The following is a 55,789-nucleotide window of genomic DNA, read 5'->3' as shown; positions in this document are numbered from 1 at the left end:
GACCGGCGCTGAATCCGCCGGTCAGGGGGCGTCGGCGTACCCGGACTCCCTCCCGAACTCTCTTACGTTTCGCCCTGTTTGGGTGCCTGGTGCGTTTTCCAAGGTATCGCCGATATCACAACCCATCCCCGCCACTTGGAACCCGGTCGACTACCTGTAAAACTCATCGAGTCATAGGTATGAACACGCGGGTGCGCGTTGGGGAGAACGTGCGCTCGCGTCACGGGGAGGGGGACCTCATGGCGCGCGTGCGCCTGAAAGGCAGTGGGCGGCACCGTGCTGTGAAGCCGGTCAAGGGCGGACGTCAGGCCGTGGCGCTGGCCACGGTGCTGTCCGCGGCGGGCGTCCAGGCGGTGTCGGCGGGTACGGCGCAGGCCGCGGACAACCCGACCTGGACCGAGGGCCCGATCTTCAACGACCCGCTCGGCACCAGCGACGAACAGCTCGCGATCCGCACCCGGCTGATCGAGCTGACCAACGCCGCGCTGCCCGGCTCCACCGTCAAGGTCGCGGTCTACCACGTCTGGGAGGCCCCGATCGTCAACGCGCTGGTGGCGGCCAAGAACCGCGGTGTGAACGTGAAGATCCTCCTCGACGAGTCCAGCATCAGCGACCGCCCCACCAACACCGCGTACAGCACGCTCGCCTCGGCACTCGGCACCGACCCTACGAAGGGCTCGTACGTCACGACCTGCCCCGTCGACAAGTCCTGCCTCGGCGACCCGAAGTACGGGCAGTCGATCATGCACAACAAGTTCTGGCTGTTCTCGGCCGTGCAGGGCGCCACGAACGTGGTCGTGGAGACCACCTCGAACTCGACGCCCTCCGCGCACACCAAGTTCTTCAACGACGCGCTGCTGCTGCCGAACAACCCGACGATGTACGAGGCGTACTCGGACTACTTCGACACGATGATCACGCGGGACTGGCAGTCCTGGAACTACCGCACGGTGAGCAACGGCCTCTACAAGGCGTACTTCTTCCCGCGGGCCGGCAACACCCGGGACACCGACACGGTGTACTCGGTGCTCAACAACGTCACGTGCACGTACAAGGACACCGCGGGCGTCACACGGTCGACCGTGGTCCGGGTGTCGATCTTCAAGATCACCCGCCTCGCGATCGCGGAGAAGCTCGTCTCGCTGAAGAAGGCGGGCTGCTCGGTGAGCATCGTGTACGCCGAGAGCGACAGCCTGAAGAGTTCCGGCACCGCGGGCACCTGGGAGAAGATGCATACCTCCGGCGGTCCGACCGTGAGCTGCTACAACGACGACCGGGACCCGCTCAACCCCGGCCAGAAGCTGACGACGCCGTACATCATCCACTCCAAGTACATCCTCATCGACGGCATGTACGACGGCGTGCGGAACAAGGTCAGCTTCACGGGGTCCGGCAACTACACGGGTCCGGCCCTGCGCGAGAACGACGAGTCGATCGTGAAGGTCGACGACGACGCCGTGCACGACATGTACAAGGCCCACTTCGACCGGGTGACCAAGGTCGCCTACCCCGGCACGGCGGACACCACGGACCTGTGCAAGGGCGTGAAGCCGCTGCCCCCGGACGGTGAGAAGCCGACGCCTTGAGGTCGCGGGGACGGGCCCGGTTTGACCCCCAGGTCGGGGCCCCGTAACCTTGACCCTCGGCGTGTTTCGTCGACATGCCGCATCCCCGTAAACCTCTTCCTCCCGGTGCCTCGCGCCCTGGGAGAGGCCGCCTGCGCTGCGGGCGGCTGGACTGCGGGGAATCCGAATCGAGCGAGAGAGAGATCCGCGTGTACGCCATCGTGCGCAGCGGTGGTCGCCAGCACAAGGTTGCTGTGGGCGACATCGTTGAGGTTGACAAGATTTCCACTGCCAAGGTCGGCGACACGGTCGAGCTCTCGACCTTGCTCGTTGTCGACGGTGACGCTGTCACCAGCGACCCGTGGGTGCTTGCCGGGATCAAGGTCCAGGCCGAAATCGTGGACCACCACAAGGGCGCGAAGATCGACATCCTTCGCTACAAGAACAAGACCGGCTACCGCCGTCGTCAGGGCCACCGCCAGCAGTACACGGCGATCAAGGTCACTGAGATCCCCGCGGCTGCGAAGTAAGGGACTGAGGAGAGATGGCACACAAGAAGGGCGCATCGTCCACCCGGAACGGTCGCGACTCCAATGCTCAGCGGCTCGGCGTGAAGCGCTTCGGCGGTCAGCTCGTCAACGCCGGTGAGATCCTGGTCCGCCAGCGTGGCACCCACTTCCACCCCGGTTCGGGCGTCGGCCGTGGCAAGGACGACACGCTGTTCGCGCTGGACGCCGGTGCGGTGGAGTTCGGCACCAGCCGTGGCCGCAAGGTCGTGAACATCGTTCCGGTCGCCTGACCGGATCTTTCGCGAGGCGGACCTCACTTCCCGTACGGGAAGCGGGTCCGCCTTTCGCATTGTTGTCAACGGACGAGGTACCGCGGTACGGACGTACGCGGTACTGAGGTCTGAGGTACTGAAGAACCAAGCCCGTACGTGAAGAACCATTCCGTACGTTCCGTACGTAGCCGAAGTGCTGGAGGCACCCCACCATGACCACCTTCGTGGACCGCGTCGAGCTGCATGTCGCCGCGGGTAGCGGAGGCCACGGCTGTGCCTCCGTTCACCGTGAGAAGTTCAAGCCGCTGGGCGGCCCCGACGGCGGCAACGGCGGCCGCGGCGGTGACGTGATCCTGGTCGTGGACCAGTCCGTCACCACGCTTCTCGACTACCACCACTCCCCACACCGCAAGGCCACCAGCGGCAAGCCCGGTGAGGGCGGCAACCGTTCCGGCAAGGACGGCCAGGACCTGATCCTGCCGGTCCCGAACGGCACGGTCGTGCTGGACGGTGCGGGCAACGTGCTCGCGGACCTCGTCGGGCACGGCACGGCCTACGTGGCCGCGCAGGGCGGCCGTGGCGGCCTCGGGAACGCGGCGCTGGCCTCGGCCCGCCGCAAGGCGCCCGGGTTCGCGCTGCTCGGAGTGCCCGGTGACGTACAGGACATCGTCCTGGAACTGAAGACGGTCGCGGACGTGGCGCTGGTCGGCTACCCCAGCGCGGGCAAGTCGTCCCTGATCTCGGTCCTGTCCGCCGCGAAGCCGAAGATCGCGGACTACCCCTTCACCACCCTCGTGCCGAACCTGGGCGTGGTGACGGCGGGCGCGACGGTCTACACGATCGCGGATGTGCCGGGCCTGATTCCCGGGGCGAGCCAGGGCAAGGGCCTGGGGCTGGAGTTCCTGCGCCACGTCGAACGCTGCAGTGTGCTGGTCCATGTGCTGGACACGGCCACCCTCGAATCCGAGCGTGACCCGGTCTCCGACCTCGACATGATCGAGGAGGAGCTGAAGCAGTACGGCGGCCTCGACAACCGGCCCCGCATCGTCGTCCTCAACAAGATCGACGTACCGGACGGGAAGGACCTCGCCGAGATGGTGCGGCCGGACCTGGAGGAGTGCGGTTACCGCGTCTTCGAGGTGTCGGCGGTGGCGCACACGGGCCTCAAGGAGCTGTCGTACGCTCTCGCCGACCTGGTGGCCAAGTCGCGGGCGGCGAAGCCGCAGGAGGAGGCGACCCGGATCGTCATCCGCCCGAAGGCGGTGGACGACACGGGCTTCACGGTCGTACGCGAGCAGGACGGTCTCTTCCGTGTACGCGGCGAGAAGCCCGAACGCTGGGTCCGCCAGACCGACTTCAACAACGACGAGGCCGTCGGCTACCTCGCCGACCGGCTCAACCGCCTCGGCGTCGAGGACGAGCTGATGAAGGCGGGCGCCCGCACGGGTGACGGCGTGGCCATCGGCCCCGAGGAGAACGCCGTCGTCTTCGACTGGGAGCCCACGGTCATGGCCGGCGCGGAGATGCTCGGTCGCCGAGGCGAGGACCACCGCTTCGAGACCCCTCGCCCCGCCGCCCAGCGCCGCCGCGACCGCCAGGCGGAACACGACGAGGCGGACCGCGAGTACGACGACTTCGAGCCGTTCTGACCCACCCCCCGCGCCTATACCCCTGGGGGTCCCCCCAGACCCTTTCGCCAGGGGGGCTCTGAACCCCCGTCGGGGGCCCATACGGGGCCCCTCGCTGGAGGGCTTCGCCCTGGACCCCGCCGGGCGCTGCGCCCCGGATCCCGCCGGAGGGCTCCGCTGGACCCGCGCCGGGGGGTTGCTTGGGAGGCTCGTGTGGGTCTGGATGGGGTCCTCGTCGGGAGCTTCACCCGGACACCGCCGGAGGGGCTGCGCTGAACCCCCGCCGGGGGCCCATACGGGGCACCTCGCTGGGGGGCTTCGCCCTGGACCCCGCCGGAGGCCGCCGGGAATTCTTGCCGTGGCCGCCCAGGGCCCGCGCCGGAGGCCGCCGGGATCCCCGCCGGGGGCTGTGCCGCGGATCTCCGCCAGGGGGCTCTGCCCTGATCTCCCCCACGGGGCTCTGCCCCGGGACCCCTGCCAGGGGCTTCCCCCGGGACCTCCGCCAGAAGCTTCGCCCCGGACCCCCGTCAAGGAGCTTCGCCCTTGACGGGGCCGATGGGGGCCCCCGCGCTCCTCCGGCGTCGGAGAGGTTAAAAAATCGGGGCCCCGGGAGTGATCTCCCGGGGCCCCGACTCGTGCTGGGGGTTACGCGTTGACGGAGTCCTCCGCGTCGTTCGAGTCCTGGGAGGATTCGTCGTGCGGGGCGGAGCGCGGGGAGGGGATTTCCGCGGCGAGGCGGGACTCCATGCGGAGGCGGCGTTCGTCGGCCTTGGTGCACAGGGCGTCGATCGCGGCGTTGAAGCGGGCCAGGGACGGCGGGTCGGACGGGCCGAGCAGGTGCTCCTTGAGCTCGGCGCGGGCCGCGGTGAAGTGGTCCTTCTCCGGGTGGCGCACCGCGTCCAGCAGCATCGGCACCCCGTCGGCCTCAGGCGTGAGGATGACGCCCGCGGACACCGTCGGGAAGTTCGCGCGGAAGGCCGCCTCGGGCATCCCCGAGGTGTTGGCGACGGCGTACGGCTTCTCGCTCGTCAGCCAGTCGGAGACCACCGACGAGACATCGCTGATCAGCAGGTCCGCCTGGTTGAAGCAGGCGAAGATCGCGGGACGCGCGTCCGTGATGATCTGGTGCTCCCACTCCGGGAAGGACGCCCAGTACGCCTTCTCCCAGGCCAGCGTGGCCTCGGCGATGGCGGCCTGGCGGTCACCTCGCGGCGTGCCCTGGAGCAGTATCCGCTCCATCTCGTCCGCGCTGGACCGGAAGGACATCGAGGTCAGCTGGTGCAACTCGGCGGCGCGGCGCGCCAGTTCCTCCGCGGCCCCCGCGTCCGGCCGGGGCCCCGACCGCTTGCTGTTGGCCTCGAGGATCATCGCCTTGATGCGCGCGTTGGCCGCTCCCGCACGCGGGTCGACGGAACCGGTCATCGGGTGCGGCTTGTAGAGGAGCCGTACGCCGTCGTCCTCCAGCAGCCGCCGCACCATGTTCTCGCCGGCCAGGACCACCGACGTGTTCCCGGGGTTGCCGTCCCAGCCCTCCCACGTGGGGGCGTACAGCACCGTCGTGTACGTGCCGGTGGGCGCGCCCGAGTAGGGGCGGATCGGCGCGAGCTGCGGGCGGCCGACCTCCACGATGTCCTTGTCCTCGACGCCGACCTCGGCCAGCGCGTACCGCTCGCGCGCCGCGGGACCGGCCACCCACACCTCGTCGTACGCCTTCGCGTACGGGTTGCAGGAGGACAGCTTGTCGCTCTCGCCGTGGTTGATGAAGGCGTGCTTGATGGTGGGGATGCGCAGGACCTGCGAGGTCTTCGCGGCGTTGGCCGGGTGCAGGATCATCTTCAGCGTCGAGTTCTCCAGCGAGAACATCGTCGACACCTTCGGGAAGCAGATGATCGGTATGTCCGTGGCGTCGATCTTCTGCACCATGAAGCGCTCACGCAGCACGATCAGCGGCTTCGCGTCGATCGAGGAGAGCGTGGAGAGCCACATGTTCGCCTGGTACGCGGAGGTGGTACCGCCCGAGAAGTACATGGCCACCGTCGGCTGGTAGTCGTCCAGCCACTCGTCCAGCCACTCCATGACCTTCTGGTCGTTCTTGGCCCGCTTCTTGGGGAGCAGCCAGGTGGCGAGGTACGCCGTACCGCTGCCGACCAGCGCGATGGCGGCGGCGACGCCGATGCCGCCCCAGTACGCGTCCGTGGTGGCCGCGGTGAGCAGCAGACCGGCCGTGGCCGGGATGGAGAAGGCGAGCAGCCGGTGGCTCTGGCGGCGGGCCAGGATGCGCGGCGGCGCGGGGGTCAGGTTCAGCGCGGACGCGTCGATGTTGCGCGTGACGATCGGCAGCGTACGGGACCGGCGGACCAGCACCGCGGCGGCCTGGCAGGCGAAGTGCAGGGCGTAGAAGGCGCACAGGGCGACCAGGAGAGGTGCCTGCTCGCTCGTCGGGTCGATGCCGTCGATCCGCAGGAGGCCCACGAGGAGCAGCATGTCGCGCAGCAGCTGCCGGAACGTGACGTCGAAGCGGACCTTGCCCAGGAGCGAGAGCAGCCCGGGGTTCCGGTACTGCAGGTATACGTCGAGGGCGAGGCCGCCCGCGCTCGCGGCGACGAACACCGGGACGTTCGGCAGCAGCGCGGAAACGATCTGGGCCGTGAAGAGCGCGAACATCGACAGCAGCGCGGAGAGCTGCACGATGCGGCGGGGGGCGAGTCCGGCGGAGGGCACGGAATGGGCTCCTGCGGGAATACGGTGGATGGGGGGAAACCAGGGGAGGTTGGCGTCTCGTTGAAGGTCGTAAACGAGAGACTGACCCCTGACCGTATGACTACTGCGGCCCGCCAAGCAATCTGCGGTGGGAGCAACCGGAGAATACCGGACGAAAATGCAGTGAACCTGTGACGTGCCTTTTCCGTCTTCCCTCGATCACCCTTGACCGCCTCGTGCGATCGTCTCCTTGATCGCCCGGTCGTTCGGCGTCACCCGTTCCGTCCGCCCCTCGAAATGCGGCGGCGTCCGGTGCCCCCTCTCCCGTAGATTGCAGAGACTGGGCTGGTCGGAACAGCTGGTCGGAACATTGGGGAAGCGCGTGTCATCGGCAAGACAGGGCGTGGCGGAAGCGCGCAGGATCGTCGTCAAGGTGGGTTCCTCGTCCCTCACCACCGCGTCCGGAGGCCTGGACGCGGACCGTGTGGACGCCCTGGTGGACGTACTCGCCAAGAGCCGCAGCGGAGGCGAGAAGGAGATCGTCCTCGTCTCGTCCGGTGCCATCGCCGCCGGCCTCGCCCCCCTCGGCCTGCGCCGCCGCCCCAAGGACCTGGCCCGGCAGCAGGCCGCCGCCAGCGTCGGCCAGGGCCTGCTGGTGGCACGCTACGCGGCGTCCCTCGCGCGCTACGGCGTCCGTGTCGGCCAGGTCCTGCTCACCAGCGACGACATGAGCCGCCGCGCCCACCACCGCAACGCCCAGCGCACGCTCGACAAGCTCCTCGCGATGGGCGCCCTGCCGGTCGTCAACGAGAACGACACGGTTGCCACGGACGAGATCCGCTTCGGCGACAACGACCGGCTCGCCGCGCTCGTCGCCCATCTCGTACGCGCAGATCTGCTGGTCCTGCTCTCCGACGTGGACGGGGTCTACGACGGCGACCCCAGCAGGCCCGGTACGTCGCGGATAGCGGAAGTACGCACTCCGGCGGACCTCGCGCACGTCGAGATCGGCAGCGTGGGCCGGGCCGGCGTCGGCACCGGCGGCATGGTGACCAAGGTCGAGGCGGCCCGTATCGCGGCGGCGGCCGGCATCCCCGTGGTGCTCACCTCCGCCGTGCACGTCGCCGACGCCCTCGCGGGGCGGGACACCGGCACGTACTTCCACGCCACGGGCCGCCGCTCCGCCGACCGCCTGCTGTGGCTCCAGCACGCCTCGACCCCCCAGGGCGCGCTCACACTCGACGACGGAGCCGTGCGCGCGGTCGTCGAGGGCCGCAAGTCGCTGCTGCCCGCGGGCATCGCGGCGGTCGAGGGCGAGTTCAGCGCCGGCGACCCCGTCGAGCTGCGTGACAGCACGGGCCGGGCGGTCGCGCGGGGACTCGTCAACTTCGACGCCAAGGAGATCCCCCAACTGATCGGCCGCTCCACGCGCGAGCTGGCCGCCGAGCTGGGGCCCGCGTACGAACGCGAGGTCGTACACAGGGACGATCTGGTGCTGCTGCACCCGTAAACGGCCGAAAGGGTCGCCTCGTGCCGGGAGACGTTGAGTAAAACCGCCACACGGAGCCACGCCACCTGCTCAACTTTGTTCCAGGGAGACTCCGAGTTTCAGGACCCGGTTTTCAGGATCATTGCGTACAGGACCCATTGGGTAAAGGAGGCCGTCGTGAGACGAGTGCGCCCCGGTGCGGCGTCCCGCGGTGGTGCCACCTCCCGCGCGCCCGGCGAGGAGCGGGCCCTCACCAGCGTCGCGGCCGGAGACACCTACGAGGGTGAGGAACCGCAGGACCTGCCGCGGCTGTGGCACGTCACGCTGAGCGTCTCGGGTGACGAGGCCCCGCTGAAGGAGGTCAGGCGATCGCTCGAACAGCTCGCCCACGACCATCCCTTTCTGCTGACCAGCCGGTACGCGGGCGATCACGCGGAGATCCGCTACTGGGAGGAGGCCCGCGACCTGCACGACGCGGCAGCGGTCGCGCTGCGCCTGTGGGGCGAGCACCGGCAGACCGCGAAGCTGCCGCCCTGGGAGATCGTCGGCCTGGAGGTCATCGACCGCGAGACCTACCACCAGCGGATCGCCGAGGGCTCCGGACCGCTGCCGGCGGCCCCCGTCGGAGTTCACCCCTTTTGAGCGTGTCTCGGGGTTTGGGACAACCGCTGGACCGTCGTCGCGGGCGCATTACGCTTCCCACATGACCTCGCTTTCGCCGTACGACTCGATGTCCCCGGTCACCCAGGCCGCCTACCGGGCCAAGTCCGCCGCCGCCGACCTCGCCCCGCTGCCGCGGGCCGAGAAGGACGACGCGCTGCTCGCCATCGCGGACGCGCTGGAGGTCCGTACGAGCGAGATCGTCGAGGCCAACGCGAAGGACATCGCGCGCGCCCGCGAGGCCGGCACCAGCGAGGCCATCATCGACCGCCTCACGCTCACGCCGGAGCGGGTCCGCGCCATCGCCTCCGACGTGCGCGACGTCGTGGCGCTGCCCGACCCGGTCGGCGAGGTCGTCCGCGGCTCGACGCTCCCGAACGGCATCGATCTGCGGCAGGTCCGTGTCCCGCTCGGCGTCGTCGGCATCATCTACGAGGCCCGCCCGAACGTCACGGTCGACGCCGCCGCCCTCTGCCTTAAGTCCGGCAACGCTGTGCTGCTGCGCGGCTCGTCCTCCGCGTACGAGTCCAACACCGCCCTGGTGCGCGTGCTGCGCGACGCCGTCGGCGGCGCGGGCCTGCCCGCCGACGCCGTGCAGCTCGTCCCGGGCGAGAGCCGGGAGTCCGTACGTGAGCTGATGCGCGCCCGCGGCCTGGTCGACGTGCTGATCCCGCGCGGCGGCGCCTCGCTGATCCGCACGGTCGTGCAGGAGTCCACCGTCCCGGTCATCGAGACCGGCACCGGCAACTGCCACGTGTACGTCGACGCCCGGGCCGACCTCGACATGGCGATCGAGATCCTCATCAACTCCAAGGCCCAGCGGCCCAGCGTGTGCAACGCCGCCGAGACGCTGCTGGTGCACCAGGACATCGCCGCCGAGTTCCTGCCGCGCGCCCTGGACGCCCTCGCGGAGGCCGGGGTCACCGTGCACGCCGACGAGCGCGTGCTGGCGTACGCCAAGGACTCCAAGGCCACCGTCGTCGAGGCCACCACCGACGACTGGGACACCGAGTACCTCTCGTACGACATCGCTGCCGCCGTCGTCGACTCGCTCGACAAGGCCGTGGCGCACATCCGGCTGTGGAGCTCCGGCCACACCGAGGCGATCGTCACCACCTCGCAGCAGGCGGCCCGCCGCTTCACCCAACTGGTCGATTCCACGACGGTCGCCGTGAACGCGTCCACGCGCTTCACCGACGGCGGCCAGTTCGGCTTCGGCGCCGAGATCGGCATCTCCACGCAGAAGCTGCACGCGCGGGGGCCGATGGGGCTGCCGGAGCTGACGAGCACGAAGTACATCGTCACGGGGGACGGGCACATCCGCCGCTGAGTGCGGGCACCGAGGAACCCCGAAGAAGTCGTCTCGGCAGGCGGATGAATTTCCTTACCGTCTGCCCAAAATGACACCCCCGGTCTACTCTGGATCCGTGCCGGAGGACGTGGGGGGCACGCCGTTCCCTGACGGCTGGGAGCCCGACGACGAGCGCGACCGCGGAGGCGCGGACGAAGAGTTCGCCTCCGTGGTCTTCGACGAGGACTTCGTACGGGCGGCCACGGTCCACGAGCCGACCGCCGTCGAGCGTCTCCTCGCCGCCGCCCAGGCCCGCGCCGAGGCCTCCGAGGCCGAGGCGGCACGCCGGGGACGCACCCGGGGCCCACACGACGACGAGCGCTATGACGACGGGTTCGGCCCCGACGGCCTGGGTGATTTCGGCCACGATCCGGAGCTGGACGACCTCGACGACCGTGACATCCTCCACGGCGGCTACGGAGGCCCGGGGGCATACGGGAAACAGGTCCGCTGGCACCGCCCCGTCGCCTGGGTCCTCGCCCTGGTGATGGGCATCGGCATGGTCGCGCTCGCCTTCACGGCGGTCTACCGGGGCGCCTCCTCCAGCCGCGAGGAACCGGTTCCGCCCCCCGCCTCCACCGGTGTGGACCAGAGCGGCTCAAAAGGCCCCTCGGCCTCGGCGGACTACTCCCAGCCACCCGTCTCGGCGGTACCGCGTACCCCGTGAGACCGGGACCATGCCGGGTCCCGGCCCCTGCCTCGCGGCCGGGGGACAGGCCGGGAATCCTGGGCAATTCCTGGTGAGAACCTGTCAGAAGTTGTCGTGTACCGCCGCGTTTACCAGAGGTCCGAGAGACCTACTCTGAATGTATGGGCGGGCCAGGAGACCCACCTGAGGGGGCACCCGAGGGTGCCCCTGGTGGTGGTGAGGACGAGTACCGATCCGTCGTCTTCGACGAGTCGTTCGTCCGCGCTGCCCGCCTCCAGGAGTTTTCCGCGCAGGAGCGGATCGACGACCACGCCCCGGCCGTACGGCGCAGGGCGCCGCTGCGCCGCGGGGTGTCCCGGCAGGCGCTGATCCTCGTCCTGCTGATCGCCCTCGCCTTCGGCACCGCGATCTACATGGGCGTACGCCATCCGTACCAGACCCCCGCCGCGAAGCCGACCGAGCCGCTGCGGATGACGGTGATCCCGCTCGCGCCGCAGAGCGCGGTGCCGGGCACCGCCGACACCGAGGAGCTGTACGCCCGCAGCCCGGCCCAGCAGTTCCGCATTGGCGCCGACGGCATCACGATGCCCGCCTCCCGGCGCACCGCCCACTTCTCCGACAGCCAGATCGTCACCGCCCTGACCACGGCGAAGGACTACCTCGTCGAGTCCTCGCTCGACCCGCAGGTGCTCACCGGCGGCACCGTCCGGCCCGTACGGATCCTGCTCGATCCGCAGCAGCTCGACCAGTTCGACCAGAGCTTCGACCACCCGGTCGCGGACGGGCGGCACGCGCCCACGGGCTGGCTGGTCCGCTTCGACCCGTCCCAGACCGAGCTCGCCGACTCCAAGGTCCGGGTGCAGGGCACACTGCAGGCCGCCGAGACCGACTCCGACACCCTCGAGGTCACCTCCGACCACACCTTCGTCTACGCGCTGCGGCCGACCGGTGCGGACGACGATGCCAAGGCCTCCCTGTTCACCGTCCGGCGTGAGCTGCACTTCCGCTTCGACCGCGACGACCTGCGGACGCACCAGACGGAACTCGTCGTCTCGTACGTCCAGGCCGGGCCGCTGGCCTGCGCCGAGGACGCCACGGACCATCTGCGCCCGCTGCTCGCGGGCGAGACGGCCAAGGCGGGCGGACCGGCCGGCACCGACCCGTACGCGACGGGCGGTGCCACCGCCCTGTGCGGGTCGCTGGCGGCCAGCGCCCAGCCTCGGGTGTGATCAGCCAGTCAGCAGCCCGGCCCGGGCCCAGGCCCTGATCGGCCCTGGTCAGCTGCTTCCGTTGGGGCTCTCGTCGTCGGGGCGGTCGTCTCGCGGCCGGTCCTTGGGGGCGCCGCCGCTCGCGAAGCCCCCGAACCCGCGCCGGACCCGGCCGCCGAGGTCGCCCGCGCCGCCCGCGATGTCGGTGACCAGCTTCATCAGCGGATCCTTGGAGCTGCGCACGTGGGTGGCGTAAGCGGACGCCGACTCGCGGAAGGAGTCGGAGACCGAGGTGTCCCGGTCCTCGTCGCGGCGCGGGTAGTGGCCGTCCATGATCCGCTGGTAGTCGCGGGACTCGGCCCACTTCTTCAGCTCGGCGGCCCGCACGGTGGTGAAGGGGTGGGAGCGGGGCAGGACGTTGAGGATCTTGAGTACGGAGTCGCGGAGGTCGCCCCCGGCCTCGTACTCCTCGGCCTGGGCGAGGAACGCGTCGACGTTCATCTCGTGCAGATGGTTGCCGCCCGCGATCTTCATCAGGCCGCGCATCGACGCCCGCAGGTCCTGGCCGACCAGGAGCCCGGCGCGGTCCGCGGACAGCTCCGACTTGCGGAACCACTCGCGCAGGGCCGTCACGATGGCCATGATCGCGATGTTCCCCAGCGGGATCCAGGCGACGCGGAGCGCGAGGCTGGTGAGGAAGAGCAATATCGTGCGGTAGACGGAGTGGCCGGACAGGGCGTGGCCCACCTCGTGGCCGACTACCGCCCGCATCTCCTCCTCGTCGAGCAGTTCCACCAGACCGGTGGTGACGACGATGATCGGCTCGTCGAGGCCGATGCACATCGCGTTCGGCTGCGGGTCCTGGTTGACGTACATCGGCGGGACCTTCTCCAGGTCCAGGATGTAGCAGGCGTCCCGCAGCATGACGTTCAGGTGCGCGAACTGCGCGTCCGACACCCGTACGGAGTCGGACAGGAACAGCAGCCTCAGGCTGCGCTCCGGGAGCAGTCCGCTGAGCGCCTTGAAGACGGTGTCGAAGCCGCTGAGCTTGCGCAGGGCGACCAGCGCCGAGCGGTCCGCGGGATGTTCGTACGCCCGTGAGGAGATGCCCTCGAAGCGCCTGCGCTGCCTGCTCGGTACGTTCTCGTGGCTGTCGTCTGGCATGTGGTCCCCCATGCGTCTGTTTGCCTCCAGTGCCCCCAAGGCGGGGTCCAGCCTAGGCCGATATACCGTGGACGTGCAGTACAGCGAAGGAGTCGCACGCCATGGAGTACAACCCCGAAGCCTGGCTCACCGAGGCCGCGAGCGCCGCACAGCAGCAGGGGCCGGGGAATCTCCTCCGTGTCGTGCTGATCGTGCTCGTCGTCGGCTGCGTCCTGACCGCCTGGTTCCTGCTGCGTGGCTACAAGCGGGACGACTGAGGCTCGTCCGAAGTTCCCGGAGCCGACGTGATCCGGTCGGCGGCCCCCGCTTACGATGGCCTTACGTCTGTATCCCGCCCACACCCGATAGGTCCTGCCGAAGATGAGCTTCCACAGCACCGCTGCCCAGTTGGTCTCCCTCGCCACAGAGGGCGAGGAGCACGGCGGCAACCACGAGAGCCTCAACCCCTACCTGATCGGTGGCGGCGCGCTCTTCATCCTGCTTCTGCTGCTGTGGATCACCACTCGCTTCAACCGGGACCGCTGACGGCCGCGCACCGGGCCCCCGGGGCCGGGCCGGTAGGGTCTGCACGCATGGGAGAGCAGGACATGCCTAGCGGTCCGGTGAGTGGCCGGGCGAACAACCCGGCCCACGGCCCGTCGAATCCGGGCAAACGCCGTCTGGGCGTCATGGGCGGAACGTTTGATCCGATCCACCACGGCCACCTCGTCGCGGCCAGTGAGGTCGCCGCGCAGTTCCACCTCGACGAGGTGGTGTTCGTACCGACCGGACAGCCGTGGCAGAAGTCCGACCGCAAGGTCTCCCCGGCCGAGGACCGCTATCTGATGACGGTCATCGCGACCGCCGAGAACCCGCAGTTCTCGGTGAGCCGCATCGACATCGACCGTGGCGGCCCGACGTACACGACGGACACGCTGCGCGATCTGCGCGCGCTCAACCCCGACACGGACCTCTTCTTCATAACGGGGGCCGACGCGCTCGCCCAGATCCTCACCTGGCGCGACGCCGCAGAGCTGTTCTCCCTCGCGCACTTCATCGGTGTCACCCGGCCCGGCCACGCGCTGACCGATCCGGGGCTGCCGGAGGGCGGTGTCTCGCTCGTCGAGGTCCCCGCGCTCGCCATCTCGTCCACAGACTGCCGTGCCAGGGTCGCCAACGGCGATCCGGTCTGGTACCTGGTGCCGGACGGTGTGGTGCGCTACATCGACAAGCGTGAGCTGTACCGCGGCGACTGAGCCGAGAGGGGCACCGTGAACGATCGATACGACGCTGGGTACGGGGGCGACCAGTACGAACTCGTCGGCTACGACGAGTTCGGGCAGCCTGTGTACCGGCAGGTGCCGCACCCTGGACCGCCGCAGTCTCAACAACCGCAGCCGCCGAGGCCGCCGTCTCGACCGCAGCAGCCTCAACAGCCGCCACACCGGCAGGAGTACGGCTCGTACGACCCCTACGGCTCCCAGCGGCAGGGGTACGGGTACGACCCGTACGCGACCGGGCAGCAGCACCCCGCACCGACGTACGACAGCGGTCAGCATCAGCGGGCCTCCTCCTACGACACGTACGACACATACGACACGTACGGCGCCGGTGCCCCGGGCGGGACCCCGACCGCGTACGACCCCTACGGGCAGGGCACGGGCACCGGACAGCAGCCGCGCACCACCGAGCAGAGCGCCTACCCCCGCCAGCAGGCCGCCGGGCAGACCGCCCGCATCCCGCAGCAGACCGGGCCCGCGGAGCGGTCGGCGGCCGGGCCGCCGACGCAGACCGAGCGGCAGGGGGGCCAGCGGCCGGGGGGCGAGCGATCAGCGGGCGTGCCGCGGGCCGACCGCGACTACCGCACCGAGCAGTTCGCCTTCATCGAGGATCCTGACGGCGACTCCGAAGACGTCATCGACTGGCTGAACTTCACCGAGAACCGCACCGAGCGGCGCGAGGAGGCACGGCGCCGGGCCCGCGGCCGTTTCGTCGCCCTGGTCGTCGTGCTCGCCCTGGTCGCCGTCGGCGGCGCCGGCTACCTCTGGTACGCGGGGAAGCTGCCCGGGGTGTCGTCGGACACGGAGGCCGGCGGCACGACCGCCGCCGCCGGCGCCCAGAACCGCGACGTGCTCGTCGTCCATCTGCACAACACCAAGGGCGGCGGCACCTCCACGGCGCTGCTCGTCAACAACGCCACCACCAAACAGGGCGCCACCGTCCTGCTGCCCAACTCCCTTGCCCTGACGGACGAGGAGGGCACGACGACGACCCTCGCCAAGTCCGTCGACGACGACGGCTCCTCGGGGACGAGCGACGAGCTCGACACCGTGCTCGGCACGGACATCGAGGGCTCCTGGCGCCTCGACACCCCGTACCTCAACAACCTGGTCGAGCTCGTCGGCAACATCGACATCGACACCAACGCGAATGTGCCGGACCCGGAGGCCAAGAAGAAGGGCGAGGCCCCCCTCGTCAACAAGGGCGAGGACCAGACGCTGAGCGGCAAGATGGCCGTCGCGTACGCCACGTACCGTGGCTCCGGGGAGTCGCAGAACGCGCAGCTGGAGCGGTTCGGGCAGGTCATGCAGGGGGTGCTGCGCAAGTTGTCGTCGGACCCGCAGGCCGCGACGACCACCGTGCAGACGCTCGCGCAGATCCTCGACCCTCCGCTGACCGACAAGGACCTGGGCGCCTTCCTCGCCAAGCTCGCGGACCACGCCAAGGGCGGCGACTACAAGACCACCCTGCTGCCGGTCCAGTCGGACGGCAGGCTGAGTGCCCAGGCGAGTGCCAGTGTGGTCAAGAACGTGCTCGGCGGGACCGCGAAGAGCCCCGGGAAGGACGCGGCCGTCCGGGTCGGCATCCGGAACGCCACCGGCAACAAGGACGCGACGGAGCAAGCCCGGGTCGTGCTGCTCAACGGCGGCTACACCTTCGCCGACGCGGGCAGGGCCGATGCCGCCCAGTCGGTGTCTCAGGTCACATACGCCGACGGCGCCAGGAAACAGGACGCGCTGGAGGTCGCCAAGACACTGGGGCTGCCGACCAGTTCCGTGAAGAAGGGCAAGGCCGGGGCGAACGCGGACGTGTCGGTGGTGCTGGGCCAGGACTACAAGGCCGGCGGTTAATGGTGGTTCGTGGCGGTTCCTGATGGTTCACCGCCATTCGGGCGTGACCCATCCGCCGTGATCCATTCATCACGTGAGGTGCTGTCGGCGGGCCGTGAGACCCTTGGGGGTAACCCCCTGGGGACTCCTGACCGCCGACGGAAAGCCTTGTAGTGACCGCCACTGATCGCTCTCTCGAGCTCATCAACACCGCCGCACAGGCGGCCGCCGACAAGCTCGCGCACGACATCATCGCGTACGACGTCAGCGACGTGCTGTCGATCACGGACGCCTTCCTGCTCGCCTCCGCGCCCAACGACCGCCAGGTCAAGTCGATCGTCGACGAGATCGAAGAGCGGCTGACCAAGGAACTCGACGCCAAGCCGGTGCGCCGTGAGGGCGACCGCGAGGCCCGCTGGGTGCTGCTCGACTACGTCGACATCGTGGTGCACGTCCAGCACAGCGAGGAGCGCGTCTTCTACGCCTTGGAGCGGCTCTGGAAGGACTGCCCCGAGCTCGACCTGCCCGACGACGCCAAGGCGACCCGTGGCAAGGCGGCGGAGCACGCCCGGCTGCAGGAGGCGGAGGACGCCGCCGAAGTGGGCGGAGAGCTGCGTTGAGCGGCGCGGCGGGGGCGGACGGCAGGCCGCTGTCCGAGATCGTGAAGAAGCCGGGCCGGGGGCGCAGGATCATCCTGTGGCGCCACGGACAGACCTCCTGGAACGTGGAGCGCCGCTTCCAGGGCACCACGGACGTCGAGCTCACCGAGGCCGGCCTCGGGCAGGCCCGCCGCGCCGCCCGGCTGCTCGCCTCCCTGCGCCCCGACGCGATCGTCGCCTCCGACCTGAAGCGGGCGGCCGACACCGCGGGCGAGCTGGCCGCCCTCACGGCCCTCGACGTGACGCACGACGAGGGCCTGCGCGAGACGTACGCGGGCGTCTGGCAGGGACTGACCCACGACGAGATCATCGTGCGGCACGGCGACGAGTACGCGGCGTGGAAGCGCGGTGAACCGGTGCGCCGCGGCGGCGGAGAGCTGGAGACCGAGGTCGCCGAACGCGCCGCCCCGGTCGTGCTCCGGCACGCCGAGAAGCTCCCCGACGAGGGCACGCTCGTGGTGGTCAGCCACGGCGGCACCATCCGCACCACCATCGGCCGTCTCCTCGGCCTCGAGGCCCACCACTGGGAAAGCCTCGGCGGACTGTCCAACTGCTGCTGGTCCGTCCTCGGCGAGGGCGCCCGCGGCTGGCGCCTGCTGGAACACAACGCGGGCACCCTGCCGGAGCCGGTCCTGGGCGACGACGACTAGGGCCTGTCCGGCCTTCAGGGCCTCGCAGGCCCGGATTTCACTTTCCGGCTGGTCGCAGGCTAAAGTTCCTCTTGTTCGTCCCGCCGGGCGGGAGGACGCGAGGGGCTATAGCTCAGTTGGTAGAGCGCCTGCATGGCATGCAGGAGGTCAGGAGTTCAATTCTCCTTAGCTCCACAGAAGCACTACAGAACGAAGATCCCGTTCCCTTCAGGGGAGCGGGATCTTTCGTTGTCGGCGGAGGTCTCGCAGACGGCTCGCCCGCTCGCTCGTCTCCTCGTCCTCCGGCCGGTAGACCACGATCCGGCACTCCGGCATGCCGTTGATCGTCAGCGACACCGACGTCATCCTCAGCTCGCCCACCGCCCTGTGCCGGAAGGTCTTCACGCGAGGTCCCAGCGGCGCCACGTCGCCGTTCCGCCACAGCTCGGCGAAGTGCGCGCTGGCCCGCGAGAGCCGGCGTATGAAGTCCTCCCAGGAGGGCTCACCGACATGTCTGCCGTACGCGGACCGCAGCGTGGCCACCATCACCGGCAGCTCGCTCTCCCGGAACACCAGAGGGCAGTCCCGCTCGGGCACCGTGAACAGCGTCCACAGCGCGTTCAGCCCGCCACCGCCGCCCCCGGGTGTCCGCGGCCGTGTCAGTGACACGGAGAACACGTCCCGGTAGGCGGGGTTGGTGGCGAGGATGTCGAACCGCCCGTTGTAGACCACCGCCGGATGCGGGTCGAGGGCGTCGATGATCCCCTGGATCTCCGGGCCCACCGCCAGCGCGGTGGTCTCCGGGCCTGGCTCGTACGGCACCTCCGCCAGGTGGTACAGATGCTCGCGCTCCGGCCCGTCCAGCCGCAGCGTGCGCGCCACGGCGTCCAGGACCTGCGGCGACGCGTTGATCGGCCGTCCCTGCTCCAGCCACGTGTACCAGGTGACGCCGACCCCCGACAGCTGCGCCACCTCCTCACGACGCAGCCCCGGCGTGCGGCGGCGCAGACCCGGCGGCATCCCCACGTCGGCCGGTGTCACCCGCGCCCTCCTGCCGCGCAGGAAGGCGGCCAGCTCCGACCGCCGGCGCTGTGTCGTGGCCATCGTCGTCACATCCCCCATCGTCGACGCCGCACCCGACTCCTGCCAGGTGCTGTCAGTACCAGCATCGGCGGGCTCTCGTCACCCGTACCGGCGCCCCCGCACGCTCGACGCCATGACGACGACAACTCCCGCCGACCCGGATCCCGCGACCAGTCCCAGTCCGGTCACCAGTAAAACCCCCGCCACTGACAACCACCCCGGACGCCTGCTCGCGGTAGTCCTCGCCGCCCAGTTCATGGCGCTGCTCGACGTCTTCATCGTCAATGTCGCGGTGCCCACCATCGGCACCGAACTCCACGCGTCCGGCGCCCAGTTGCAGCTGGTGGTCGCGGGATACGCCATCACGTACTCCGTGTTGCTCATCACCGGTGCCCGTCTGGGCGACCTGCTCGGCCACCGCCGGGTCTACCTCGCCGGGCTCACACTGTTCACGGCGGCCTCGCTGGCCTGCGGACTCGCCCAGGGCACCGGCGAGTTGATCGCCTTCCGGCTGGCCCAGGGAGCCGGTTCGGCGCTGATGATCCCGCAGGTGCTCAGCCTGATCCAGCGGAACTTCTCCGGCGAGGCACGGGCCAGGGCGCTCGGCGTGTACTCCGCCGTCCTCGCCACCGGTGCCGCCGCCGGGCAGGTGCTGGGCGGCGTCCTGGTCAGCGCGGACCTGTTCGGCACGGGCTGGCGGCCGGTGTTCCTGGTGAACGTGCCCGTGGGCGTCGTACTCCTGGCCCTCGGCGCGCGCGTACTGCCCCGCGACGACGCTCGGGCCCAGGAGCGCTCGCACCGCCTCGACCTGCCGGGCCTGGTACTGCTGGGCGCCGCCGTCTCGCTGCTCACGGTTCCCCTGGTGCTCGGCCGGGAGGAGGGGTGGCCGCTGTGGTCGTGGCTGTCGCTCGCCGCCGCCGCGCTGTTCTTCGCCGTGTTCTGCGCGTACGAGTCCCGGCTCGCCCGGCACGGCGGAACCCCGCTGATCGCGCCCCGGGTGCTGCGTCACCCCGGCATCGGCCTCGCGGTCTTCCGGGTCACGGCCGTGATGGCGGTCAACGGCGGCTTCCTGTTCACGCTCACCCTGCACGTCCAGGGCGGCCTGGACTACAGCGCGCTGCGCGCGGGTCTCACCTTCGCGCCGACCGCGGTGGTCTTCGGTCTGGTCGGGCTGACGTGGCGCCGCTGGCCCGCTTCGTGGCAACGCGCCCTGATCCCGCTCGGGTTCGCGCTGTCCGCGCTCTCGATGTGCGGCGTGGGTCTGGCGCTGCGGGACGGCCGCGAGGCCGGCCTCTGGCTGTATGCCGCGTTCGCCGGCGTGGGCGTGGGGCTCGCGCTCGGCTTCAGCCCGACGCTCACGCGCGCGCTCGCCACGGTGCGGCCCGAGGACGCGGCGGACGCGGGCGGACTGCTCGCCACGGTCACACAACTCGGCCAGCTCATCGGCGTCGCGGCGTTCGGCACACTCTTTTTGAACCGGCTTGAGTCACTTGGGGCCCCTGGGGCGTATACCTCATCGGACGCCCTCCTCGTGTGCATGTTCGCGCTGGCTGCGACCGCCGCCACGGGTGCCGTGTCCGGACTGGTACGCAGGCGTCGCTGACCGTATTGCTCCGGCCGTGGCAGAATCAAACGGCCGGAAGGGGGCGCGGCCCGACGGGAGGAGTGGCGATGCCAGTGAGCATCCTCAGGGAGGTCGACGACCTCGTCGAAACTGAGGTGATACGGGACCGGATCACCCGCCTCGACTGCCCTTCCTGCGGATCTGCCCACGTCGCCCAAGTCCTCGGTGACAATGGCGGGGTTTCCTACGTGTGCACGGCCTGCGGCCACAGCTGGAGCTGATTGATGGGTGCGCACAGGCGGAAGTGCGATTGGTGCGGCAGTGGCACGCCGATCGTCCGCGACATGGAACCGGTCAACCACGACTACCAGTACTGGTGCGAGGAATGCGCGCGGGCGCTGATCATAAAAGGCGACCCCATCGAGACGTACCGCGAGCTGGAGGGCGAGCCGATCTACGGCCGGCTCCTCGACGAGCACTGCACCCTCAAACGGTTCTACTCGTTCGCCACGGCCTGACGCGGTCGTTCGCCACCGCCATCGCCTGTTCCTGGGGGACGACAAACGATTTGGTGGTGCACCGGGAGGACCGTGTAATGTTGGCGTTGCCGCACCGGGGAACCGGGCGGAGCGGTCAATATGCGGCTCCGCCGCGTGGCCGCAAGGGGCTATAGCTCAGTTGGTAGAGCACCTGCATGGCATGCAGGGGGTCAGGAGTTCAAATCTCCTTAGCTCCACACCAGATGAAGGCGGGCCATCCGATCAGGATGGCCCGCTTTTTCGTGTTCTCTCGCGTACGGCTTTTTTCGTGTTCCGTCGCGTACAGCGCTGTTGGGCGGGGCGGGGCGGCCCGGTCTCCCGGGCCGCCGGAATCAGCGGCCGCCGATGTCAGCGGCCGCTGCCCAGAGCGCGGCGGCCGCGCCCCTGCGGGCGGCCCTGCGACAGGACGGGCAGGTTGTTGCGGGTCGGGGCCGAGGACCTCGTGTCCTCCTCGATGCGCAGGGCGAGTGCCGGGCAGCGGCGCACGGCGCGCAGGGCCTTGGCCTCGGCGTAGCGGGGCACCTGCGCCTGGGCGACGGTCGGGAAGCCGTCGGCGCCCAGTTCGAAGACCTCCGGAAGAATGTCGGCGCACAGGCCGTGCCCCCGGCACAACGTCCAGTCGACGTAGATCTTCTGCCGGCTGGGACCGGCCTCCAGCTCCCCTTGGCCGCCCGGGATACCGGTCGGGACCTGGCCGCCCTCGAAGAGCGGCAGCACGCCCTCCACGGGCCTGCCGCAGCCGTTGCCCAGGACGTGCGCGGCCAGGTCGTCCGTGAAGGCCTTGACGGTCGATTCCAGGAACATCGCGGAGCCGTCCGGGTGCGAACACGCACCGCGTCGCTTCACGGCCTGGGCGACCTGCTTCAGCGCTTCCAGGGCGGCCGGGCCGCCGCCGTTGAGGATGTCCTCCATGCCGCGTGCCGCGGCGGGCAGACCGAGGTAGCAGGGACCGCACTGGCCCGCGCTCTCCTCCGCCAGCCACTGCGCCACGCGCAGCGACTCGCCCAGCGGGCAGGTGTCCTGGCTGATCGGGAGAATCGCTCCCGCGCCGAGCGAACCGCCCACCGCGTCCAGGGAGTTGCGCGAGACGATCGCCTCGTTGACCGTGGCAGCGTCCAGCCACTTGCCGTGGTAGCCGCCGGTCAGCACGCCCTGCGGGACCGGCGGGGCGCCGGCCAGCTGGAGCACGTACCGCAGCGGCACACCTGTCGGCATCTCGATCACCATGGGGCGGGCGACCGCGCCGGAGACCGTGAGCATGATGGTGCCGGGCTCGTCGTACAGGCCGGTGTTGCCATAGCGCTCGGAGCCGATCCGCGCGGCGATCGCCAGCTGGGCGAACGTCTCGGCGTTGGACAGCAGCGTGGGCGCACCCCCGACCCCGCTCTGCGACGCGCTGACCTTGCGGCCTGGCGGGATCGCCGGACCACCGTCGATGGAGCGGATCAGCGAGGCGGCGGCTCCGGTCACCATCCGCACCGGATTGCGCTGCACGCGGGCGCGGAGGACCGAACCGCGCCGGTTGCTCAGACCGCGCTCGGCGAGTGCGGCCTCCATGGACTGCTGGGTGGACTCGCGCGTCACACCGACCACGAGGGTGCGGGCGCCGAGGGCCTCCGCGACCAGCAGGGCGCCGTCCAGGATGAGGTGCGGAGCGCGGTTGATCAGCACCGTGTCCTTGCGGCAGGCCGGCTCGTCCTCACTGCCGTTGACGACGACCACGGGCCGGATACCGCGGCTGATCGCCGACTCGGCGACCGACCGCAGCTTCTTGTGGAAGGGGAAGCCCGCGCCGCCGCGGCCCTTAAGGGATATCCGCTCGGCCAGCTGTGCGAGCTGTTCCCCGCCCATCGGCTCGAGCGGTCCATGCACCTTCAGGTGCATGTCCAGATCGAGTCTTTCGACGAGGTCGAAACCCGAGGTGAGCTGAGGAAGCCCGACCACGCGGACCTCGGGGACATCTGGCAGAGCGGCGTTCACTAAAAGCCTCCGGAAGGCGCGTTCCAGGGTTCGCCGGAGCTGGGTGCCTCGTAAGCACCGGGCAGCGTTTCAGTGGCGGGACCGCTGTCGTACGGGTCGTTCGTGTAGTACGTACCGAGAGGGTCGATCGTCTCACCGGTGTCGTACAAATCACTCGATCCGTACGGCGGGTTGGTGGGGGTCCCGTACGACATGCCGCCCGCGTTGGTGTCGTAGGCCGGGTTGTACGTGGTGGGCGTCTCGGCGGGGCGCGGCGGGGCCTCGTACAGCGTCGGGGACGGGGTCGGCCAGCGGGCGGCGGTGTTGTCGTCGACGCGGGGCAGCGACTCCGTGGGCTGCATTTCGAACGGGAGTTGCCCGTTCTGGGCCTGCCGGGGCTGCATCGGGTCCGCGCCGCGCGGGGTGTTGGACACCGCCCGGTAGGCCGCCGCGAAGCCGCCCGTGTCCGTGAGGGCGGAGGCCCCGGTGTCCGTGAGGGCCGAGCGCTGTCCGGTGTCCGTGAGGGCCGAGCGCTGTCCGGTGTCCGTGAGGGCCGAGCGCTGTCCGGTGTCGTACAGCGGCGACGACGTGCGCTGCTGAGGCACGAACGGCTCCTGGAAGCCCGACCGTGAACCGGAACCCGGAAGCCGGGAGTCCGCCATGGCACGGCGTGCCGGGGGCTCCTCGCGGAGGGGGCGGCTGTTGTCGGTCTCGAGCATGCCCAGAATGCGGCGGGCGACGTTGCGCCTGAACGGCTGCGGTGACGCGCGTAGGGCCAGCGCCGCCATGACCGCCACCAGGCTCAGGCCGTACAGGATCACGAAGATCGGCTTCGCCTCGCGCCCGGCGAACAGGCCGTGGATCAGCGCCGCGCACCACGCGGGGTAGGCCAGCATGTGGACCGCGCGCCAGCGGGCGGCGACCTGGACGGGGGACGCGAAGGCGCTCCTCAGGGCCCCGGTGAGGCCCGTGATGATCATCATCAGGGCGGCGGCCGCGCCGATGCCGATGAGTGCTTCCTGGCCGCTGACGCCGAGTCCGAAGGGGATCAGTGCGAGCGCCCCGACGTGGCCCAGCGCCAGCTTGACCGTGATGTGCAGCAGGAGGAACAGCAGCGACGCGACCGCGGTCGACCGGTGGACGGCCTGGGCGAGCAGCCGCTGGCGCGCCTTCAGGAAGATCTGGTCGCTGGCCACGAGGCCCCAGATCACCGACGCGCTGAGGGACACGAGCGACAGAACGCCCGCGCCGAAGTTGAGGAACTCGCGGACTGTGTCCCCTCCGACCAGCACGACTACGGGTATGAGCAACAGCGCGGCAGCGGTGATACCACCGCTGACCGAGCGGCCCGGCTGGGGAACCGAGCTCTTCTTGCTTCGAGGCTTCATGTGGGGTGTCTCCCAAACAGTTCGGGGAAGCGGTCCCGTTGCCGCACTCTAGGTCGAGACATACCGAGGGGTACGAGGTTTGAGTTATTGCGCTGTTATCTAAGGGCGACCAGGGAGTGGTGATGTCCCTATAGAGGCCCTTACGCGAAGTAATTCTTGACCTTGGTTCAGGTTTCGCGGTCTCCATCTGAGTGTGGCACGCGGTGTCGGGTGCCACCGAAAGCATGATCCAAGCGCTCGAAAGCCCGTCGCGACCCACTCGGCGGCTGCGGTACCCTGACGCCATGCGTGCCGTACGCCTTCTGCTTAGCGGGCCGCGCTGATCAGTCCCGGCCATCGAGAATCCGTGGCCGGAATCAGCGCGGCGTCCCCTCCTGTGCGAGGGGCTTTTTCATTTCCAGACCGCTGGCAGAGACGATCGATGGAGCTTTGAGGACCATGAGCGAGACGAACCCCGCTGCCGCCTCCGAGGTGGCAGCGCCGCACCGCTACACGGCCGCCATGGCCGAGGAGATCGAGGCACGCTGGCAGGACTTCTGGGAGGCCGACGGCACCTACGGGGCGCCCAATCCGAGCGGCGACCTGGCCGGTGACCCGGCGCTGGTCGCCAGGCCCAAGAAGTTCATCATGGACATGTTCCCGTACCCCTCCGGTGCGGGCCTGCACGTCGGTCACCCCCTGGGCTACATCGCCACCGATGTATTCGCCCGGTACCAGCGCATGACCGGCCACAACGTGCTGCACACGCTGGGCTTCGACGCCTTCGGCCTGCCCGCCGAGCAGTACGCGGTGCAGACCGGCACGCACCCGCGCGTGTCCACCGAAGCGAACATCAAGAACATGCAGGTCCAGCTGCGCCGGCTGGGTCTGGGCCACGATCCGCGCCGGTCGTTCGCGACCATCGACCCGGACTACTACAAGTGGACCCAGTGGATCTTCCTGCAGATCTTCAACTCCTGGTACGACGACGAGGCGAAGAAGGCCCGCCCGATCGCCGACCTGGTCGCCCAGTTCGAGAGCGGTGACCGGGCCGTACCGGGCGCCGACGGCAACGCGCGCGCGTGGGGCGACCTGAGCGCCGCCGAGCGTGCCGACGTCCTGAGCGACTTCCGGCTGGCCTACGCCTCGGACGCGCCCGTCAACTGGTGTCCCGGCCTGGGCACCGTGCTGGCGAACGAGGAGGTGACCGCGGACGGCCGCTCCGAGCGCGGCAACTTCCCCGTCTTCAAGGCCAAGCTGCGCCAGTGGAACATGCGCATCACCGCGTACGCCGACCGGCTGCTGGACGACCTGGAGGCGCTGGACTGGCCCGAGGCCATCAAGCTGCAGCAGCGCAACTGGATCGGCCGCTCCGAGGGCGCCCGCGTCGACTTCCCGATCGACGGCGAGGCCATCCAGGTCTTCACCACACGCCCGGACACGCTGTTCGGCGCGACCTACATGGTGCTGGCCCCCGAACACCCGCTGGTCGAGAAGTTCACCCCGGCCACCTGGCCGGAGGGCACCCACGAGGTGTGGACCGGCGGCCACGCGACCCCCGCCGAGGCCGTCGCCGCCTACCGCGCGCAGGCCGCGTCCAAGTCCGACGTCGAGCGGCAGGCCGAGGCCAAGGACAAGACCGGTGTCTTCACCGGCGCGTTCGCGACCAACCCGGTCAACGGCGAGCAGGTCCCGGTCTTCATCGCCGACTACGTCCTGATGGGCTACGGCACCGGCGCGATCATGGCCGTCCCGGCGGGCGACCAGCGCGACTTCGAGTTCGCGCGCGCCTTCGAACTGCCGATCCACTGCATCGTCGAGCCGACCGACGGCCGCGGCACCGATACCTCGACGTGGGACAACGCCTTCAGTTCGTACGACGCGAAGATCATCAACTCCTCCAACGACGACATCTCGCTGGACGGTCTGGGCGTCGTCGACGCCAAGGCCCGCATCACCGAGTGGCTGGAGCGCAAGGGCGTCGGTCACGGCACCGTCAACTTCCGCCTGCGCGACTGGCTGTTCAGCCGCCAGCGCTACTGGGGCGAGCCCTTCCCGATCGTCTACGACGAGGAAGGCATCGCCCACGCCCTGCCCGAGTCGATGCTGCCCCTGGAGCTGCCGGAGGTCGAGGACTACTCGCCGCGCACCTTCGACGCGGACGACGCGAACACGTCCCCGGAGACCCCGCTGTCCCGCAACGAGGACTGGGTGAACGTCACACTGGACCTGGGCGACGGCCGAGGCCCGCGGAAGTACCGCCGCGAGACCAACACCATGCCCAACTGGGCCGGTTCCTGCTGGTACGAGCTGCGCTACCTGGACCCGCACAACTCCGAGCAGCTGGTCGGCCCGGAGAACGAGCGGTACTGGATGGGCCCGCGCGACGGCATGCCGCACGGCGGCGTCGACCTGTACGTGGGCGGCGCGGAGCACGCCGTGCTGCACCTGCTGTACGCGCGCTTCTGGTCCAAGGTCCTGTTCGACCTGGGGCACGTCTCCTCGGCCGAGCCGTTCCACAAGCTGTTCAACCAGGGCATGATCCAGGCCTACGTCTACCGCGACAGCCGGGGCATCGCGGTACCCGCCGCAGAGGTGGAGGAGCGCGACGGCGCGTACTACTACCAGGGCGAGAAGGTCACCCGGCTGCTGGGCAAGATGGGCAAGTCCCTGAAGAACGCGGTCACTCCGGACGAGATCTGCGCCGAGTACGGGGCGGACACACTGCGCCTGTACGAGATGGCGATGGGCCCCCTGGACGTGTCGCGGCCGTGGGACACACGCGCGGTGGTGGGCCAGTTCCGGCTGCTGCAGCGGCTGTGGCGCAACGTCGTGGACGAGGCCACCGGTGCGGTGACGGTCGTGGACGCCGAGCCGGACGAGGACACGCTGCGCGCCCTGCACAAGGCGATCGACGGCGTACGCCAGGACCTGGAGGGCCTGCGCTTCAACACCGCCATCGCCAAGGTCACCGAGCTGAACAACCACCTGACCAAGGTGCAAGGCCCGGTCGCGCGGTCCGTCGCCGAGCCCCTGGTGCTGCTGGTCGCGCCGCTGGCCCCGCACATCGCCGAGGAGCTGTGGCGCAAGCTGGGGCACACCGACTCGGTCGTCCACCAGGACTTCCCGGTCGCCGACCCGGCGTACGTCGTGGACGAGACCGTGACCTGCGTCGTGCAGGTCAAGGGCAAGGTCAAGGCGCGCCTGGAGGTGTCCCCGTCGATCTCCGACGAGGAGCTGGAGAAGGTGGCCCTGGGCGACGAGAAGGTCGTCGCGGCACTGGGCGGCGCGGGAGTCCGCAAGGTGATCGTGCGGGCGCCGAAGCTGGTGAACATCGTTCCCGCGTAGACGTGGGGCCCGCTCGGGCGGGTGGGGGTAGTCCCCTAAGGGCGGGTTGGGGGTTCCACCGGAACCCTCGGCCCGCCTTTTCCGTTTACCGTGGAAGAGCCCGCAGGTACTGGCAGCAGGACCCGAGAGGAACGTCATGGAAGCCGTGGTCGCAGTCGTGGCGCTGATCTTCGTGCTCTTCATGGTCCTGGGGGCGTATCTGACGGTGAAGGTGGTCGGCGCCGCCAAGCGCGGGGTGGACCGCACCATCACGCAGGCCCGCCGCACGGTGGAGGAATCCACCCTCAGGGCGAAGACCCTCGCCCAGCCGGGAGCGCTCGGCGAGCTCGCCCAACTGCGCCTCTCCCTGCGTACGTCGATGCGAGCCACCCAGGACGCGCTGCACGCGGGCGTGGCCGAGGACGAGTCGCTGAAGGAGTCCCTGGGGCTCTTCGAGCGCCTCAGCGTGCACGGTCACGAGCTGGACGACGAGCTCAAGCGGCTGGAGCGTGAGCCGGACAGGGCCCGCCTCGTCGAGCGGCTGCCGGCACTGCGGGAACGTACGGAGCAGATCACGAAGTCGGCCGAAGCGCTGCGGTGGGCGGCGCGTGACCGGGCCCGGCGGTTCGCGGACGACGACCTGGACTCGCTGAGCCAGCAGATCGACATGGAGGCGGGCGCGCTGCGGCACTGGGCCACGGAGCCGCCGCCCGCCCACACGCCGCCTCCGTGGCCGGAGGCCCCGACGGCCACGGCAGACCATCAGACCTGGCCGGATGTGCCGGAGCCGCAGGCCGCGGAGCAGTCCACGCGGCCCGCGATCAACCCGCCGGGGCAGCGGCCCACGTACCCCTGGGAGAAGAAACCCCGCCCCGAGAGCACGACTTGATCGGGCCGGCCCGCCCGCAGGTGGCAGGGGCCGGGCTGCCGTCCACGCGCCCCTGCGGGTAACCTCCAGCTCATGTCCCGCCATGTCGCGATCGTCACCGATTCAACGGCCTACCTGCCGCCGCGGACGATGGAGCGCCACGGCATCACCGCGGTGCCGCTGACCGTGGTCCTCGGCGACCGGGCGCTCGAAGAGGGCACCGAGATCTCGGCCCGCTCCCTGGCAGAGGCGTTGCAGAAGCGACGGCCCGTCACCACCTCCCGGCCCAGCCCCGAGATGTTCGCCGCGACCTACCGCGAAGTCGCCGAGTCGGGCGCCACCGGCATCGTCTCGCTGCACCTTTCCGCAGAGCTCTCGGGCACGTACGACGCGGCGGTCCTCGCGGCGCGCGAGGCGCCGGTGCCCGTGCGGGTGGTGGACACCGGGATGGTCGCCATGGCCCTCGGCTTCTGCGCACTGGCCGCTGCCGAGTCCGCGGAGACGGGCGGCACGATCGACGACGCGGTGACCGCGGCGGAGAAGCGGGCCGCGGGCACCTCCGCGTACTTCTACGTCGACACGCTGGACTATCTGCGCCGCGGTGGGCGGATCGGGGCGGCGCGGGCCCTGCTCGGGTCCGCGCTGGCCGTGAAACCGCTGCTGCAGCTCGACGGCGGGCGGATCGAACCGCTGGAGAAGGTGCGGACCGCGTCCAAGGCGATCGCCCGGCTCGAGGAGATCGCGACCGAGCGGGCGGGGAGCGCGCAGGTCGACATCGCCGTGCACCATCTCGCCGCGCCCGAACGGGCGTCGGCGCTCGCGGAGCGACTGCGGACTCGGGTGCCGGGGCTGGCAGAGCTGCATGTGAGCGAGGTTGGGGCGGCTATTGGGGCGCATACCGGGCCCGGGTTGTTGGGGGTCGTGGTTTCGCCGCGGTGAGGATTGCCGGTGGCTGTGGCTGTGGCTGTGGCTGTGGCTGTGGCTGTGCCGGTGGCTGTGGCCCGGGGCGGGGCGGCGGCTGGAGGCTCCCGAGGGTGACGGAGTTATCCACAACTGGTGGGTAATCCCCGGGAATTGAGCAAGATCATCGCGATGGTGCCGTGGTGTCCGATTCTCGTCGCATGGCACTTCGATCACTTCCACGGACAGCGACCGCAACCAGCGGCCCGGGCCGCGGCCCCGTCTCCGACGGCCGAACCCGTCACCGCCGCCACCACCACCGGGGCAGGACCCGACGCCGACAGGCCTCGGCGGAGTCCCTCCGTCTGCGCGCGGAAGCCCTCTTCGTCGAACGGGCGAGAGCGCGGCAGGAGTTGGAGCATGGGCCGCCACCGGCGCGGTATGAGGACGTGACCGACACCTGGGCAAGCAGGGCAGGCCACGATCCGGGGGCCGCAAGCGGGGCCAGGGCTGAGACCGGGACCAGCGCTGGTGCCGGTGCCGGCGTCGGCGTCGGGCCCGCATGGCGGGTGCGGGCCGGGCTGGCCGTGCGGGAGCGCATGCCGTTGTGGCTGCAGTCGAGGTGCGGGCTGGAGCGAAAGAGCGTGGTCGCGCTCGCGGTGTTGCTTGTCGTGGCCGCGATCTTCGCCGTGCAGCACTTCTGGTCGGCCCGGACCCAGCCGGTGCGGACACCGGAGGTGGTCCAGGCGGCTCCCTACGAGGAGGCGACGGCGGCACCGGAATCCTCGACCGCCGCACGGGACCCCGTGGCGACGGCCGGCACCGCGATCGTGGTGGACGTCAGCGGCAAGGTGCGCGAACCCGGCATCCACCGGCTGCCGGCCGGTTCCCGGGTCGCCGACGCGCTGCGGGCCGCCGGTGGGGTGCGCCGCGGCACGGACACGGCGGGGCTGAACCGCGCGCGGCTCCTCGTGGACGGTGAGCAGGTGGTGGTCGGCACTCCGCCGGGTGCCGCGGGTCCGGGCGGGGTCGGAGGTGTGGCCGGAGGCGCGGGCACCGCGGGTACGGCGCCTTCCGGCGCGGCCGCCGCCGGTGCGACCGCTCCGGTCGCCCTCAACACGGCCACTCTTGAGCAGCTCGACACGCTGCCGGGCGTCGGCCCCGTGCTCGCCCAGCACATCATCGACTACCGCACCCAGCACGGAGGGTTCCGCTCGGTCGACGAACTCCGCGAGGTGAACGGCATCGGTGACCGCCGCTTCGCCGATCTGCAGAACCTCGTACGACCATGAGCGGGCCGCGGATCCAGGCCGCCCCTGCCGCACCCGACGGGGCCGTGCACGACCGGTCCGTCGTGCACGACCGGTCTGTCGTGCACGACCGTTCGGCCGTGCACGCCGCCTCCCCGAACCCGCTCGGCGCCGCGCGCCCTCGCCAAGAGGGGCCGGCGGATCTGCGGCTCGTACCGCCGGCGCTGGGGGCCTGGGCGACGGCGGCGCTGACACTGGACGCGTCGCCGCGGACGACCGCGGGTGTGGTGATCGTCTGCCTGGTCGTGGCCGGCGCGTTGCTGGTCGCAGGCCGGAATCGGCGCGGCGGGCAGGGGCGCGTCGGCGGGCGGGGCGTGCTGTGGCGGACCTGGCCGAAGGCCCCCGTCGCCGCCATGCTGCTGTGCGTCGCGGCGGCGGCTGCCTCCGGCGGGCTGCACGGTGCGGATCTGCGCCGTGGCCCCGTCCCGGAGCTGGCGCGACAGTACGCCGAGGTGACAGCCGATGTGGAGATCACCTCGGACCCACGGTTCACCCGCCCCCGGATCGACGGAGACCACGCCGCCCCGACCGCCCTGTTGATCAACGCGGAGGTCCGGCGCATCGAGCAGCCGGACGGAAGGGTGACGGCGACGCGTACACCGGTCCTGGTGATCGTGGACGCGGGTTCAGGGGCGGCACACGATCCGAAGGGCGCGCCCCCAGAGCCCGCCCCGTCGGCCCGGAAGCCGGGAAGCCCGCCCTGGCCGGCTCTGCTGCCCTCCACGAGGGTGCGGGTGACGGCGCGGGTCGTGCCCGCGATGGATGACGGTGGCCGGTTCGCGGCCGTATTGCGCGTGCGGGGCAGTGGGCCGCCGTGGGTGGTGGGGGAGCCGTCGGAGGTGCAGCGGTTCGCGGGGGAGTTGCGCGAGGGGCTGCGGGCGGCGACCGAGGGACTGGAACCGGATGCGCGGGCGTTGCTGCCGGGGCTGGTGGTCGGGGACACCTCACGGATCACGCCGGAGCTGGACGAGGCGTTCAAGGCGACGGATCTCACGCATCTTCTCGCGGTCAGCGGTGCGAACTTCACGATCGTGCTCGCCCTGCTCATCGGGCCATCCGGCAGTGCGCAGCACGCCGAGCGACGTGGCCTCGCTCCTCGGCTCGGCATCCCGCTGCGGGCGACCGCCCTGCTCGGTGGCGCGCTCACGCTCGGCTTCGTCATCGTGTGCCGACCGGACCCGAGCGTGCTGCGGGCCGCGGCCTGTGGGGCGGTCGCGCTGCTGGCCATCGCCACCGGGCGCCGCAGATCGCTGATTCCCGCACTGGCCACGGCGGTACTGCTGCTGGTGCTGTACGACCCCTGGCTGTCCCGGACCTACGGCTTCCTGCTCTCCGTTCTCGCGACCGGCGCCCTGCTCACGCTGGCTCCGCGGTGGAGCGCCGCGCTCCAGAGGCGCGGAGTACCTCCGCGCCCGGCCGAGGCGCTGGCCGCCGCGGGGGCCGCGCAGGCCGTGTGCGCGCCCGTCGTCGCCGTCCTCTCGGCGCGGGTGAGCCTCGTGGCAGTGCCGTGCAATCTCCTCGCGGAGTTCGCGGTCGCGCCGGCCACGGTGCTGGGCTTCGCGACGCTGGCCACGGCGTTGTGGGCGATGCCGGTCGCCAAGGCACTGGCGTGGTGTGCGAGTTGGCCCGCGGGATGGATCGCTGACATCGCCCGCACCGGAGCCGCTCTGCCGGGCGCGGGAGTGGACTGGCCGGACAGCTGGCCGGGCGCACTGCTGCTCGCGTGTGTGACCGTCGTGGTCGTACTCGTGGGCCGGAGGCTCCTGCGGAACCCTTGGCTGAGCGGTGCCTGCGCAGTGCTGCTTCTGCTGGTGCTGGTCCAACCGGCGCCTCTCACGCGGGTGATCACGGGGTGGCCGCCGCCGGGCTGGCGGTTCGCGATGTGCGACGTGGGGCAGGGGGACGCGCTGGTGCTCGCGGCGGGCGACGGCGCCGGGGTGGTGGTCGACGCGGGACCCGAACCGGTCCTGATCGACCGGTGCCTGCGCGCGCTCGGCGTCACCCGGATCCCCCTCGTCGTACTGACCCACTTCCACGCGGACCATGTGACGGGGCTGCCGGGAGTGCTGCGCGGGCGGGCGGTGGGCGCGATCGAGACGACCGGCTTCGAAGAGCCCTTGGGCCAGGCGGAGTTCGTGCGCCGGCAGGCGGCGGCCCGGCGGATTCCGGTGACGCGGGCGGTCGCGGGGCAGCGGCGGCGTACCGGTGCGCTCGACTGGCGGGTGCTGTGGCCTCCGCCCCGCCCGGTCCCGGCCCCCGAGGGACCGAACGACGCGAGCGTGACCCTGCTCGTACGGTCGGCCGGACTGAGCCTGCTCCTGCTCGGCGACCTCGAACCTCCCGCCCAGCAGGCGCTGCTGAGATCCCCGGACGGCGCCGGCCTGCGCGGCGTGGACGTCCTCAAGGTCGCTCACCACGGGTCGGCGTACCAGGACCTCGAACTGATACGCCGGGCGGCACCACGCCTCGCGCTGATCTCGTGCGGCGCGGACAACCCGTACGGGCATCCGGCGCCGAGCACGGTGGCGGCGCTGCGTGCCGGGGGTGCCACCGTGCTGCGTACGGACGAGGACGGAGCGATGGCCGTCGCCGGAGGAGGCGATCGTCTGTGGGTGGCGCAAGACTGAGGCCATGGACCGTGTACAGGCAGACGCCTATCTCCGCCGGATCGGGGCCGAGCGGCCCGCGTGGCCCACCGTCGAAGGCCTCCGTGACCTGCAACTGCGGCATCTGCGGACCGTGCCGTTCGAGAACCTGTCGATCCACTTGGGCGAAGAGATCGTGCTGGAGGAGAAACGGCTGCTGGACAAGGTGGTGGCCGCCCGGAGAGGCGGCTTCTGCTACGAACTGAACGGGGCGTTCGGGGCGCTTCTCGCGGAGCTGGGCTTCGAGGTCACGCTGCTCGCGGCGCGGGTGTACGGAGAGGGGGAGCGGCTGGGGATCCCGTACGACCATCTCGCGCTGCGGGTGCGGACGGTGGACGGGGGCGAGTGGCTGGTCGATGTCGGGTTCGGGGCGAACAGCCACCTTCCGCTGGCCTTCGGGGAAAGGAGTGAGCAGGTGGATCCGGCCGGTACGTTCCGGGTGGTCGAGGCCGCTGCGGATGCCGCGGGTGTACGTGGAGACGCCTCGGGGGTGGGGGACCTGGACGTCGTGCGGGACGGCAGAGCGCAGTACCGGCTGGAGATGCGGCCGCGGGTGCTCGGGGACTTCGTGAGTGGCGTGTGGTGGCATACCACCTCGCCTGTGTCGCATTTCACACGGTCGCTGGTGTGCTCGCGGGTCACCGAGGACGGCGGGCGCATCACGCTCAGTGGGCGGAAGTTCACAGTCACCGGCGCCGACGGTGTGAAAGAGGGGTCAGATCTGGCCACGGACGAGGAGGTGCTGGAGACGTACCGGGAGAGGTTCGGGATCGTGTTGGATCGCGTACCGATGGTGGAAGCGTTTTCCCCAGGTGAAGAACGCGAGGAGAGCAGCTGATTCGGGTCACATCCGCGTAATCCAGCGCATGTGCTGGATTTCCGTGATGTGGTCGTGTGTTGCCCCGAAAGCCGCGTCAGTGGTCGAATGCATCTTCGCCAACATGTCTTATTTTCTTTCACGTCGCGCGAGGTGTGTCGTCCATGGTGGGCCGCTGGCTGGGAAACCGTAGGAACCGGATGCAGGGGACGGGTCATCTCGCCGGAGTGCCGATGCCGACCGGCGCCGGGGTGCTCAGCTGCAGGGTGCTGGATCCGGTGAACCAGCCGGTTTCGCATGCAGAGTTCGCGATCAGTGACGCGGTGGGCCGCAAGGTGGTCAGTGGCGGCGCGGATCCGTTCGGGTCGTTCGTGGCGACGGTCCCCGCGGGGGAGTACCGACTCGCGGTGTCGGCCGACGGATATACGCCGTACCGCGCGAGCGCCGCGGTGGGGGAGGGCGCGGTGACCTCGCTCGGTGATCTGACACTTCAGGTCGCCGAGCCGCCCGCGCTGCCGGAGCCGGGGGACTGGGAGATCGAGCCGACGCATTCCTCGATCGCTTTCACCGCGCGGCACATCGGACTGGCCCGGGTGCACGGCAGGTTCAACACCTTCGCGGGGGTGATACGGGTTGCCGAGCAGGTCGACCGGACGGCGATGCACGTGGTGATCGACGCCTCGTCCATCGACACCAACGTGAAGATGCGGGACGACCATTTGCGGTCCGCGGACTTCCTGGACGTCGACCGGTTTCCGACGCTGGAGTTCTACAGCGACCGCTTCGTGCACAAGGGCGGCAATCGGTGGGCGGTCACCGGGGCGCTGTCGCTGCACGGTGTGACGCGTACCGTCACGCTCGACACCGAGTACCTCGGGATCGGCAACGGCATGGAGGGCGAGGTGCGCGCGGCGTGCCGGGCCACCACCGAGCTGCGCCGTGACGACTTCACGGTGAGCTGGCAGACGATGCTCGCGCGGGGCATCGCGGTGGTCGGGCCCAGTATCCGGGTCGCCCTGGACGTGCAGGTCGTCCCCAAGAGCTGACGTGCTGTTCGCGTACCGGAAAATGTCCCCGTGAGCGATGTGAGACATGTACTGGTGCTGCCCGACCGCGATGCCGCCGAGGAGGCGGCGGAGGTGCTCGGGGAGCGGTTCGGACTCGACGAGGAGCCCCAGCTCATACGGGACGCCCTGGCCGGTGAGGACGACGCCGAGGACGCGCAGTGGCTGGTGGTCCTGCGGGACGAGGCGGGGCGGCTGGACGCCGGGGAACTGGACGAGTTCGCGGGCGAGTGGGACGGGTGGCGCGAGGAGCCGTAGTCGTGTGGACGGGGAACCGTAGCCGCGGGGCCGGAGCCGAGACCGGAGCCGTTGTCAGTGGTGCGTGGGATGCTTGAGCGCGATGGCCAGGAAGACTGAATCCGCAGACACCGCAGACGTACTCGCTCCCGTCACGATCGCCGTGGGCCAGGAGGATCTGCTGCTCGACCGTGCCGTGCAGGAGGTGGTGGCCGCCGCGCGGGCCGCCGACTCGGACACGGATGTACGGGACCTCACGCCGGACCAGTTGCAGCCCGGCACGCTCGCCGAGCTGACGAGTCCCTCGCTCTTCGCCGAGCGGAAGGTCGTGGTCGTGCGGAACGCGCAGGATCTGTCGGCCGACACGATCAAGGACGTGAAGGCGTATCTCGGGGCGCCCGCCGAAGAGATCACGCTGGTGTTGCTGCACGCCGGCGCGGCCAAGGGCAAGGCACTGCTCGACGCCGCGCGGAAGGCGGGGGCCCGGGAGGTCGCCTGCCCCAAGATGACGAAGCCGGCGGATCGGCTGGCGTTCGTGCGGGGTGAGTTCCGCAGACTCGGGCGGTCGGCCACGTCCGAGGCGTGCCAGGCGCTTGTCGACTCGATCGGGAGTGATCTGCGGGAGCTGGCTTCCGCCGTGACACAGCTGGTCGCGGATGTCGAGGGGACGATCGACGAGGCCGTGGTCGGTCGCTACTACACCGGCCGGGCCGAGGCCTCCAGCTTCACCGTGGCCGACCGGGCCGTGGAGGGGCGGGCGGCCGAGGCGCTGGAGGCGCTGCGGTGGTCGTTGTCGACGGGTGTCGCCCCCGTGTTGATCACCAGTGCGCTGGCGCAGGGCGTGCGGGCCATCGGCAAGCTCTCCTCCGCGCGCGGGGGCCGTCCCGCCGACCTGGCCCGTGAGCTCGGTATGCCTCCGTGGAAGATCGACCGGGTGCGGCAGCAGATGCGGGGCTGGACCCCGGACGGCGTCGCGGTCGCCCTCCGCGCGGTGGCCGACGCCGACGCGGGGGTCAAGGGCGGGGGCGACGACCCCGAGTACGCCCTCGAGAAAGCGGTCGTCACCATCGCCCGCGCGGCACGCTCCCGCGGGGCGCTCCGCGGGGACGCGCGGTAAGAATCCCGAACCAAAGCCGAAACCCCCGCCCCCCCCTGCTCCCTGCCTCCGCACCCCTGCCCCGCCCCCGCCTCCGGCAACGGCAAAGCCGAAGGCCCCGGCCCCCGCCCTGGGGAAGGGCGGGAAGGCGGGGCCTTCGGGGTGAAGCTGGTGGGTCCCACGCCCGCGTGGCGAACGCAGGTCGCGCGTGGGTCCCGGGGTGCCGGTCGGGAGCGGAAGAGAGAGGGCCCGCTCGGGTCCTTCCGGCGATCAAATCAAGTGAGCGTCAGGCGACAACCCGGCGTTGACCGGGCGGCAGCCCTCCGCGCTCAGCAGAGGTTCAGCCCTTGACGGAAGCGACCTGGGAAGCAAGCGCCGACTTCTTGTTGGCGGCCTGGTTCTTGTGGATGACGCCCTTCGAGGCGGCCTTGTCGAGCTTGCGCGCGGCTTCGCGCGCGGCAGCGGTGGCCTTCTCGACGTCACCCGCGGCAGCGGCCTCACGGGCCTTGCGGATCGCGGTCTTCAGCGAAGACTTGACGGCCTTGTTGCGCAGCCGGGCCTTCTCGTTGGTCTTGATCCGCTTGATCTGGGACTTGATGTTCGCCACGAATGAGCCTTTTCAGGTTCAGGCACGGGGCCCACAGGTCCCGTACCGGTGATTTCTTGAGGGTGTGCCTCCTGCAGAGAGGGCATGAGGCACAGCTGTTCAGGCTACCAGTGCCCCCACGACCGCCCCAAACCCGGCGACGGCCACCCGCCGGACCGGGGCGAGAACGGCCTCGGTCCCACCCGTGGGACCATGGAACCTACGTATCGATCCGACCCGAGGCGACAGGCGCCTCAAGAGACAGGACCCTGCGTGCCCGCGACCCCTAACAATGTGCCCGAGCCGAGCCGTACCGACCCGGCTCTGATCCGCAATTTCTGCATCATCGCGCACATCGACCACGGCAAGTCCACGCTCGCCGACCGGATGCTCCAGCTGACCGGGGTGGTCGAGCAGCGGCAGATGCGTGCTCAGTACCTCGACCGCATGGACATCGAGCGCGAGCGCGGTATCACGATCAAGTCCCAGGCCGTCCGGCTGCCCTGGGCCCCCACCGAGGACAAGGGCAGTACCCACATCCTCAACATGATCGACACCCCCGGACACGTGGACTTCACCTATGAGGTGTCCCGGTCGCTCGCCGCGTGCGAGGGGACGATCCTGCTCGTCGACGCCGCCCAGGGCATCGAGGCCCAGACTCTCGCCAATCTGTATCTGGCGATGGAGAACGACCTCACCATCATCCCGGTGCTCAACAAGATCGACCTCCCGGCGGCCCAGCCCGAGAAGTTCGCGCTTGAGCTCGCGAACCTCGTCGGCTGCGACCCGGACGACGTCCTGCGCGTCTCCGCCAAGACCGGCCTGGGCGTCGAGGCGCTGCTCGACAAGGTCGTCGCCGAGGTCCCGCCCCCGGTCGGTGTCAAGGACGCCCCGGCCCGCGCGATGATCTTCGACTCGGTCTACGACTCCTACCGGGGCGTCGTCACCTACGTACGTGTCATCGACGGTCAGCTCAACAAGCGCGAGCGGATCCGGATGATGTCCACCGGGGCGACCCACGAGCTGCTCGAGATCGGGACCAACTCACCCGAGATGCTCGGCGCCGACGGGCTCGCTGTCGGCGAGGTCGGCTACCTCATCACCGGTGTGAAGGACGTCCGCCAGTCCAAGGTCGGTGACACGATCACCAGCCTGCACAAGGGCGCGACCGAAGCCCTCGGCGGGTACAAGGACCCCAAGCCGATGGTTTTCTCCGGGCTCTATCCGCTGGACGGCTCGGACTACCCCGAGCTGCGCGACGCCCTGGACAAGCTGCAGCTCAACGACGCCGCGCTGGTCTACGAGCCGGAGACCTCCGCCGCCCTCGGCTTCGGCTTCCGCGTCGGCTTCCTCGGGCTGCTGCACCTCGACGTGATCCGTGAGCGGCTGGAGCGCGAGTTCGGCCTCGACCTCATCGCCACCGCGCCGAACGTGGTCTACCGCGTCCTGATGGAGGACGGCACCGAGCACACGGTCACCAACCCGAGCGAGTTCCCCGAGGGCAAGATCGACGAGGTCTACGAGCCGGTCGTGCGCGCCACGCTGCTCGCGCCCTCCGAGTTCATCGGCTCGATCATGGAGCTCTGCCAGGGCCGTCGCGGCACCCTCCTCGGCATGGACTACCTCTCCGAGGACCGCGTCGAGATCCGCTACACGCTGCCGCTCGCCGAGATCGTCTTCGACTTCTTCGACCAGCTGAAGTCCAAGACCCGCGGCTATGCGTCGCTCGACTACGAGCCCACCGGGGAGCAGACCTCCAGCCTCGTCAAGGTGGACATCCTGCTGCACGGCGACAAGGTCGACGCGTTCTCCGCGATCACCCACAAGGACCAGGCGTACGCGTACGGAGTGCGGCTCGTCGCCAGGCTGCGCGAGCTCATTCCGCGGCAGGCCTTCGAGGTGCCCGTCCAGGCGGCCATCGGCTCCCGGGTCATCGCCCGCGAGACCATCCGCGCCATCCGCAAGGACGTCCTCGCCAAGTGCTACGGCGGTGACATCTCCCGTAAGCGGAAGCTGCTGGAGAAGCAGAAGGAGGGCAAGAAGCGGATGAAGATGGTGGGCTCTGTGGAGGTTCCGCAAGAGGCGTTCATCGCCGTGCTCTCCAGCGACGACTCCGCGGGCTCCGGCAAGGGCAAGAAATAAGCCGGGCCGTTCCCGGAAGAAAGCCACTGTTACCCCTGGAAACTCGGGCAGACTGCGGGCTCGTCGCGTTGCGGCGCGACGAGCCCGTACGCGTGCGTAGTGTTGCTCTGCGTATGACTATTGGTAGGAAGTGACACCCCGCCGCCCCTTACGAACCGGCCAACCTCGCTCTACTCTGATCACCACTCGTTAGTTACTCGCGAGTTAAACAACCGCAGCAATGAGTCAGCCGCACACTGTCGCGGGCCGGAGGATGTCGTGAGCGACACACAAACCCTGATCGAGAACCGTCCGCCGTCCGTGGCGGCGCTTTTCCTGGAGCGCGTGGCGGCCACACCGGACGCCGAGGCCTACCGATACCCGGTGCCTCCCGCGTCGGGCGAGGGCCCCGACGACTGGAAGTCGCTGAGCTGGGCGCAGGCCTCCGAGCGGGTCTTCGCCATAGCGGCCGGCCTGATCGAACTGGGTGTCCAGCCGGAGCAGCGCGTCGCGCTCGCCTCCTCGACCCGGGTCGAATGGGTCCTCGCCGACCTCGGCATCATGTGCGCGGGCGCGGCGACGACGACCGTGTACCCGCAGACGAACGCCGAGGAGTCGGCCTTCATCCTCTCCGACTCCGAGAGCAGGGTGCTGATCGCGGAGGACGCGGCGCAGCTCGACAAGGCCCGGGAGAAGCGGGCCGAACTGCCCGGCCTGACCCATGTGGTCGTCATCGACCCCGCCGGCGCGGACGTCTCGGAGGACTGGATCCTCTCCCTGGCCGAGCTGGAGAAGCGCGGCGCCGCCCACCTGGAGAAGAACCCCGACCTGATCAAGGAGAAGGTCGGCGCGATCACCCCCGAGCAGCTCGCCACGCTGATCTACACCTCGGGCACCACGGGCCGCCCCAAGGGCGTCCGCCTCCCGCACGACAACTGGTCGTACATGGCGAAGGCCATCGCCGCGACCGGCCTGATCAGCGGCGAGGACGTGCAGTACCTGTGGCTGCCGCTCGCGCACGTCTTCGGCAAGGTGCTCACGTCCGGGCAGATCGAGGTCGGACATGTCACGGCCGTCGACGGCCGGGTGGACAAGATCATCGAGAATCTGCCGGTGGTGCAGCCGACGTACATGGCGGCGGTGCCCCGCATCTTCGAGAAGGTCTACAACGGGGTCGCGGCCAAGGCGCGGGCCGGTGGCTCGGGCAAGTACAAGATCTTCCAGTGGGCCGCGGCAGTCTCGCGCGAGTACGCGAAGGCCAGCCAGGACAGCTTCCGCAGGACCGGTACGGCCTCCGTGCCCTTCGGGCTCGCGGCCAAGCACAAGGTCGCGGACGCGCTCGTGTACACCAAGCTGCGCGAGGCCTTCGGCGGCCGGTTGCGTGCCTGTGTGTCGGGAAGCGCGGCTCTCGCGCCGGAGATCGGCTACTTCTTCGCGGGCGCCGGTGTGCACATCCTGGAGGGGTACGGGCTGACGGAGTCGTCCGCAGCCTCCTTCGTGAACCCCGGTGAGGCGTACCGCACGGGCACGGTGGGCAAGCCGCTGCCCGGCACCGAGGTGCGCATCGCGGACGACGGAGAGATCCTGCTGCGCGGTCCCGGCATCATGGAGGGCTACCACGGGCTGCCCGAGAAGACCGCCGAAGTCCTGGAATCGGACGGCTGGTTCCACACGGGCGACATCGGCGAGCTGTCCCCGGACGGCTACCTCCGCATCACCGACCGCAAGAAGGACCTCATCAAAACGTCCGGCGGCAAGTACATCGCGCCGGCCGAGGTCGAGGGCCAGTTCAAGGCGGTCTGCCCGTACGTCTCCAACATCCTCGTCCACGGCGCCGACCGGAACTTCTGCACGGCTCTCATCGCCCTCGACGAGCCGTCGATCCTCGACTGGGCCAAGGAGAAGGGCCTGCCGGCCACGTCGTACGCCGAGGTCGTCGCGAACGCCGCCACGGTCGAGCTCATCGACGGCTACGTCAAGGAGCTCAACGAGGGCCTCCAGCGCTGGCAGACCATCAAGAAGTTCAAGCTCCTCCCGCGTGACCTCGACATCGAACACGGCGAACTGACGCCCAGCCTGAAGCTGAAGCGCCCGGTCGTCGAACGCGAGTACAAGCACCTGATCGAGGAGATGTACGCGGGCACCCGCGAGGCGTGAGCGCGAGCCTCCGGCGGTCGAGGCCGTCCTCGGTCTGGCGCGGAATCGGTCGGCTGGTAGAGATACCCGCGTCGACGCGCCATCCGCTGCGGGCCGACACCCCCGCCCCGTCCCCTTCCGTACGGGGGCGGCTGCGGGGCGCCCGTGCCTCGACCCTGCTCAACCGCCGGAGGCTATACGTTCCGCGCCCGGCGCATCTTCAGCAGCAGCTGCTGCATCTGCTGGACGTGGTGGCGGAGTTCGAGTACGTCCTGAAGGCTGCTGGCGGCCATATGGGTCTCGATCTCCTTGAGGCGGCACGCGAGCGCGTCGAACTGTTCCTGTTCGCGGGCCAGCATCCGCTCCAGTTGCTGGTTCTTGCGGTGGAGGTCCAGGAAGACCGTCACCTTGGCGCGCAGAACCCACGGGTCGAACGGCTTGGTGAGGTAGTCGGCGGCGCCGGTGGCGTACCCACGGAAGGCATAGCCCGCGTCGGCGTCCGTGCCCGTCAGGAATATGATCGGGACGTCCTTGGTCTGGTCGAGCCGTTTGATGTTGGCGGCGGTTTCGAATCCGTCCATACCCGGCATGCGGATGTCGAGCAGGACGACCGCGAACCGCTGCCGCAGCAGCGCCTTCATCGCCTCTTCGCCCGAACGGGCGCGTACAAGCGGCTCGTTGAGGGACCCCAGGACGGCCTCGAGCGCGATCAGGTTGTCCTCCATGTCGTCCACAAGGAGGATGCTGGCGCGGTCGTCGGTCGTTTCCTCGATGCTCATGGTGATCGGTGCCTGCCTCATTCGGTCGTCGGCGGTGGAGCGGGCTCCACTGACGTGCTCGTTCCCGGAACCACGGCCTCGGCGGAGTGGTCCGGTTCAGCGGCGTCCCCCTCGGCGTCGCCGCTCTGCGGGTCCAGGAGCGCGCAGACGACGGTCAGCAGCTGATCGACGTCCACCGGCTTGGGTACGTAGTCGTTGGCACCGCGCGCGATGGACTTCTCGCGGTCGCCCGGCATCGCCTTGGCGGTGAGGGCGACGATGGGAAGGCCGGCCCAGCGTGGGGTGCGGCGGATGACGGCGATGGTCTCGTAACCGTCCATCTCCGGCATCATGATGTCCATCAGGACGAGTTCGACGTCGGGATTGCGGTCCAGGGTCTCGATGCCCTCACGCCCGTTCTCCGCGTACAGGACGGGCATCCCGACCCGGCCCAGTACGTGCGTGAGCGCGAAGACGTTGCGGATGTCGTCGTCCACGATCAGCACCCGGCGCCCCGGCAGCACTTGCCCCGCCCGGCCCGTCTTCCACTCCTCCAGCTTGGTCGGCGTGGGCCAGGTGTCGTCCGTTTCGTGGCCGGTGAACGGCTCGGTGGACAGCTGCTCGGGCGCGGGCGCCGTCCGCTCCTCGGGAGAGGGACCCGTCGCCGCGTGCCCGGGGCTGACGATGGGGACGTACAGCGTGAACGTGGAGCCCTTGCCCGGCTGGCTCTCGGCCACGATGCGACCGCCGAGCAGTCCGGCGATCTCGCGGCTGATGGACAGACCGAGCCCCGTGCCGCCGTACTTGCGGTTGGTGGTGCCGTCGGCCTGCTGGAACGCCTCGAAGATCACCGGGAGTTTCTCCGGCGAGATGCCGATACCGGTGTCGGCGACCGAGAAGGCGATCACGTCGTCGTTGCCGTCGTGCGGGTAGCCGGGGTCCGGGTCCTTGACGCGCGTGACGCGCAGCTCCACGCTGCCGGACGCGGTGAACTTGATCGCGTTGGACAGCAGGTTGCGCAGGATCTGCTGGAGACGCTGCTCGTCCGAGTACATCTCGCGCGGTACGTCCTCGCCGACCGACACCTCGAAGGACAGCCCCCGGTCCAGTGTGAGCGGCCGGAACGTGGCGTGGACGTAGTCGAGCAGCTTGATCAGCGGCAGCCTCTTCGGCCGTACGTCCATCCTTCCGGCCTCGATCTTCGACAGGTCGAGGATGTCGTTGATCAGCTGGAGCAGATCGGAGCCCGAGCGATGGATCGTCGCCGCGAACTGCACCTCCTGGTCGGAGAGATGCCCGTCCGGGTTGTCGGAGAGCAGCCGTGCCAGGATCAGCAGCGAGTTCAGCGGTGTGCGCAGCTCGTGCGACATGTTCGCCAGGAACTCCGACTTGTACTGCGACGACGTCGCCAGGAGCGCGGCCTTCTCCTCCAGTTCGGCGTTCGAGCGCTGCAACTCGGCCTGCTGACGCTGGAGTTCGTCCGAACGCTCCTGGAGCTGGGTGGCCAGCCGCTGGGACTCGCCGAGCAGCGACTCCGTACGGGAGTTGGCGATGATGGTGTTGATCGCGACGCCGATCGTGTTCACGAACTGGTCGAAGAACGCCAGGTGGACATCGGAGAAGCGGGAGAAGGAGGCGAGCTCGATGACGCCGAGCAGCGTGTCCTCGAAGAGGATCGGGATGATGACGACGCTGGCCGGAGCCGCCTCGCCCAGACCGCTGTTGATCTTGATGTAGTCCGGCGGGGCCTCCTCGACGAGGATCCGCTTCTTCTCCCGCGCGGCCTGCCGTACGAGACCGTGCACCGGCATGCCGCCCGTGTCGACGGTCGCGCCCTGCGCCGAACCGTACCCGGCGATGAAGGCCAGTCCCTTGGTCGGCACGGCCGTGCGCAGCGATGTCTCGTCCGCCTCCGGGTCGGCCAGGAAGAAGGCCCCGTACTGGGCGTTCACCAGCGGGGTCAGCTCGCGCAGGATCAGGTCGGCGACCTCCATCAGGTCACGGTGGCCCTGCATCAGAGCGGCAAGGCGGGCGAGGTTCGACTCCAGCCAGTCCTTCGCGCGGGTCGTCTCGCGGAGGTTGGCCACCATCAGGTTGATGTTGTCCTTCAGCTCGGCGACCTCGCCGCGGGTCTCCACCGAGATGGAGCGGGACATGTCGCCCTGGGCCACCGCGGACGCCACCTCGGCGATCGCGCGGACCTGGGTGGTGAGGTTGGACGCGAGCTCGTTCACGTTCGTCGTCAGGCGCTTCCATGTGCCGTACACGCCCTCGACCCTGGCCTGGCCGCCGAGCTGGCCCTCGGAGCCCACCTCGCGGGCCACCCGGGTCACCTCGGAGGAGAACGAGGACAGCGTGTCGACCATCGTGTTGATGGTGGTCTTCAGCTCCAGGATCTCGCCGCGCGCGTCCACGTCGATCTTCTTGGAGAGGTCGCCCTGGGCCACGGCGGTGGCGACCTGGGCGATGTTCCGCACCTGCGACGTCAGGTTGTCGGCCATGTAGTTGACGTTGTCGGTCAGGTCCCGCCAGACACCGGAGACGCCGAGCACCTGGGCCCGGCCGCCGAGCCGCCCGTCGGTGCCGACCTCGCGGGCCACCCGGGTCACCTCGTCGGCGAAGGCGCGCAGCTGCTCCACCATCGTGTTGACGGTGTCCTTCAGTTCCAGGATCTCGCCGCGGGCGTCGACCGTGATCTTCTTGGACAGGTCGCCGTTCGCGACGGCGGTGGTGACCTGGGCGATGTTCCGTACCTGCGACGTCAGGTTCAGGGCCATGAAGTTGACGTTGTCCGTCAGGTCCTTCCAGACGCCGGACACGCCGCGTACCTGTGCCTGCCCGCCGAGGTTTCCTTCCGTGCCGACCTCGCGGGCCACCCTTGTCACTTCGTCGGCGAAGGCGGAGAGCTGGTCGACCATCGTGTTGATCGTCGACTTCAGCTCCAGGATCTCGCCCTTCGCCTCGACTGTGATCTTCTTGCCGAGGTCGCCCTGGGCCACCGCGGTCGACACCAGAGCGATGTTGCGGACCTGCGATGTCAGGTTGTCCGCCATGAAGTTGACGTTGTCGGTGAGGTCCTTCCAGACCCCGGACACGCCCCGCACCTGTGCGCGCCCGCCGAGGTTTCCTTCCGTGCCGACTTCGCGGGCGACCCGGGTGACCTCGTCGGCGAAGGCGGAGAGCTGGTCCACCATGGTGTTGATCGTCGACTTGAGTTCGAGGATCTCGCCCTGCGCGTCGACCGTGATCTTCTGGCTCAGGTCGCCGTTGGCCACGGCGGTGGTGACCTGGGCGATGTTGCGGACCTGCGACGTCAGGTTCGACGCCATGAAGTTGACGTTGTCGGTGAGGTCCTTCCAGACCCCGGACACGCCCCGCACCTGCGCCCGCCCGCCCAACTGGCCCTCCGTGCCCACCTCGCGGGCCACCCGGGTCACCTCGTCCGCGAAGGCGGAGAGCTGCTCCACCATCGTGTTCACGGTCAGCTTCAGTTCGAGCAGCTCGCCCGTCGCCTCGACGGTCACCGTGCGGGTCAGGTCGCCGCGGGCCACAGCCGTAGTCACCAGCGCGATGTCCCGTACCTGGGCGGTCAGCCGGGACGCCATCGTGTTGACCGCCTCGGTCACGTCCCGCCAACTCCCGGAGAGCCCCGTCACCTTGGCGCGACCGCCCAGCCGCCCCTCCGTGCCGACCTCGCGGGCCACCCGGGTCACCTCGCCCGTGAAGAGGGACAGCTGATCGACCATCCTGTTCACGGCCCGGCCGAGCCGGCGCAGATCGCCCCGGAGCTGGCGGTTGCCGTCGTGCAGGTCGACCCGCTGGGTCAGATCGCCGCCCGCCACCGCGTCCAGGACGCGCGTCGCGTTCGCGGCGGGCGCCACCAGCGCGTCGAGCAGCTGGTTCACGTCATTGACCCGGTTCACCCAGTGACCCTGGCCAGGACTGGCGGAGAGCCGCTCGTCCAGCCGGCCGTGCCGCACCAGCTCCCGACGGACGCGCTGCACTTCCGAGTTGAAGTGCGTGCTCCGGTCCAGGATCTGGTTGAACACCGCGCCGAGCTCGGCCACCAGCCCGTGCCCGGACTCGGGCACCTTGCTGCTGAAGTCACCGTCCCGGACCGCGGTCATGGCCGCGAGCAGAGGACGTAGGTCTGATGCCCGTATCTGTCCGTCTTCGAGCATATGTGTAGCACTGTTATCACTCATGAGGGCCCACTTCGGTAACTCGGCGCTTATGGGCGAGGCCAGTCTGTCACTCTGTCCGTGCCGCCCGAGGCGTATTCGTCCGAACTGCTCAGGGAGCCGCACAGTGGGGGTCATACCGACGCAACGGGAGATAAACTCCCGTGCTCCTGATGCGCCTGGGCACCCGCGCCCGCTGGCGCGAACGTCACTCCCGGGCAACCCTCTCGCCCCGGGCGCGGCCCGCCGGTTCGTCCGCGCCGCACTCGCCGAATGGACCGAACTCGCCCTGCCCGGCGCCGAGTTCATCACCGACCGGCTCGCCGACGACACCGTGGTCGTCGCCAGTGAACTCGTCACCAACGCGGTCGTGCACGCCGGCACCGACGTCGAACTCGAGACACGGCTCGAAAGCGGGACGGGGCACGGCTGCGAGGACGGTGCCGAGATCCCGGGCGGCGTCCTCGTCATCGAGGTCGCCGACCACCACCCCGCGCGCTCGGTCCGCGACGAAGGCGCCGACCGGCCGCACGACACCGTCGAATACGGGCGCGGCCTGCGGCTCGTCTCCTCGCTCTCCGAGGCCTGGGGGATCACCTACCGCACCGGCACCAAGACCGTATGGGCGCGGCTGCCGTTCGACGAGGTCGCGGCCGGTCACGGTGCGGAGGAACCCGAGGCGTACGCCGGTGAGCACGCCCTGTGGCGCGGGCTGCGGGCCGCCGAGCTCCTCGCCCCCGCCCCCAAGCGCACCCTGCACGACCAGGAGTGGCTCAACCGCGGCGCCCTCTCCTTCCTCGCCGAGGCCTCCGACCTGCTGGCCGGACAGCTCGACGAGGACCTCGTCGCCGCGCTCGCCGGACAGCTGCTCGTGCCGCGGCTCGCCGACTGGTGCGCGGTGTGGCTGGAGGACGAGGCCCCTGGCCGCACCGACGTGGGCCTCGTCGGCGGTCCGCGGCTCGCGCGCGTCTGGCACGGCAGCGAGAACCGCATCGAGGAACTGCGCCTCGTCCTGGAGAAGGACCCGCCCCGACTGCCCGACTCGGCACGCTCCGGGCCCGTCCCCGTGCCCTGGCCCGCCGACGCGCTCGGTACGCACGCAGCCGACGGGACGGCACTCGCGTACCGGCTGATCGCGGGAGGCAGACCCCTCGGCACGCTCGTCATCGGGCGGGCCGGGCTGGACCGCTTCCCCGACGAGATCACCGGGCTCGTCGAGGACCTCGGCCGCCGCGTCGCTCTCGCCATCGGAGCGGCCCGGCAGTACGCGCGCCAGGCCACCATCAGCCGCGTACTGCAACGCGGCCTGCTGCCCGGGGCCGTCGCCGAGATCCCCGGCGTCCGCAGCGCGCTCGTCTACGAGCCGTGCGACAAGGGCGGACCGAGCGGGGACTTCTACGACCTGTTCCCGGCCGGCGACGGACGCTGGTGCTTCGCGCTCGGCGACGTGCAGGGCAAGGGACCCGAGGCCGCCGTCGTCATCGGCCTCGCCCGGCCCTGGCTGCGGCTGCTCGCCCGCGAGGGCTACGAGGTGCCCGACGTCCTCGACCGCCTCAACCAGCTGCTCCTCGACGACGCCACCGAAGCCGCGGACGCGGCTGCCCGCGCGCTGGTCGCGGCGGGCGGCCAGGGCCTCACCGAGGGCCCGCAGACCCGCTTCCTCTCCCTCCTGTACGGCGAGCTGGTCCCCTTCGACGGCGGTGTGCACTGCACCGTCGCCTCCGCCGGACATCCGCTGCCCCTGCTCCTGGCCCCGTGCGGAAAGGTGACCGAGACGGCCCAGCCGCAGACCCTCCTCGGTGTCTTCGAGGACGCGACCTACACCTGCGACACCTTCGAGCTGCGCCCCGGCGACAGCCTCCTGTGCGTCACGGACGGCGTGACGGAGCGCCGCAGCGGACCCCTGCAGTTCGACGACTCCGACGGCCTCGCGGTGGCCCTTGCCGGCTGCGCGGGCCTGAGCGCCGAGCTGATCGCCGAGCGGATACGGCGCCTGGTCCACGAGTTCGGCCCGAGGCCGCCGGAGGACGACCTCGCGCTGCTGGTGCTGCAGGCGGAGTAGTCGGGCAGTGCCGCAGGTGCTGGACAATGGAAGGCATGCCTTCCGCACTCCCCGACGGTGAGCCCGTCCCCGACGACGGGGCACTGCCCTCGCAGGCCCTGGCCGACGCGGCCGAGCGCCCCCTCGGGTTCTATCTGCACGTGCCGTACTGCGCCACGCGCTGCGGCTACTGCGACTTCAACACGTACACCGCCACCGAGCTGCGGGGCAGCGGAGGCGTGCTCGCCTCCCGTGACAACTACGCGTCGACACTCGTCGACGAGGTCCGGCTCGCCCGGAAGGTCCTGGGCGACGACCCCCGGCCCGTGCGGACGGTCTTCGTCGGAGGCGGTACGCCCACGCTGCTGGCCGCCGACGATCTCGTACGCATGCTGGGGGCGGTCCGCGACGAGTTCGGGCTCGCGGACGACGCGGAGATCACGACCGAGGCGAACCCGGAGTCGGTCGACCCCGCCTATCTGGCCGCCCTGCGGGCCGGCGGCTTCAACCGGGTCTCCTTCGGGATGCAGAGCGCCCGCCGGCACGTACTGAAGGTTCTGGACCGTACCCACACGCCCGGGCGCCCCGAGGCGTGCGTGGCGGAGGCCCGCTCGGCGGGCTTCGAGCACGTCAACCTCGACCTGATCTACGGCACGCCCGGCGAGTCGGACGACGACTGGCGGGCCTCCCTGGACGCGGCGATCGGAGCGGCGCCGGACCACGTGTCGGCGTACGCGCTGATCGTCGAGGAGGGCACGCAGCTCGCGCGCCGCATCCGCCGGGGCGAGGTCCCGATGACGGACGACGACGTCCACGCCGACCGCTACCTCATCGCGGAGGAGAGCCTGTCCGCGGCGGGCTTCGACTGGTACGAGGTCTCGAACTGGGCCACGTCCGCGGCGGGCCGCTGCCTCCACAACGAGCTGTACTGGCGCGGAGCCGACTGGTGGGGCGCGGGGCCGGGCGCGCACAGTCATGTGGGCGGGGTGCGCTGGTGGAACGTCAAGCATCCAGGGGCGTACGCGGCGGCACTGGCGGCCGGGCGGTCTCCGGGGGCCGGGCGCGAGATCCTCGCGGAGGAGGACCGGAGGGTCGAGCGGATCCTGCTGGAACTGCGGTTGCGGGAGGGGGTGCCGCTGTCCTTGCTGCACGAGGAAGGCCTCGCGGCTTCGCGCCGGGCGCTGTCGGAGGGGCTGCTGGAGTCCGGTCCGTACGGGGAGGGGCGGGCGGTGCTGACGCTGCGGGGGCGGTTGCTGGCGGATGCGGTGGTGCGGGACCTGGTGGACTGAGCGGGGGCCGTGGTTGGGGTTTTCGCCCCCGCCGCCCCTACCCGTCCCATCCTGTACCTGGGGGTCCGCCCCCAGACCCCCGATCGGCCTGAACGGCCTCGTCCTCAAACGCCGGACGGGCTGAAAATCAGCCCCTCCGGCGTTTGAGGAGCGGGGTCTGGGGCGGAGCCCCAGGGATGGGGTGAGGAAACCCTCGGGCTCAGGCCGGCGCCGTCACGAAATCGATCAGTTCCTCCACACGCCCCAGCAACTCCGGCTCCAGGTCCTTGTAAGAGCGCACCGAGTCGAGGATCCGCTGCCAGGCCTCCCCGGTATTCGCCACGCGCCAGCCCAGTGCCCGGCACACACCCGTCTTCCAGTCCTGCCCGTGAGGGACACGCGGCCACTCCCGGATGCCGACCGAGGACGGCTTCACCGCCTCCCAGATGTCGATGTACGGGTGGCCCACCACCAGCGCGTGCTCACTGGTCACCGACTCCGCGATGCGGGACTCCTTCGTGCCCGGGACCAGGTGGTCGACGAGGACGCCGAGGCGGGCGTCGGGGCCCGGGGAGAAGTCGTCGACGATGGCGGGCAGGTCGTCGATGCCCTCCAGGTACTCCACGACGACGCCTTCGATGCGCAGGTCGTCGCCCCAGACCTTCTCCACCAGCTCCGCGTCGTGGCGGCCCTCGACATAGATGCGGCCGGCGCGGGCGACCCGGGCGCGGGCGCCGGGGACGGCCACCGAGCCGGATGCCGTGCGGGTGGGACGTACCGGAGCGGCCGAGGGTCTGACCAGGGTCACCACCCGGCCCTCCAGGAGGAAGCCCCGGGGTTCCAGCGGGAACACGCGGTGCTTGCCGAAGCGGTCCTCCAGAGTGACCGTGCCCGCCTCGCAGCGGATCACGGCGCCGCAGAAGCCGGTGCCGGGCTCCTCCACGACCAGACCCGGCTCCGCCGGGACCTCCGGCGCGGGCTTGGGCTTCTTCCACGGAGGGGTCAGGTCCGGTGAGTACTGGCGCATTCGCATGACGATAGGAGAAAGGACGCGCTGGGTGTGCCGAGAGCCCTACGACACGCCGAAACGCCGTGCCAGCGCGTCCCGTTGGGACCGGACAAACGCCGCATTCACCGCGGCGCCGTGCCCCGGAACGTACACCGCGTCCTCGCCGCCCAGGTCGAGCAGCCGGTCCAGGGCCGTGGGCCAGTGGGACGGTACGGCGTCGGGGCCCGCCTGGGGTTCGCCGGACTCCTCGACCAGGTCGCCGCAGAAGACGACCTCGGGGGAGTCCGCGCCGGATGCGCCGGGGCCGGGTGTGCCGGGGACGAGAACCACCAGGTCGTGGGGCGTGTGGCCGGGGCCGATGTTCGCCAGCAGGACCTGGCGGCCCCCGCCCAGGTCGAGGGTCCGCTCCCCGGTCACGAGGTGCCGCGGACGGACGAGGAGGTCCGCCGCCTCGGCCGCCTCGCGGGGGTCGGCGCCGTTGCGTACGGCGTCCGCGCGCAGCTCGTCGCTGTCGCGGACGAGGACCCGGTCCAGTCCCACCGCCCCGAACACCTCGACGCCCGCGAACGCCGCCGCCCCGAAGAGATGGTCGAAGTGGGGGTGCGTGAGCGCGAGATGGGTGACCCGGCCGCCGCCGAGCAGCCGGCGCGCCTCGCCGCGCAGCAGCGCGCCCTCCCGCACGCTCGACCCCGCGTCGATCAGGAGCGCGGCGCCCTCGCCCACGACGAGCCCGACCGTGCAGTCCCACACGGGCAGGCGGCGCCGCCCGATCCCCGGCGCCAGCTCCGTCCACCCCGACGCCTCCCAGGCGACACTCAGCACGGCGGCGGCCCTTCCCAAGTCACCTTCATACGCCGACGCTAGCTCTATGTTCCCGGCAGAGCAGGGCATGGTTCACCGCAGAGCGGAACTTGGTTACCGACTAGTTCCCGACAGGTCCGGACAAACCATCATGCATCGGGCCGACATCGCAGGCCCGGCCTTGCCGGGGTCGTACCCACCGGCCGTACACTTGAGCCGGGGATGCTGGCACTCGAACGCACTGAGTGCCAAGCGAAGGACGCGGGAAAGACCAGCTGGAGGTGTGCGCGGTGCTCAGTGAACGCAGGCTCGAAGTGCTGCGCGCCATCGTCCAGGACTACGTGGGCACGGAGGAGCCGGTGGGCTCCAAGGCGCTCACCGAGCGGCACAACCTCGGGGTGTCGCCCGCCACGGTGCGCAACGACATGGCAGCACTCGAGGACGAGGGCTTCATCGCGCAGCCGCACACCAGCGCCGGACGCATCCCCACGGACAAGGGCTACCGCCTCTTCGTCGACAAGCTCGCGGGCGTCAAGCCGATGACCGCGCCCGAGCGACGGGCCATCCAGAACTTCCTCGACGGCGCCGTGGACCTCGACGACGTCGTGGGCCGGACCGTACGGCTGCTCGCGCAGCTCACGCGCCAGGTCGCCGTCGTGCAGTACCCGTCGCTGACCCGTTCGACGGTGCGGCACGTGGAACTGCTGTCGCTGGCTCCGGCCCGTGTGATGCTCGTGCTGATCACCGACACCGGCCGGGTCGAGCAGCGCATGGTGGACTGCCCGGCGCCGTTCGGCGAAGCGTCTCTCGCGGACCTGCGGGCGCGGCTCAACAGCCGGGTCACGGGCCGTCGCTTCACGGATGTCCCGCAGCTGGTGCAGGACCTGCCGGAAGCCTTCGAGACGGAGGACCGCGGCACGGTCTCGACGGTGCTCTCCACCCTGCTGGAGACACTCGTCGAGGAGACCGAGGAGCGGCTGGTGATCGGCGGCACCGCCAATCTCACCCGCTTCGGACATGACTTTCCCCTCACGATCCGGCCCGTCCTGGAGGCCTTGGAGGAGCATGTCGTCCTCCTCAAACTCCTTGGTGAGGCAGGGGATTCGGGCATGACCGTACGCATCGGTCACGAAAACGCTTATGAGGGACTCAACTCCACGTCCGTGGTCTCCGTCGGCTACGGTTCGGGCGGCGAGGCAGTAGCAAAACTCGGCGTGGTCGGACCGACACGCATGGATTACCCCGGAACGATGGGAGCGGTACGAGCGGTGGCACGGTACGTCGGACAGATCCTGGCGGAGTCGTAAGTGGCCACGGACTACTACGCCGTACTCGGCGTGCGCCGCGACGCGTCCCAGGACGAGATCAAGAAGGCCTTCCGGCGGCTCGCACGCGAGCTGCATCCGGACGTCAACCCCGATCCGAAGACGCAGGAGCGGTTCAAGGAGATCAACGCCGCGTACGAGGTGTTGTCGGACCCGCAGAAGAAGCAGGTCTACGACCTCGGCGGCGACCCGCTGACCCAGGCGGGCGGCGGAGGCGCTGGCGGCTTCGGCGCCGGCGGGTTCGGGAACTTCTCGGACATCATGGACGCGTTCTTCGGCACCGCGTCGCAGCGCGGGCCGCGCTCGCGCACCCGCCGCGGCCAGGACGCGATGATCCGCCTGGAGGTCGAGCTCGACGAGGCGGCCTTCGGGACGACCAAGGACATCCAGGTCGACACCGCTGTCGTCTGCACCACCTGCAGCGGCGAGGGCGCCGCTCCGGGCACCTCGGCTCAGACGTGTGACATGTGCCGCGGCCGCGGTGAGGTCTCGCAGGTCACGCGTTCGTTCCTCGGCCAGGTCATGACGTCCCGCCCCTGCCCGCAGTGCCAGGGCTTCGGCACGGTCGTGCCGAACCCGTGCCCGGAGTGCGCGGGCGACGGGCGCGTACGGTCCCGTCGGACCCTGACCGTCAAGATCCCGGCCGGTGTCGACAACGGCACACGGATCCAGCTCGCCGGAGAGGGCGAGGTCGGCCCCGGTGGCGGGCCCGCCGGTGACCTCTACGTCGAGATCCACGAGCTGCCGCACCCGACCTTCCAGCGGCGCGGCGACGACCTGCACTGCACGGTCACCATCCCGATGACCGCGGGAGCACTGGGCACCAAGGTCCCGCTGGAGACGCTCGACGGCCTCGAAGAGGTCGACATCCGCCCGGGCACCCAGTCCGGCCAGTCGATCCCGCTGCACGGCCGCGGCGTCACGCATCTGCGCGGCGGCGGCCGGGGCGACCTCATCGTCCACGTCGAGGTCACGACCCCGTCCAAGCTCGACCCGGAGCAGGAGCGCCTGCTGCGCGAGCTGGCCAAGCTGCGGGGCGAGGAACGGCCTACGGGACAATTCCAGCCCGGACAGCAGGGGTTGTTCTCACGGCTCAAGGACGCGTTCAACGGTCGCTGACGCAGGTGCGGCACCCGGGCGCCGACGGCCGTGTCCGCCGGCCCGGGTGCCTTCCCATCACCCCTGATGGGCGCCCATTCCGATGGCGTATGCCGGACGGAAGGCCGGATTCGGTCCCGCTCTGTGGACGTGACAACATGCCGTCATGTCCACCGCGCTGACGGATCTCTTCCCCCTCCCGATCGTGCAGGCCCCCATGGCCGGCGGCGTCTCCGTGCCGCAGCTCGCCGCGGCCGTGTCCGAGGCCGGGGGGCTCGGTTTTCTCGCCGCCGGCTACAAGACGGCCGACGGCATGTACCAGGAGATCAAGCAGTTGCGCGGGGCCACCGGCCGGCCCTTCGGCGTGAACCTCTTCATGCCGCAGCCCGAGTACGCCGACCCGGCCGCCGTCTCCGTCTACGCCAGCCAGCTCGCCGGCGAGTCCGCCTGGTACGAGACCGAGCTCGGCGACCCCGACAGCGGACGCGACGACGGCTACGACGCCAAGCTCGCGGTGCTCCTGGACAACCCGGTGCCGGTCGTCTCCTTCCACTTCGGCTGCCCCACCCGCGAGGTCCTGGACTCCCTCGCCCGTGCCGGCACGATCACCCTGGTCACCGCCACCACCGTGGAGGAGGCCCAGGCGGTGCAGTGGGCGGGCGCCGACGCGGTGATCGTCCAGGGCATCGAGGCGGGTGGCCACCAGGGAACCCACCGGGACAACCCGGAGACGGCCGGCGCCGGCATCGGACTGCTCTCCCTGATCGCGCAGATCCGCGAGGCCGTACAGATCCCGATCGTCGCGGCGGGCGGCATCATGCGCGGCAGCCAGATCGCCGCCGTCCTCGCCGCGGGCGCCTGCGCGGCCCAGCTCGGCACGGCCTTCCTCGCCACCCACGAGTCCGGCGCCAACGCCGTGCACAAGCAGGCGCTGACCAACCCCCTCTTCGTGCGTACGGAGCTGACGCGCGCCTTCTCCGGCCGGCCGGCCCGGGGTCTGGTGAACCGCTTCATGCGCGAGCACGGCCCCTACGCGCCCGCCGCGTACCCCCAGGTCCACCACCTCACCTCCGGTCTGCGCAAGGCGGCCGCCAAGGCGGGCGACCCGCAGGGGATGGCGCTGTGGGCGGGGCAGGGGCACCGGCTCGCCCGCGACCTGCCCGCGCAGCAGCTCGTCGAGGCGCTCGCGGACGAACTGGTCGCCGCGAAGACGACGCTGTCGGCGTACCCCGCGGGGGGCGGCGTCTGATGACCGCTCCGGTGTTCGTGGCGGAGGTGGCGGACGTGCTGCCGGGCGGGCCCGACTTCGTCCTGGACGGCCCCGAGGGGCGGCACGCCGTGTCCGTGAAGCGGTTGCGGCCGGGCGAGGACGTCGTGCTGACGGACGGACACGGGCACTGGACGGAAGGCGTCGTCAAGGCGGCCGAGGGCAAGGACCGCCTCGTGGTCACGGACCTCCACGAGGTACGTGAGGAACCGGAGCCCACGCCCCGGATCACCGTCGTTCAGGCCCTCCCCAAGGGCGACCGCGGTGAACTCGCCGTCGAAACCATGACGGAGACCGGTGTCGACGAGATCGTCCCCTGGTCCGCCGCACGCTGCATCACGCAGTGGAAGGGCGAGCGGGGCCTCAAGGCACTCGGCAAATGGCGCGCCACCGCGCGCGAGGCGGGCAAGCAGTCGCGCCGGGTGCGTTTCCCGCAGGTGGCGGACGCGATGACGAGCAAGCAGGTTGCCGCACTTCTCGCCAAAGCGGACCTCGCGGTCGTGCTGCACGAGGACCGGGCCCACCCGAGCGAGCCCCTGGCGACCGCCGCGCTCCCCGCGTCCGGTGACATCGTGCTCGTCGTGGGGCCCGAAGGGGGTGTCTCCCCCGAGGAGCTGGAGCTGTTCACTCAGGCCGGGGCGAGGGCCTGCCGGCTGGGGCGCAGCGTGCTCCGCACCTCGACCGCGGGGACGGCGGCGGTGGCGCTGCTGCTGGGCCGCACGGGCCGCTGGTCCTGACCGGGCCCGCGGCGGAGCCGCTGAAGCATTCCAGCCCGGGCCGGCATCAATCAGCCCGTCCGGCGTTTGAGGACGAGGCCGTTCAGGCCGATCGGGGGTCTGGGGGCGGAGCC

At 70.3% G+C, this 55,789-nt stretch carries 45 protein-coding genes and 2 tRNA genes; 37 read left to right on the top strand and 10 right to left on the bottom strand.

Features of this window, described 5'->3' with window-relative positions:
• Window positions 1-239 precede the first annotated feature (239 nt).
• From FGD71_RS22330 to obgE, 4 genes are all read left to right on the top strand, one after another.
• On the top strand, window positions 240-1,586 hold the full coding sequence (locus FGD71_RS22330) for a phospholipase D-like domain-containing protein (protein WP_119102268.1): 1,347 nt from the start codon (window positions 240-242) through the stop codon (window positions 1,584-1,586).
• 188 nt (window positions 1,587-1,774) lie between these two features.
• Window positions 1,775-2,095 (top strand): 50S ribosomal protein L21, encoded by a 321-nt coding sequence (gene rplU / locus FGD71_RS22325; protein WP_119102267.1) that lies wholly within the window; start codon window positions 1,775-1,777, stop codon window positions 2,093-2,095.
• A 14-nt stretch (window positions 2,096-2,109) separates the two neighbouring features.
• On the top strand, window positions 2,110-2,364 hold the full coding sequence (gene rpmA, locus FGD71_RS22320) for a 50S ribosomal protein L27 (protein ID WP_119102266.1): 255 nt from the start codon (window positions 2,110-2,112) through the stop codon (window positions 2,362-2,364).
• Window positions 2,365-2,558: 194 nt separating this feature from the next.
• Window positions 2,559-3,995, top strand: a complete 1,437-nt coding sequence (gene obgE, locus FGD71_RS22315; protein WP_119102265.1) for a GTPase ObgE — start codon at window positions 2,559-2,561, stop codon at window positions 3,993-3,995.
• A gap of 624 nt (window positions 3,996-4,619) precedes the next feature.
• Here obgE and FGD71_RS22310 read toward each other — a convergent pair.
• Entirely contained in the window at window positions 4,620-6,695 is a 2,076-nt protein-coding gene (locus FGD71_RS22310) for a hypothetical protein (RefSeq protein WP_119102264.1), read from the bottom strand.
• A gap of 382 nt (window positions 6,696-7,077) precedes the next feature.
• Here FGD71_RS22310 and proB point away from each other — a divergent pair, with 382 nt between their 5' ends.
• The 5 genes from proB (at window position 7,078) to FGD71_RS22285 (ending at window position 12,052) form a co-directional block, all read left to right on the top strand.
• Window positions 7,078-8,184, top strand: a complete 1,107-nt coding sequence (gene proB, locus FGD71_RS22305) for a glutamate 5-kinase (protein WP_119102263.1) — start codon at window positions 7,078-7,080, stop codon at window positions 8,182-8,184.
• Window positions 8,185-8,340: 156 nt separating this feature from the next.
• Window positions 8,341-8,805, top strand: a complete 465-nt coding sequence (locus tag FGD71_RS22300) for a hypothetical protein (protein WP_181359256.1) — start codon at window positions 8,341-8,343, stop codon at window positions 8,803-8,805.
• 61 nt (window positions 8,806-8,866) lie between these two features.
• Window positions 8,867-10,153, top strand: a complete 1,287-nt coding sequence (locus FGD71_RS22295; RefSeq protein WP_119102261.1) for a glutamate-5-semialdehyde dehydrogenase — start codon at window positions 8,867-8,869, stop codon at window positions 10,151-10,153.
• Between the two features lie 97 nt (window positions 10,154-10,250).
• Window positions 10,251-10,841: an SCO2584 family spore wall biosynthesis protein gene (locus tag FGD71_RS22290; protein ID WP_478131099.1), complete on the top strand. Its 591-nt coding sequence runs from the start codon at window positions 10,251-10,253 to the stop codon at window positions 10,839-10,841.
• 143 nt (window positions 10,842-10,984) lie between these two features.
• Window positions 10,985-12,052, top strand: a complete 1,068-nt coding sequence (locus FGD71_RS22285; RefSeq protein ID WP_119102259.1) for an SCO2583 family membrane protein — start codon at window positions 10,985-10,987, stop codon at window positions 12,050-12,052.
• Between the two features lie 48 nt (window positions 12,053-12,100).
• On the opposite strand, the gene FGD71_RS22280 is transcribed toward FGD71_RS22285, so the two are convergent.
• Window positions 12,101-13,195, bottom strand: a complete 1,095-nt coding sequence (locus FGD71_RS22280; protein ID WP_119102277.1) for a M48 family metallopeptidase — start codon at window positions 13,193-13,195, stop codon at window positions 12,101-12,103.
• 101 nt (window positions 13,196-13,296) lie between these two features.
• Between FGD71_RS22280 and FGD71_RS47475 the strand changes: the two genes are divergently transcribed.
• The 7 genes from FGD71_RS47475 (at window position 13,297) to FGD71_RS22255 (ending at window position 17,767) form a co-directional block, all read left to right on the top strand.
• Complete coding sequence (locus FGD71_RS47475; protein ID WP_162931200.1) at window positions 13,297-13,452, top strand: hypothetical protein; 156 nt, start codon at window positions 13,297-13,299, stop codon at window positions 13,450-13,452.
• A 103-nt stretch (window positions 13,453-13,555) separates the two neighbouring features.
• Complete coding sequence (locus FGD71_RS47470) at window positions 13,556-13,720, top strand: hypothetical protein (RefSeq protein WP_162931199.1); 165 nt, start codon at window positions 13,556-13,558, stop codon at window positions 13,718-13,720.
• A 47-nt stretch (window positions 13,721-13,767) separates the two neighbouring features.
• Window positions 13,768-14,430, top strand: coding sequence for a nicotinate-nucleotide adenylyltransferase (gene nadD / locus FGD71_RS22275; RefSeq protein ID WP_119102258.1), 663 nt, complete (start codon window positions 13,768-13,770; stop codon window positions 14,428-14,430).
• A 15-nt stretch (window positions 14,431-14,445) separates the two neighbouring features.
• Window positions 14,446-16,305 (top strand): LCP family protein, encoded by a 1,860-nt coding sequence (locus FGD71_RS22270; RefSeq protein ID WP_119102257.1) that lies wholly within the window; start codon window positions 14,446-14,448, stop codon window positions 16,303-16,305.
• A gap of 152 nt (window positions 16,306-16,457) precedes the next feature.
• The gene (rsfS, locus tag FGD71_RS22265) at window positions 16,458-16,904 is read left to right on the top strand and encodes a ribosome silencing factor (protein WP_119102256.1); all 447 of its coding nucleotides are present in this window, start codon (window positions 16,458-16,460) and stop codon (window positions 16,902-16,904) included.
• Window positions 16,901-17,593, top strand: a complete 693-nt coding sequence (locus FGD71_RS22260; RefSeq protein WP_240436710.1) for a histidine phosphatase family protein — start codon at window positions 16,901-16,903, stop codon at window positions 17,591-17,593. The genes rsfS and FGD71_RS22260 overlap by 4 nt, the downstream gene beginning before the upstream one ends.
• 101 nt (window positions 17,594-17,694) lie before the next feature.
• A tRNA-Ala gene (locus FGD71_RS22255) sits at window positions 17,695-17,767 on the top strand.
• A 33-nt stretch (window positions 17,768-17,800) separates the two neighbouring features.
• Here the strand turns inward: FGD71_RS22255 and FGD71_RS22250 are convergent.
• Window positions 17,801-18,694: a helix-turn-helix transcriptional regulator gene (locus tag FGD71_RS22250; protein WP_119102255.1), complete on the bottom strand. Its 894-nt coding sequence runs from the start codon at window positions 18,692-18,694 to the stop codon at window positions 17,801-17,803.
• Window positions 18,695-18,788: 94 nt separating this feature from the next.
• Between FGD71_RS22250 and FGD71_RS22245 the strand changes: the two genes are divergently transcribed.
• From FGD71_RS22245 to FGD71_RS22230, 4 genes are all read left to right on the top strand, one after another.
• Entirely contained in the window at window positions 18,789-20,258 is a 1,470-nt protein-coding gene (locus tag FGD71_RS22245) for an MFS transporter (protein WP_181359255.1), read from the top strand.
• A gap of 68 nt (window positions 20,259-20,326) precedes the next feature.
• Complete coding sequence (locus FGD71_RS22240) at window positions 20,327-20,500, top strand: IS1 family transposase (protein ID WP_119102254.1); 174 nt, start codon at window positions 20,327-20,329, stop codon at window positions 20,498-20,500.
• Between the two features lie 3 nt (window positions 20,501-20,503).
• Complete coding sequence (locus tag FGD71_RS22235) at window positions 20,504-20,737, top strand: hypothetical protein (protein ID WP_010986886.1); 234 nt, start codon at window positions 20,504-20,506, stop codon at window positions 20,735-20,737.
• 145 nt (window positions 20,738-20,882) lie between these two features.
• A tRNA-Ala gene (locus FGD71_RS22230) sits at window positions 20,883-20,955 on the top strand.
• A gap of 151 nt (window positions 20,956-21,106) precedes the next feature.
• On the opposite strand, the gene FGD71_RS22225 is transcribed toward FGD71_RS22230, so the two are convergent.
• Window positions 21,107-22,738 carry an NADH-quinone oxidoreductase subunit NuoF family protein gene (locus FGD71_RS22225; RefSeq protein ID WP_119102253.1) on the bottom strand — a complete coding sequence of 544 codons (1,632 nt, stop codon included), beginning with the start codon at window positions 22,736-22,738 and terminating at the stop codon, window positions 21,107-21,109.
• Window positions 22,738-24,105, bottom strand: coding sequence for a ferric reductase-like transmembrane domain-containing protein (locus tag FGD71_RS22220; protein WP_181359254.1), 1,368 nt, complete (start codon window positions 24,103-24,105; stop codon window positions 22,738-22,740). The genes FGD71_RS22225 and FGD71_RS22220 overlap by 1 nt, the downstream gene beginning before the upstream one ends.
• A gap of 438 nt (window positions 24,106-24,543) precedes the next feature.
• Here FGD71_RS22220 and leuS point away from each other — a divergent pair, with 438 nt between their 5' ends.
• From leuS to holA, 9 genes are all read left to right on the top strand, one after another.
• The gene (gene leuS / locus FGD71_RS22210) at window positions 24,544-27,432 is read left to right on the top strand and encodes a leucine--tRNA ligase (protein ID WP_119102252.1); all 2,889 of its coding nucleotides are present in this window, start codon (window positions 24,544-24,546) and stop codon (window positions 27,430-27,432) included.
• Between the two features lie 136 nt (window positions 27,433-27,568).
• On the top strand, window positions 27,569-28,300 hold the full coding sequence (locus FGD71_RS22205; RefSeq protein WP_119102251.1) for a hypothetical protein: 732 nt from the start codon (window positions 27,569-27,571) through the stop codon (window positions 28,298-28,300).
• A gap of 72 nt (window positions 28,301-28,372) precedes the next feature.
• On the top strand, window positions 28,373-29,218 hold the full coding sequence (locus FGD71_RS22200) for a DegV family protein (protein ID WP_119102250.1): 846 nt from the start codon (window positions 28,373-28,375) through the stop codon (window positions 29,216-29,218).
• A 182-nt stretch (window positions 29,219-29,400) separates the two neighbouring features.
• Entirely contained in the window at window positions 29,401-30,471 is a 1,071-nt protein-coding gene (locus FGD71_RS22195; RefSeq protein WP_119102249.1) for a ComEA family DNA-binding protein, read from the top strand.
• Between the two features lie 98 nt (window positions 30,472-30,569).
• On the top strand, window positions 30,570-33,116 hold the full coding sequence (locus FGD71_RS22190) for a ComEC/Rec2 family competence protein (protein WP_119102272.1): 2,547 nt from the start codon (window positions 30,570-30,572) through the stop codon (window positions 33,114-33,116).
• A 4-nt stretch (window positions 33,117-33,120) separates the two neighbouring features.
• The gene (locus FGD71_RS22185) at window positions 33,121-33,972 is read left to right on the top strand and encodes an arylamine N-acetyltransferase family protein (protein ID WP_119102248.1); all 852 of its coding nucleotides are present in this window, start codon (window positions 33,121-33,123) and stop codon (window positions 33,970-33,972) included.
• Window positions 33,973-34,115: 143 nt separating this feature from the next.
• Entirely contained in the window at window positions 34,116-34,997 is an 882-nt protein-coding gene (locus FGD71_RS22180; RefSeq protein WP_119102247.1) for a YceI family protein, read from the top strand.
• 30 nt (window positions 34,998-35,027) lie between these two features.
• Window positions 35,028-35,273: a hypothetical protein gene (locus tag FGD71_RS22175; RefSeq protein ID WP_119102246.1), complete on the top strand. Its 246-nt coding sequence runs from the start codon at window positions 35,028-35,030 to the stop codon at window positions 35,271-35,273.
• Window positions 35,274-35,355: 82 nt separating this feature from the next.
• Window positions 35,356-36,369, top strand: coding sequence for a DNA polymerase III subunit delta (gene holA / locus FGD71_RS22170; RefSeq protein WP_119102245.1), 1,014 nt, complete (start codon window positions 35,356-35,358; stop codon window positions 36,367-36,369).
• A gap of 319 nt (window positions 36,370-36,688) precedes the next feature.
• On the opposite strand, the gene rpsT is transcribed toward holA, so the two are convergent.
• Entirely contained in the window at window positions 36,689-36,955 is a 267-nt protein-coding gene (gene rpsT / locus FGD71_RS22165; protein ID WP_119102244.1) for a 30S ribosomal protein S20, read from the bottom strand.
• Window positions 36,956-37,207: 252 nt separating this feature from the next.
• Between rpsT and lepA the strand changes: the two genes are divergently transcribed.
• Both lepA and FGD71_RS22155 read left to right on the top strand, forming a co-directional pair.
• Complete coding sequence (lepA, locus tag FGD71_RS22160) at window positions 37,208-39,076, top strand: translation elongation factor 4 (protein WP_119102243.1); 1,869 nt, start codon at window positions 37,208-37,210, stop codon at window positions 39,074-39,076.
• A 258-nt stretch (window positions 39,077-39,334) separates the two neighbouring features.
• Window positions 39,335-41,212 (top strand): AMP-dependent synthetase/ligase, encoded by a 1,878-nt coding sequence (locus tag FGD71_RS22155; protein ID WP_119102242.1) that lies wholly within the window; start codon window positions 39,335-39,337, stop codon window positions 41,210-41,212.
• A gap of 173 nt (window positions 41,213-41,385) precedes the next feature.
• On the opposite strand, the gene FGD71_RS22150 is transcribed toward FGD71_RS22155, so the two are convergent.
• Together FGD71_RS22150 and FGD71_RS22145 are read right to left on the bottom strand one after the other, a co-directional pair.
• Window positions 41,386-41,970, bottom strand: coding sequence for a response regulator (locus tag FGD71_RS22150; RefSeq protein ID WP_119102271.1), 585 nt, complete (start codon window positions 41,968-41,970; stop codon window positions 41,386-41,388).
• A 17-nt stretch (window positions 41,971-41,987) separates the two neighbouring features.
• A complete protein-coding gene (locus FGD71_RS22145; RefSeq protein WP_420878334.1) occupies window positions 41,988-46,076 on the bottom strand; it encodes a HAMP domain-containing protein in 4,089 nt (1,362 codons plus the stop codon).
• A 181-nt stretch (window positions 46,077-46,257) separates the two neighbouring features.
• Here FGD71_RS22145 and FGD71_RS22140 point away from each other — a divergent pair, with 181 nt between their 5' ends.
• Together FGD71_RS22140 and hemW are read left to right on the top strand one after the other, a co-directional pair.
• Entirely contained in the window at window positions 46,258-48,192 is a 1,935-nt protein-coding gene (locus tag FGD71_RS22140) for a SpoIIE family protein phosphatase (protein WP_119102240.1), read from the top strand.
• 35 nt (window positions 48,193-48,227) lie between these two features.
• Entirely contained in the window at window positions 48,228-49,460 is a 1,233-nt protein-coding gene (gene hemW / locus FGD71_RS22135) for a radical SAM family heme chaperone HemW (protein ID WP_119102270.1), read from the top strand.
• A gap of 199 nt (window positions 49,461-49,659) precedes the next feature.
• Here hemW and FGD71_RS22130 read toward each other — a convergent pair whose 3' ends face one another.
• Together FGD71_RS22130 and FGD71_RS22125 are read right to left on the bottom strand one after the other, a co-directional pair.
• Window positions 49,660-50,466, bottom strand: coding sequence for a DUF3097 domain-containing protein (locus FGD71_RS22130; protein WP_119102239.1), 807 nt, complete (start codon window positions 50,464-50,466; stop codon window positions 49,660-49,662).
• Window positions 50,467-50,511: 45 nt separating this feature from the next.
• Complete coding sequence (locus FGD71_RS22125; protein ID WP_119102269.1) at window positions 50,512-51,267, bottom strand: MBL fold metallo-hydrolase; 756 nt, start codon at window positions 51,265-51,267, stop codon at window positions 50,512-50,514.
• A 272-nt stretch (window positions 51,268-51,539) separates the two neighbouring features.
• On the opposite strand from FGD71_RS22125, the gene hrcA reads away from it, so the two are divergent.
• The 4 genes from hrcA (at window position 51,540) to FGD71_RS22105 (ending at window position 55,676) form a co-directional block, all read left to right on the top strand.
• A complete protein-coding gene (gene hrcA / locus FGD71_RS22120) occupies window positions 51,540-52,556 on the top strand; it encodes a heat-inducible transcriptional repressor HrcA (protein ID WP_119102238.1) in 1,017 nt (338 codons plus the stop codon).
• Window positions 52,557-53,693: a molecular chaperone DnaJ gene (dnaJ, locus tag FGD71_RS22115; RefSeq protein WP_119102237.1), complete on the top strand. Its 1,137-nt coding sequence runs from the start codon at window positions 52,557-52,559 to the stop codon at window positions 53,691-53,693. It begins immediately after the preceding gene.
• Window positions 53,694-53,838: 145 nt separating this feature from the next.
• Window positions 53,839-54,921: a nitronate monooxygenase gene (locus tag FGD71_RS22110; RefSeq protein WP_119102236.1), complete on the top strand. Its 1,083-nt coding sequence runs from the start codon at window positions 53,839-53,841 to the stop codon at window positions 54,919-54,921.
• On the top strand, window positions 54,921-55,676 hold the full coding sequence (locus tag FGD71_RS22105; protein ID WP_119102235.1) for a 16S rRNA (uracil(1498)-N(3))-methyltransferase: 756 nt from the start codon (window positions 54,921-54,923) through the stop codon (window positions 55,674-55,676). Before FGD71_RS22110 ends, FGD71_RS22105 begins: the two co-directional genes overlap by 1 nt.
• Window positions 55,677-55,789: the final 113 nt, after the last annotated feature.

It is taken from the genome of Streptomyces sporangiiformans (assembly GCF_005768555.2).
Lineage (GTDB): Bacteria > Actinomycetota > Actinomycetes > Streptomycetales > Streptomycetaceae > Streptomyces > Streptomyces sporangiiformans.
The sequence above is the reverse complement of the archived record's forward strand: the minus strand, read 5'-3'. Positions and strand labels throughout refer to the sequence as shown.

Excerpts from the sequence above, each read along its gene's own strand:
- FGD71_RS22330 (WP_119102268.1), top strand. The coding sequence starts at position 240 with ATGGCGCGCGTGCGCCTGAAAGGCAGTGGGCGGCACCGTGCTGTGAAG.
- rpmA (WP_119102266.1), top strand. The coding sequence starts at position 2,110 with ATGGCACACAAGAAGGGCGCATCGTCCACCCGGAACGGTCGCGACTCC.
- obgE (WP_119102265.1), top strand. The coding sequence starts at position 2,559 with ATGACCACCTTCGTGGACCGCGTCGAGCTGCATGTCGCCGCGGGTAGC.
- FGD71_RS22295 (WP_119102261.1), top strand. The coding sequence starts at position 8,867 with ATGACCTCGCTTTCGCCGTACGACTCGATGTCCCCGGTCACCCAGGCC.
- FGD71_RS22285 (WP_119102259.1), top strand. The coding sequence starts at position 10,985 with ATGGGCGGGCCAGGAGACCCACCTGAGGGGGCACCCGAGGGTGCCCCT.
- FGD71_RS22280 (WP_119102277.1), bottom strand. The coding sequence starts at position 13,195 with ATGCCAGACGACAGCCACGAGAACGTACCGAGCAGGCAGCGCAGGCGC.
- FGD71_RS47475 (WP_162931200.1), top strand. The coding sequence starts at position 13,297 with ATGGAGTACAACCCCGAAGCCTGGCTCACCGAGGCCGCGAGCGCCGCA.
- FGD71_RS47470 (WP_162931199.1), top strand. The coding sequence starts at position 13,556 with ATGAGCTTCCACAGCACCGCTGCCCAGTTGGTCTCCCTCGCCACAGAG.
- nadD (WP_119102258.1), top strand. The coding sequence starts at position 13,768 with ATGGGAGAGCAGGACATGCCTAGCGGTCCGGTGAGTGGCCGGGCGAAC.
- FGD71_RS22250 (WP_119102255.1), bottom strand. The coding sequence starts at position 18,694 with ATGGGGGATGTGACGACGATGGCCACGACACAGCGCCGGCGGTCGGAG.
- FGD71_RS22245 (WP_181359255.1), top strand. The coding sequence starts at position 18,789 with ATGACGACGACAACTCCCGCCGACCCGGATCCCGCGACCAGTCCCAGT.
- FGD71_RS22240 (WP_119102254.1), top strand. The coding sequence starts at position 20,327 with ATGCCAGTGAGCATCCTCAGGGAGGTCGACGACCTCGTCGAAACTGAG.
- FGD71_RS22235 (WP_010986886.1), top strand. The coding sequence starts at position 20,504 with ATGGGTGCGCACAGGCGGAAGTGCGATTGGTGCGGCAGTGGCACGCCG.
- FGD71_RS22220 (WP_181359254.1), bottom strand. The coding sequence starts at position 24,105 with ATGAAGCCTCGAAGCAAGAAGAGCTCGGTTCCCCAGCCGGGCCGCTCG.
- leuS (WP_119102252.1), top strand. The coding sequence starts at position 24,544 with ATGAGCGAGACGAACCCCGCTGCCGCCTCCGAGGTGGCAGCGCCGCAC.
- FGD71_RS22205 (WP_119102251.1), top strand. The coding sequence starts at position 27,569 with ATGGAAGCCGTGGTCGCAGTCGTGGCGCTGATCTTCGTGCTCTTCATG.
- FGD71_RS22200 (WP_119102250.1), top strand. The coding sequence starts at position 28,373 with ATGTCCCGCCATGTCGCGATCGTCACCGATTCAACGGCCTACCTGCCG.
- FGD71_RS22195 (WP_119102249.1), top strand. The coding sequence starts at position 29,401 with ATGGCACTTCGATCACTTCCACGGACAGCGACCGCAACCAGCGGCCCG.
- FGD71_RS22185 (WP_119102248.1), top strand. The coding sequence starts at position 33,121 with ATGGACCGTGTACAGGCAGACGCCTATCTCCGCCGGATCGGGGCCGAG.
- FGD71_RS22180 (WP_119102247.1), top strand. The coding sequence starts at position 34,116 with ATGGTGGGCCGCTGGCTGGGAAACCGTAGGAACCGGATGCAGGGGACG.
- holA (WP_119102245.1), top strand. The coding sequence starts at position 35,356 with ATGGCCAGGAAGACTGAATCCGCAGACACCGCAGACGTACTCGCTCCC.
- FGD71_RS22150 (WP_119102271.1), bottom strand. The coding sequence starts at position 41,970 with ATGAGCATCGAGGAAACGACCGACGACCGCGCCAGCATCCTCCTTGTG.
- FGD71_RS22145 (WP_420878334.1), bottom strand. The coding sequence starts at position 46,076 with ATGACCGCGGTCCGGGACGGTGACTTCAGCAGCAAGGTGCCCGAGTCC.
- hemW (WP_119102270.1), top strand. The coding sequence starts at position 48,228 with ATGCCTTCCGCACTCCCCGACGGTGAGCCCGTCCCCGACGACGGGGCA.
- FGD71_RS22130 (WP_119102239.1), bottom strand. The coding sequence starts at position 50,466 with ATGCGCCAGTACTCACCGGACCTGACCCCTCCGTGGAAGAAGCCCAAG.
- FGD71_RS22110 (WP_119102236.1), top strand. The coding sequence starts at position 53,839 with ATGTCCACCGCGCTGACGGATCTCTTCCCCCTCCCGATCGTGCAGGCC.
- FGD71_RS22105 (WP_119102235.1), top strand. The coding sequence starts at position 54,921 with ATGACCGCTCCGGTGTTCGTGGCGGAGGTGGCGGACGTGCTGCCGGGC.